This is a genomic window from Bacillus cereus group sp. BfR-BA-01492 (genome assembly GCF_022662815.1).
Lineage (GTDB): Bacteria > Bacillota > Bacilli > Bacillales > Bacillaceae_G > Bacillus_A > Bacillus_A cereus_BD.
On the sequence record NZ_JAKUEH010000002.1, the window covers coordinates 57,672 to 115,342 of the forward strand.

The following is a 57,671-nucleotide window of genomic DNA, read 5'->3' on the forward strand; positions in this document are numbered from 1 at the left end:
GATGGCCACTGATAACACCAATATAGCTGCTAATAACACTTTAAATAAAAAGATATCCTTACGAAAGAGAGGATGAAATTCCTTTTCCCCCTCTTCAATCAATAGCGTTTCCCCATTAAAATCTTCACCAGAAAAATATTGTTCTTCCTCTAACCGCTCTTGTTCCTCTTTCCTCTTTGCAATCCGCTTTCGAATTTCTTCTATACGTCTATTTTTCATCTTTTCTCCTTCCTTTTCCACCTTTTGTCAAACTGCAAAACAGCTACTATTGTGCAGCCATGTAATTTTATATAGTTTGTACATATGTATGAACGCTAAAAGAAAGATATTCATGAGAAGAAAAAAGAAAGCACTCCGCATATATACGAAGTGCTTTTAACGAATTCCGAAGAAATTCTTTACTTTTGTAAAGACAGATACCTTTTCTTGCTCGAGCGTTTGTAATGGGACATTTTCCCCTAACAAGCGTCTTGCAATATTCCGATAAGCTAATGCTGCTTTTCCGTTTGGTTGCAGCGCAACAGGTTCACCTGTATTCGTAGCCCGAATGACATCATCATCATCTGCAACAATCCCAAGAAGCTCAATTGATAACATACGTACAATTTCGTCCACATCTAGCATATCTTGCTCATGCAACATGTGACTGCGTACACGGTTAATGATAAGTTTCGGTGGTTCAATATCTTCTTTTTCTAAAAGCCCGATAATACGATCAGCATCGCGCATAGAAGATACTTCTGGTGTAGTGACAACAATCGCTTTATCTGCACCTGCCACTGCATTTTTGAATCCCTGCTCAATACCAGCAGGACAATCAATTAATATGTAATCATAATCTTGACGTAATACTTGTATCAATTCATCCATTTGTTCAGGTGTTACCGCGGATTTATCACTCGTTTGTGCTGCAGGTAATAAATAAAGCTCATCAAAGCGCTTATCTTTAATAAGGGCTTGAGGTAAGCGGCAACGCCCTTCAACGACATCAACAAGATCAAATACAATCCGATTTTCTAGCCCCATGACTACATCTAAGTTTCTTAGTCCAATATCCGTATCAATTAAACATACCTTTTTCCCGGATAATGCCAAGGCTGTACCAATGTTTGCAGACGTTGTAGTTTTGCCTACCCCGCCTTTTCCAGATGTAATTACTATTGCCTCTCCCACAGCTATACAATTCCCCTTTCTAACTTTGTTAAATTAGGTCTAAGATGAGTGAGAAGTTGCAGGCGATCGACAACAATGTGATTGTCCTCATTAATATATGCACATTCTGCCGTCTCTGCTCCGTCTTCTTTCTCTTCCGGAGCCCGCATTGTCACATCACTTATTCGGAGCTGCATCGGATTCATGACAGATGCCGCAATAACAGCATCTTTATCTCCATAATATCCAGCATGTGCAATTCCGCGCAATGAGCCAACGACAAAAATATTTCCCCCAGCGATAACCATTCCGCCTGGATTAACATCTCCAATTAATAATAGATTTCCTTTTACATGCAAAACTTGACCTGAGCGAACAATTTTGGAAATAGGGACAATTTCTGTTTCTTCTTTCCAAGCGATAGCTTCTGCCTTGGTAATCACATCACTTTCAATGGAATCCACAACAAGGTTTTTCTTATTGCGAATTAAGGTACGAATTTCTTCTTGTTGTACCTCTGTTAAATATCGATTCCCTACCTTAACATGTACTTCAATTAATGAACGCCCATCACCATCATAATAATGAGTAGATAGTTTTTCGTCTAATTCTTGCAGTAATTCAGTAAATGAACAGCAATCATCTAAATGAAGTGTTAGTCCATCTTTCGTCCCTTTTATTGTTATGTTCTGTTGCTTTTTTTCGTCCACTAAAGTTCACCCCACCGATTCAATTCGACATAAACTCAGAAAATCCTTTTTTCTCTTTCTTCCATCGCCTTTGATAGACGTACAAGATATCGTCTCAGTGGGAAACAAACTATCAATAAGAAAATTCCATTTAACAATACAGTAGCAAGGAGACGATCTGTGAAAAAAATATTTGCTGGTACATGAATACGTCCTAATAACGATAAAAATCCATATACATAATACTCTAATGCTGCTATTCCTGCCAATACGATAAAAGAAACAATAAATAGATTCAACTGTAAAATTCTCATCGTACTATAAACAAGATACGCTAAAATCGGATAAGCAAATATGTATACACCAACTAGCTCTGTATATACAATATCAAATAAAAAACCGAATAACAGCCCATAATAAACACCTTGAAGAGGGCCGTAATAAACAGTAATAAAACATAGGACAATCATAAAGAAATGCGGTACTGCTATCGTATCTTTCCAAAATAGTTCCGTTGGCACAACCGTAGCAAACATATTTTCAAATAAAAAGAAAAAAAGAAGCAGAAGGGGAAGAATTGCTCGTTTTAAAATCGTCATCTCTGCTCCCCCTTACTGTTCTAACTCTGCTGAAGGCTTCACTCTTTTTGCAACCATTACTTGGTGCACATCATTTAAATCCGCAGCAGGCTTTACATAAGCTGTTTGAGTTAATCCATATGCATCCGGCTCTACTTCTACAATTTCCCCAATAGGTAAGTTTTCAGGGAAAATATCACCAAGACCAGATGTGACAACCATCTGTCCTTTTTCTACTTTTGCGCCTGATGAAATCTTTGTAAAAAGAAGCAATTGCTTTTCTTTATCATATCCTTCAATTAACCCAGAAATGTTCTCTTCTTGTCCTTGAACAACAGCCGAGACACGATTGGTACGATTCATAGAACTTAGCAATTCGACGGTTGATGTAAATTGAGACGCGCTCTTCACACGCCCAACTAAGCCTTTGGCAGTTATAACTGCCATATCTTTTTTAATCCCTTGCTGAGCTCCTTTATCGATTCCAATTAAATCATACCATTTGTCTGGGTTACGAGAAATAACAGTTGCATGAGTTGGCTTATAGTCTCTAAGCGAATCTTTCGCACCAATTACTTCACGTAACTCTTTATTTTCTTCTTCAATCCTCTTTAAATCTGTAGATAAAGTCGCATACTTGTCTAATTTTTCTTTCAACTGTTTATTTTCTTCATACGTGCGCTTTATATCCTCTACATTTTCGAAGAATCCGGCAACATAACTCGCTGGCTTTTGGAATACACGTTCTACAACACCGACAGTATCTTTTACAAACTGCTCTGGCCATGTTAGACTCTTCCGTTCTTTCAATGAGATTCCAATCAATGCCACGAGGAGAATAATACTAACTAGCAAAACAATTAATCTTTTGTTCAAGAAAAACTGTGGCACGTTCACACCCTCTTAATTTCATTGATTTTGTATTTGAAATATTAACGAGCAGTTTTGAAAAGGTCAATATTATCTAACGCTTTACCTGTTCCAATTGCCACGCAATCCAATGGATTTTCCGCAACTAAAACTGGCATTTTCGTTTCTTCACTAATTACTTTATCCAAGTTACGAAGCAATGCACCGCCACCTGTTAATACGATACCACGATCCATAATGTCCGCTGCTAACTCAGGTGGTGTTTTTTCTAATGTATTTTTAACTGATTCTACAATTGCATCTACTGTATCTTTTAAAGCTTCTGCAATTTCTTCCGGCTTAATTAACACTGTTTTTGGTAAACCGCTTACTAGGTCACGACCACGGATTTCCATTGGTTCTACACCTTCTGGTTCTCCAGCAGATCCAATTTCCACTTTTAAAGCTTCCGCTGTTCTTTCCCCAATCATTAAATTGTAGTTCTTTTTAATATATTGAATGATAGAATCATCCATATCATCACCAGCGACACGAACAGATTGACTTGTTACGATACCACCTAGTGAAATGATGGCAACTTCTGTTGTACCCCCACCGATATCAACAACCATACTACCAGTTGGTTCCCAGACAGGTAGGTTGGCACCGATTGCTGCTGCAAATGGTTCTTCGATTGGGTATGCATCGCGTGCACCAGCTTGGCGAGTTGCATCGATTACCGCACGTCTTTCAACCGCTGTAATACCAGATGGAACACATACCATTACATATGGCTTACGAGAGAAAAATCCATTTGATTTTTGTGCTTGTTGAATATAATACTTCATCATTGTTGCTGTCGTTTCATAATCAGCAATTACACCATCTTTCATTGGTCGCAAAGCTACGACATTTCCTGGTGTACGACCAATCATTTGTTTCGCGTCACTACCAACCGCAACGATTTGCTTCGTATCAGTTTGCAATGCTACAACTGAAGGTTCGCGTAATACAACACCTTTTCCTTTTACATATACAAGCGTATTCGCTGTTCCTAAGTCTATTCCAAGATCACGAGTAAAACCACCAAATCCAAACATGTCATCTATCTTCCTTTCTCATCTTCACGGACTCATTTTCTTACTTTATATTTATAATAAAACAGTACGTTTTTATATTTTCCATTCTTTACTATAGACATTTATCTACAAAAAACTCATAAATCACATTATAAAACAAAATAAGTAAAAAGCATAGTCTTAAATATGACCTTTTTCCCTTAAACTAACAAATTTATGGTCACCTATAATAATATGATCGATGACTTCGATTCCAATAATCTTACCGCATTCTACCAGTCGCTTTGTTACTTCAATATCCTCGCGACTTGGTGTCGGGTCGTAGGGTAGGAACCATGCGCCTTACTTTGTCTCCAAAGCAGGTTTCACAATTCCCCCCTCAGAACCGTACGTACACCTTTCAGCGTATACGGCTCGCCAGTTGATTAATCGGAATTTGCTTCTCATGGTGGTCATGATGGCATTTATAACAAAGAACAAGTGTTTTTCTATTCCGTTCAATCATTTTCTTGTCCAAGTATGTTAAATGTTTTTTCGTCTTCAAGGCCTTTAATTTACGGACATGATGAACTTCCATCTGACCTTCTATTGTACCACACACTTCACAACGATTTGCTAGTAAACGTTGCTCAAATTCTGTTCTGCTCGAATATTTCAATGTATTAACCAATATATCAATATCAGGTAGGTCCGTTTTGATTGCACCTTTATGCTTTGGTAGGTCTTTTAGCTTTACGAACTGATGAAGTTTTTCATTGCCGTCTTTGTTTTTTCTAACAAGGGATAACACGCCTTGTTTATGTGTTCGCATGCTGGAAGCAACCTTCATAGAGGTACTTCTTCGTTTATTAGCGATTGTTTTAATGAAACTACTTTCAGCTAAATAAAATAGTTTATCTAAATGATGATAATTATTAGCTAACTTATAGTAATTTGCAATTCCACGCAATTCAGCGTTGTAGGTGTGGAGAATTTCCATTTCCGAATTGTTTATTAGTTTTGCCCTGTGTATAATTTTAAAGTTGTCTAAATTACCGTATCCGTTTTTAATTGCAAATTCTTTGATTTTCTTTTCAGGAATCTCTAACTTAATCGCACCCGATAGAGTTCTCTTTTTTAATGGATGTTTTTGGTTTTTATACGTGACTCGTTTAACCTTAACCTCGTTCCATTTGTGAAATTGATATCCAAGAAAGGGAATTGGGTTTTCCAAATGGGTAACAAGTGTTTTTTCGTCACTGAGTTCAAGGTGAAGTTCCTTTTCAAGAAAATATTGAATCGTTTCCTTCATTTTCATAGCACTCTGTTTTGAGCCAGCAATTCCAATCACAAAGTCGTCAGCATAGCGGACATATTTTATTCTTTGATAGTTTCTATCCATTGGGTCGATAGAGGGAACTTCTATTTGTTTTACTTTCAGTTCCTGGATATTGAGGATTAACTCCTTCCTCCCTTTCCAATCACTATGCCCGTTTCTTTCATCAAGTCTTTTAATCTTTCGTGATAGCGTACTAATTTTTGATCGAAGCTTGATGTACTTCTCATTTCTTATTCTAAACTTGCCCTTAGCAAATACCTTCATTTGTTTTTCCATAAACAGGTCGAACTCATGAAGATAGATGTTTGCTAAGATAGGAGAAATGATGCCGCCTTGTGGTGTACCACTGTACGTTTTGGGATACATCCAGTTTTCCATAACTCCACTAGTCAGTGCACTATGTAACAAAAGTAAGAAACGATGGTCATTTATTTTCTTGGAGATAAGTTTTAATAGTACAGTATGGTCAATATGGTCGAAGAAACCCTTAATATCTCCTTCAATGCACCATGTTAATCCTTTCCATGTGTTCTTGATTTGAGATAATGCTGTGTGACAGCTTCTCCCTTCTCTAAACCCATGTGAGTTTTCAGAGAAGATTGGTTCATAAACACTTTCTAATATCATTCTCATAACTTCCTGTACTAACTTATCTTTGAAATTAGGAACTCCAAGCGTTCTCTTTTTCCCATTTGACGTAGGAATGTAACCCCTTCTTACAGGTGCAAAACGGAAAGTTCCAGCTTTTAATTGCTCTATTATGTCGTCTATTTTCTGTAAACTGAAACCATCTATCGTTTCATTAGAAGTTCCTTTAGTTAGGTTTCCTGCCTTTGGATATAGTTTTGCAGAGGCTTTAATCCACAACTCTTTTTTATACATAAGACGGTAACAATCCGTAATAATGTTTCCTTTTTGAGAGGCATTCCTTATAACGTCTAACTGTCGAAATGGATTGGTTGCCATATTCATGACTCCTTTCTAGTTAACGTTAACATCAACCTGTCTCCCTTCCCCCTGCTAAACTCATTACAAGCAAACGTTGAGTACTATGGAGACTCCGTTACCGTATGCAATTTTCATAGACCTGTGTCTAATAGCCAATTGGCGCTTGCACTTAGGTAATCCCTGCATTATGACATAATTTTAGATATGTGATGGTTAGGTATCCCTTTCGACGGTTTCTTCTAGCGGAAGATTGAAGGACAAACCTTACTATGGGCAGGGCTCAGGCGATACCCAGCAGACATAGCGAAAATATGTCTCCCATTTTGTCCTCATTGCCTGTTAACTATCGTAGACAACGGCGCACCCATCGCTCATTCGTCTAGGATTCAAGCAGTGTAGCTTTTACCATACATCACTTGGTCTGAAGAACTGACTCGACATGAGATAGTTTTGTCGTCTTTTCTCCTTTTCACATCATGCTATGTTCCCTCTATAGGTTTCCCCTCAAGGTAAGATGCTGACCATAGAACACTGTAAGGAGTTCTAGTTTTCTAAGAAAACGCTAAAATTACGCACCTTGCAGGCGCACTCCAGAAGGATGATTATGCAGACATATAATAGAGGCAGCTGCGCGGCGAAAAGCTTCTTTAAAGTAGAGTAAGAACCCGGCGCCTTGCCTAGTTTCCTAGGTAGGTTTCCCAGAACTTCCCTCCAAACCGTACGTACTCCTCTCAGAGTATACGGCTTTCCATTTATCCATCTAACTTCCTATTGTGTAAATCATGGTGGCATTTTATACACATAGCAATAGTCTTGTGATTTCTTGCAATCATAGTTTGTTCCCATCGTTTTTTGCCTTTCAAATCTTTGAGCTTATGGACATGATGCATCTCCAATGGAACATTTTCTGCACCACACCATTCACACTTTTCCGCTAAAAGGCGTTCAATGAGACTTGTTCTACCACCGTAACTGATTGTATTTTCGATTATATCTACCGACTGTCTTTTGATTTCCGAGTTTTTTCCATTCGTTGTTCCATAAAGTAGGCAATTTTAGGACCATCCTTCGTTTCATAACGTACCCCGAATTTCCCGTTTCTCTTAAATTTAATCATGATTTTACTGACGGTACTTTTATATTTATTGGCATACGTTTTAATCATGCTGTATTTCATTGTTTGACGGAAAGATTGAAGTACATGTACATTACTTGCTAAACGATAATAATTATACAGTCCCTCAATTTCCGCATTATACGTACGAAGAATTTCAAGGTCATCATTATGCACTAGATACGGACGATGAACAGGTTTCCATCCATTGTTGTTACCAATTTTTAATGCACCCAAATCAATGAGTTTTTTGATGTATTTCTCATGAGGTACGAATAGCTTCGTTTCATAGTTGAATTTTCGTTTCTTCGTACCATTGGACATCTTCATTATGTGCCAATCTCTTACTACTCGAATGTCATATCCTAAGAACCTAGCATTTTTCTGACTGTGCGTGATCCATGTTTTCTCAGCACTTAATTCTAATTTGAGTTCTATCGCAAGAAAGTTAGTTAAATCTTTCTTGATTTGTTCAGCTTCTTTTTTACTACCAATCACACCGATAATAAAATCATCCGCATATCTTACATATTTCATTCGACGATAATTTTGGTCAAAAAAGTCTTTGCTATCATGGCTTTGTAGCTGTTTATATAAAGCTTTTTCTTCTTTAGTTAATCGTTCCCAATCACGTTTACTTTTACAATCATTCATTCTTGATGCCAAGTTATGATAGACAAGATTATGGCTACGCTTTTCATCTTTATTGAAGGATTCCATATACTCCTCTACATATTTATCCAATTCATGCAAATAAATATTCGATAATAAAGGACTCATTATGCCCCCCTGAGGTGTTCCACTGTAGGTTTTATAAAAAGTCCATTCTTCTACATAACCTGCTCTTAGGAATTTCCAAATTAAATTTATAAATTTTTCATCCCTAATGCGTTTTCGTAAAAGTACAACTAATACATGATGGTCGATATTGTTGAAGAACCCTTTTATATCTCCTTCAATGAACCATCTCGCACCTGTAAAAGTGTTGCGTATTTCTTTTAAAGCCGTGTGACAGCTACGATTTGGTCTAAAACCATGCGAATGATTTGAAAATTGCGGTTCATAAATACTTTCTAAAATTCGCCGAACAACTTCTTGCACCAGTTTATCCTCAAATGTTGAACTACCTAAAGGCCTTGGTTGACCATTTTTCTTCGGGATATATGTTCTGCTTGCTGGTTGTGGTTGATAAGTTTGTTCTTTTAGTTTTTTGATTAAACGTTCGATTCTTTGTAAGCTCATCCCATCGATTGTATCGTCATTCATTCCCTTTGTATTACTTCCTTTATTAGGGTAAAGTTTAGCATAAGCTTCTAAATAAAACTCGGTATTATACAAATTTCGGTATAATCGTTCAAATACGTACGTTTCATTTTGCGATTTGAAAGTTAGAGTGCTTAATACTACTTTTGGACTTCTCATAGAGCCTCGCGCTCCTTCCCAATTTTGTATTAAACTCGATAAACTACTCTCCTTCGCCATGTAATAGGCTTTCCCTATCTCGGACTACTACGAGAGTTCCGTTGCCATATTGGATATTCAAACACTATTGTCATAGCCTGTATATGGCATTCCAACGTAGGCAATCCCCATTTAGACATTTAGAAACATAGCCTTTCATAGTTTCGGATGTGACTTTCGCTCTTTTCTTCCATATAGAAGATGGTCGAAATAGTATCACTTCATGTTTCTCGAAGTCTTTAAGAAACATGCATATTTCGTACAGCGTTTATCGTTACCTCCCGCTGAAGGTCCCCGTAGTCCCCCTTGAGCTATCATTCAAGCAATTCAGCTTTCATCCTTGTCTATGAATTTCATCTCGCCATTCAGTCGTGCCTTGGTAACTAGACAACTTATGGCTTTGCCAACATGCTACACTCCCCATTTGGTTTCCCTCTTGGGTCAGTTGGCTGATGATAGGGTAAAGATTGTGATATTTCCCTACTGCTTTGCTATAGCAGATTTTCTAAATACCCTTATGGGCGCACCACTTCACGCGGATGAACAATTGAGGCATTTAAACTTCCAATAAACACTGTCTGCCGATGCATGACTTGATTCTTTGTATTTAAATATAAACAAACGAAATGTTCCTGCTGTAAAAAACGCATTTCTTCCATCATATAACTTGCACAATCTTCCGGACTTCGAATGCTATACCGATGCTGGTACTCTAAACGCACCATTCTTCTTCCGAGTTCGAAGGCGGCGATGAGTTGAGATGCCTTGGCTACTCCGACGCCATGAATACTTGTTATTTCTTCCATTGTAGCATCCTTTAACATTCGCAAACCATCAAAGTGATGTAAAATTTTGTCTGCCAACATTAATACCGATTCCTCCTTTGATCCTGTTCTTAATAAAATCGCCAGAAGTTCCCGGTTTGATAAACTGCTTGCTCCTTCCGAAAATAAACGTTCACGTGGTTGTTCCTCCTTCAAAACATCACGAATACCGTTCATCTTGTCACTCCTTCTTATTTTTTTGCAAAGAAAACCCCATGCAAATTCACGCATGGGATGCATCGCTATTAAACTGTTGCAATTCGCGAACGAGACGTGCAATTGGCAAGCCTACTACACTGTAGTAATCCCCTTGAATCTGTTGAACAAAAATAGCGCCTTTCCCTTGAATACCATAACTTCCTGCCTTATCAAGTGGCTCTTTTGTTGCAATATACACATCAATTTCTTCCTCTGTTAACTCCCAGAATGTAACTTCTGTACGCTCATAGAAAGTAACGGTTTTCTCTTTCGAGATAAGGGCAACACCTGTATACACTTCATGTGTTTTCCCAGATAAAAGTTGCAACATCTCTTTTGCTTCTGCTGCATCCTTAGGCTTTCCAAGAATATGCGAATCATATGTAACAATTGTATCTGCACCTAGTACAATACTTTCTTCATGTGTTTCTGCCACAGCAGATGCTTTTTGTAAAGCAAGTGCCATTACAATATCAGCTGGTGATGAATATGCGCCTATTGTTTCTTCCACCTCGCTCACAACAACCTCAAACGGGACATTTGCAAGTTCAAGCAGTTCTTTTCGACGAGGTGATCCAGAAGCTAAAATAAGTTTTTTCATATTTTCTCCTTTCTGTCTTACATACAGCAGAACCATAAATTAATCGTATCAAATGAATATCATTCCCACAAATTATAAAAAACCACTTTCTTTTTGAAACATACATACTTCTACTAAATTAAATTATTATGTTCCCTGCAGTAATAAAGCTCTTTTACCTATTATGACATCCAAAAAGAAAAGAAAGAAGCATATATGCACTTCTTCCCTTCTATTATCATATTATTTCACTTTTTGTGAAACTATTTTTTCATAAGAAAGCAACCCATCCATCACAACTTGATTCAGCTTTGCTACTGTCGATTTATCTCGCTTTCCTTCCTTAATCGTTTGCACTGCCACAGATGTATACGTATATAATTTCTTTACATCATTCCGTTTTATTGCCGCTCCTTCCTTTTCAAGTCCTTTCCATTCTTTTTCAATTGCAGCGATTTCTGCTTGATTTCCTTTCTCTCCCATTTGGATACTGGATACATATTTTATAAAATGACTATATAAGGACTGTAACTTGCTAAGAAAAATGCCAAGCTCTTTATCGTTTTTCAACAAGGCCTTATCTGTAATTTCCCAATTCTTTTTCAAAACAGGTATACCGTCATTCCTATATTGTTCCATTAACTTACCTGCGGATTTTTCATCACTCGTAATCCCTACAACGAGTGCATATTTGTCTCCATTTGGTTTAAGAGCAGCGATGCGACCATTCTCTTTCCACTCTTGCACAGCAGCCTGTCCTTTTTCTTCTGACGAATATAGCCCCCCTTGTACAAAAAACAATGTAATTGGCGCTAATGCTGCATGTGTATTTCCGACCTTTGAAGCATCTTCTTTCTGTCCTTCCATACTTGTTTCTTTAGGCTCTGTTTCCGCCGTATGTTGCTGCGAAGTCATTACAGTGGTTTCTTCTCGTGCGCCTTTTCCTGTTAATAAATGAAGCATTCCCATCCCTAGCGCTGTCCCCATAATAATGGCAGTCGCAATCGTAAAGATTAGAACATTACTCCATTTTTTCCGAAATGTCTTGACCTTTGAAGTCTTTACTTGTTGAAAAGGGACTACATTTCGCAGCGTTTCACTTTTCACTACTTTCCAATTAAATTCATCCACTTCCTTTTGCTTTTCTTCATACTTCGCTTCTGTTCCGTTCACTTTAATAGAGATTTTCCGTGATTGCTTGTCCATACCATCACACCTCGCCTCTTATCATTGTCCGCATCATATCATATTCCATTTACAAATAAACAAGATATTTGTCAAAAAGATTCGTCAAATTGTCCCATATAGTTACTTTATGTGTATGCATTTGACTTCATTTGTAGAACAAAAAAACTAGGACGGCTATTGCTATCCTAGTTTTTCTCAACAATATATTTTCGAGCTTCTGAGATGAAATAAAGAGAACCTGTTATGATAAACACATCATTTTCTTGTAACGACAGTAGCTTTTGATTAATTGCCTCTTTCCAATTCTCAACTACTTTTTTTGTTTCCTTAGTTGCATAACTTGCTAATTCTTGAACAGAGATTGCACGATCAAAATCAAAAGTTGTAAACATCATTTCATCCGCTACCGCTTCCAATTGTCCTACCATATGACCCAGTTCTTTATCACCAAGAGCCGTAAATAAAATACTCACATTCTTGTCACTGTAATGCGCTTTTACCGTTTGAACAAGGCTTGCTATGCCTTCTGGATTATGTGCGCCATCTATAATCACATCTGGATTACGTCTTAATCTTTCGAATCGACCAATCCAATACGTTTCACTTAAACCTATGCGAATATTCTCTTCTTCCACTAAAAATGACATGTATGTTTTCAAATACAACACCGCCATTAATGCGAGTGCTGCATTTCTTACTTGATGATCTCCTTTCATAGAAATTTGTATATCTTTAAATGAAGCAAATGGACAAGAAAAGTCAAAGTGCTCTCCCTCTTCATTAGAACGCTGGTGCACGACTGTAAATTGTTTTCCCATCTCATAAAGGCTGGCATTCTTTTCATTTGCAACCTTTTGAATCACCTGAAGTGCTTCCCCATCTTGCACTCCCGTAATTACCGGTACCCCTGACTTTATAATTCCAGCTTTTTCATATGCGATTTCTGCTAATGTATTTCCTAAAATATGCATATGGTCATGACCAATATTTGTAATGATTGTTAAAACGGGATGCACAACATTAGTAGAATCGAAACGCCCACCAAGACCTGTTTCAAATAAAACAAGATCGCAAATGTTCACTTTGCCGAAATAATACATTGCCATGACTGTAATAATTTCAAACTCCGTTGCTTCTCCAAACTCTGTCTCATCCAATTTTTCTACAACAGGCTTTACTATATTTACAAGGTCAGTAATCTCTGGATCTGAAATTGGCTTTCCATTCACACTAATCCGTTCATTAAATGTTTCAATATATGGAGATGTAAATGTTCCTACCTTATATGTTTCTGCCTCTAACATATAGCGCATATATGTTAAAGTCGAACCTTTACCATTTGTACCTGCTAAGTGAACACATTTTATATGCCGCTCTGGATTGTCAAGCTCTCCAAGCATCCACCGCATTCTTTCTAATCCTGGTTTAATCCCAAACTTTAATCGGCTATGAATCCAGCCAATTGCTTCTTCGTATGTATGTATCACGCGAGTCAATCCCCTTTCCAATCAACGAACAAACCAATATCACAAATAAACTGTAACTCTATTATACGCAAATAAAAGAGACTCACCAAGATAGTGAGTCTCTTTTCAATGATTTTATTTTTCAAGATCTGCTAAGCGTTGACGAACCGCTTCACGTTTTTCTAAGTAATCTTTTTCTTTCGCACGTTCTCCTTCAATTACTGCCGCAGGAGCTTTCGCTACGAAACCTTCGTTTGCAAGTTTCTTCTGCACACGTTCTACCTCTTTATTGAACTTCTCAAGCTCTTTTTGTAAGCGAGCTTTTTCTTCTTCAAGATTAATAAGGTCAGCTAACGGTAAGAATAACTCTGCACCTGATACGATAGCAGTCATCGCTTTTTCTGGCGCTTGTAAATCAGTCTTAATGATTAGTTCACTTGGATTACAGAAACGCTCAATGTAAGAACTATTTTTTGTAAGTTGAGCAAGTACTGCTTCATCCTTCGCTTTAATTTGTAGTTGAACTTTTTTGCTCATTGGCGTATTTACTTCGGCACGAATATTACGAACAGAGCGAATGATATCAACAAGAAGGTGCATTTCTGCTGCTGCTTCTTCATCCTGTAAATCTTCGCGAACTGTCGGCCATGCCGATACCGTAATCGATTCGCCTTCATGCGGTAAGTGCTGCCAAATTTTCTCTGTTACGAACGGCATGAATGGGTGTAGTAAACGCATCGTTTGATCTAGTACATATGCTAACACAGAACGAGTTGTTTTCTTCGCCGCTTCATCTTCACCGTATAGTGGGAGTTTTGCCATTTCAATGTACCAGTCACAGAAATCATCCCAAATAAAGTTGTATAATGAACGGCCAGCTTCACCAAACTCATATTTATCCATGTTGCGTGTTACACTTTCAATTGTTTCATTTAAACGAGTTAAAATCCACTTATCCGCAACGGATTTTTCACCAGTTAAATCGATATCTTCATATTTCATATCATCCATGTTCATTAATACGAAGCGTGATGCATTCCAAATTTTATTAATGAAGTTCCAAGTAGATTCTACTTTCTCCATGCTAAAGCGTAAATCTTGACCTGGTGCACTTCCTGTTGATAAGAAGAAGCGCATTGCATCCGCACCGTACTTATCAATAACATCCATCGGATCAATACCATTACCAAGAGATTTACTCATTTTACGACCTTGTTCATCACGAACTAAACCGTGAATTAATACATCTTTAAATGGGCGCTCTCCTGTGAACTCTAAACCTTGGAAAATCATACGAGATACCCAGAAGAAGATAATATCATAACCAGTTACTAAAGCATCTGTTGAATAGTAACGTTTAAAGTCTTCTGCATCTTCATTTGGCCAACCAAGTGTAGAGAATGGCCATAATGCTGAGCTAAACCATGTATCCAGTACGTCGTTATCTTGCTCCCAATTTTCAATATCTGCAGGCGCCTCTGTACCTACATATACTTCACCAGTTTCTTTATGATACCAAGCTGGGATGCGGTGTCCCCACCATAATTGACGAGAAATACACCAATCATGAATATTTTCCATCCATCGTAAATATGTGTTTTCAAAGCGCTCTGGTACAAATGTTACTTTTTCTTCTTCTTTTTGCTGAAGTGCCACTGCTTTTTCTGCAAGTGGTCCCATTTTTACAAACCATTGTGTTGATAAGTATGGTTCAACAACTGCTCCACTTCGCTCACTGTGCCCTACAGAATGCATATGAGGCTCAATTTCTACTAATACACCAGCTTCTTGTAAGTCTTTCACTAACGCTTTACGGCATTCAAAACGGTCCATACCATTATATTTACCAGCTTTTTCATTCATTGTACCGTCTTCGTTCATTACAAGAATACGTGGTAAATCATGACGGTTACCTACTTCAAAGTCATTTGGATCGTGAGCTGGTGTAATTTTCACAACACCTGTACCGAACTCTGGATCTACATAATCGTCTGCAATAATCGGAATTTCGCGACCTACGATTGGAAGTGTAACTGTTTTTCCAATTAAATGTTTATAGCGCTCATCTTCTGGGTGAACCGCGACCGCTGTATCACCAAGCATTGTTTCTGGTCGAGTTGTCGCAAGACGAATGTAACCAGAACCATCAGTTAACGGATAGTTCATATGGTAGAATGCACCTTGAACATCTTTATGAATTACTTCAATATCAGAAAGTGCAGTACGCGTTGCTGGATCCCAGTTAATAATATATTCTCCGCGGTAAATTAAACCTTTTTCATATAATTGAACGAATACTTTCTTAACCGCATCAGATAAACCCTCATCTAAAGTAAAACGTTCACGAGAGTAATCTAATCCTAAACCAACTTTTCCCCATTGTTGGCGAATGTGAGAAGCATACTCTTCTTTCCACTCCCATGCTTTCTCAAGGAACTTTTCACGTCCAAGATCGTAACGTGAAATTCCTTCTTCGCGAAGTTTCGCTTCTACTTTTGCTTGTGTTGCAATACCTGCATGGTCCATACCTGGAAGCCATAATACATCGTAACCTTGCATGCGCTTTGTACGTGTTAAAATATCTTGAAGCGTTGTATCCCAAGCATGCCCTAAATGCAATTTACCTGTTACGTTTGGAGGTGGAATTACAATTGTGTATGGTTGTTTCTTCTCATCTCCTGTTGCTTCGAAATATTTACCTTCAAGCCACCATTGATAACGTCCTTCTTCAACGGACATATGATCATATTTAGTCGGTAAATTCTTTTCCGTATTTGACATTACTTTCCCTCCTTAAAATAAAAAATGCCCCTCATCCAAAAAGGACGAGGGACATCGCGGTACCACCTTTATTTACAAACAAATGCAAGATTTGTTTATACTCTTTATTTGATAACGGTCAAATCCGTCTTTTCCTAATGAGAATATATCCGTTCAGAAAAGATGCTCCAGGGCTACCTTCTAACATGACTATCTAGAGAATCTCCCAGCTAATAATTCCCCTCTCTGAAGACGTTTTATGTTATACTCTTCCCCTTCAATGCATTTATATAATTGTTATTTATTATATACAATAGTGTAAAAAACGAAACCATATTCGTCAAGATAAAAAAATTTTATGTTAAATGATTACTCAGTCTGATCTTTATTTGCACTATAAAAGTATAACATGAAACGTTACTCATTGTTATTTCTTCATCCTTACCGATTATTCACCTTCATGAATTAAGCTACCCAAAAGTAGCGGGATCAAGGTAAAAGTAGGATAAGCACATTCAGCACTTATCCTACATACTGTAACATTACCTTCCCCTTTCATAGACTACAAAATAGATTGGCTTCCTAGATGGAGGAATCATTATGATGCGACGTTATCGGCGTTCCTATAATTTTTCTGCCCCCTCATGGGTTAGAAGTTTACAAACCATGTTTTCTGATTTTGCAATACCACTGACTATTTTCCAAGGGATTCGCACCTTATTGCTACCAACATTTTTAGATTTTATCATTTTGATTATTTTTGTTATAGCAACGATTCGCTTACATTTTCAGCCGTAGTTTCAAAACTACGGCTATGATCCGTTTCCCTGCTGTACAGCTTGTAGTTGGGAAAGAAAATACTCAATATTACTTACAAGCCAATGAGATTGCTGTAACATTTTCACATTTCGAAACTCTTTTTGCTCATTGCGAACTTGTTTCTTCTTTACATACGAACGGATTTGACGAATAAATGGAGAGGGATACGTTAAATAAGCAAACATTAGGAGTTGTTCTTCTTTTGTAAAGGGAAAATGTTTTTGATATTCCTGATACCATTCAAAACGGTCACTTCTAGCAATTGGATAGGTATTTAAAGAACGTGTATAGAAACCTACAATATCTTGAATAGGAGTCGCAAATTGTGTTCTTTCTAAACTAATAAAATAGCCATTCCTCTCATAATCAAATAAAAAATGATTGAGAGATACATTTCCATGCACTAAGGAAATGCGTGTTTTTTCTTTTTCTTTCATCGCTTCATACCAATCGGTAAGCTGCTTTGTCGCAAAATCTCGCGCTCTCATCACATGATGAAAATACGTACAATACTGCAATTCAAATGGTGACATATACCACTTTGATTCGGATTGAACAAGAAATTCTTCTAATATTTCACCATCTTGCTCCCAGCGATCCGCTATATTTGTATAATGATTTTCTAACGCCTCTTCTGTATACGGTTCCTCTCGCACTGTTTTTTTATGAAGCATCGCTAACGTTTGAAACATTTTATGATATTGACCATTATCCTCGCCATTCCCGTCAGCTTTCTCAAGCCAAGGCATTAAATAATAACTATATGTTCCGTCACTCAAAATATAATTCCCATCCATCGCGTGATAGATGGGAACATAGTTGGAAAAACCTTTTTCTTTTAAATATTGAATATGATGCATAAAGTGATTGCGCTCTAGTCTTTGATTCGGCAATTTTTTTAATGCATACGGGCCTTGATTCGTATAAATCCTCATTACATTCCCATATTCTTCGATGTGCTCTACATTCAATTGATATCGTCTCACAATTGGTTCATAGCGATTGCGTAATTCTATATCCATCCGACTAATCCTTTCTCATCTAAAAATTCAAATGGAAGAAAAGAGATGAGTGAAGAATAGTCTTCACTCATTTTGACTTCGCTTTTGGAACAGGTATATAAATAACTTGACCTGCTGTTAAATAAATATCGTCCGTTCGGTTCATGCGATGTAAATGTTGCACAGATGTCTCATAACGCTCTGCTACCGACTCGATTGTATCTCCCTCTTGCACAAAGTACATTCTCACCTTTGTAAATTCTTCTTCTGCTTCTTTTGTAAACAATTTTGTTAAATATAAGGCATTTTCATCTCTTTGAGAATATACAGGTTCTTCTTGGTCTTCCTTTTCTTTCTTCGTTTCTTTTTCTTGAAAACCTGTTCGTCCAAACAACTCAACTTGCGGCATCGTTTCCTCTTTATCTCGCTCTTCTACATCATGTTCTTCTAATTCTTCTTCCTCTACTAACTCTTGTTCTTTCCGTTCTTCTAATTGAAACGGTTCAAAGGCATAATCTTCCCATCCGTTTGATTCTGATTGAAGAATGATTTCTGCTGTTTCTTCCGGCTCTTCCAGCTCTTTTTCCTCTTCAACTGTTTCTATCTCTTCTTCTCTTTTACCGTTCACATGTTCACTTTCTATATCTTCCACATCATCCAGCTCACGCTCAATATCATTTAATCCGTATATAGAAATATCAGCTAATAATTGTAAGCAGCCATTTTCCTTTAACTCATAATCAAATTCCTCGATAGAAACATACAATTCTTCAATTACCTTTACTCGATTTCTTGGAATGGAAATTTCTAGTGGAAACGAATGAACAAGTTCATGAATACCATCTTCTCTCTCTTCCACATAATCAATTGATTTCGCCGGGGATAATTCACTCGTTGAAAACTCAGTTTCCTCTTTCTTTGCAATATATTCCCCAGTTAAATCTAACTGCCCTCGCACAATCACTTCATGTTCAAGCTCTTCTATCTCAACGTCTGGATCTAACGAAATTGACAAAAGTTCTTCGACTTCCTGTCCTTTTTGGAACCAAACCGATTCTTTTAGTGAAAAACGTAATGAATGATCTGTTGCCACTCCTTTTCCCCCTCCCAAACTGTATGTCATTACAGATTTATGTTTCTTGGGGACATTTTATGAGTAAAAAAATCGCACATGTGGTCTTTTCTTATAAATGAAAAAAGGTTGCCTGGAAGATTCCAAACAACCTTTTTATTTATGCTTTTAATTTTGACATTGCAATTTCTGCCGCAGCAATTGTTGCTTCAATATCAGCATCACTATGTGCTGTTGATAAGAATAATCCTTCAAATTGAGATGGTGGTAAGAACACACCTTGTTCTACCATTTCACGATAATAAGCCGCAAAAAACTCTAAATTCGATGTTTTTGCTGCATCATAGTTAATCACTCGTTCATTCGTAAAGAAAATACCAATCATCGAACCTGCTCGATTAATATGGTGTGGTATACCATGTTTTTCCGCAGCCTGACGCAAACCATTCTCCAACATTTCTGCTTTACGTTCAAACTCTTTATAACATTCTGGTGTTAGCTGTATTAATGTTTCATATCCCGCTGTCATCGCAAGTGGGTTACCAGATAAAGTACCTGCTTGATAAATCGGTCCACTAGGCGCAACTTGACGCATAATTTCTGCTTTACCACCATATGCTCCTACCGGTAGACCGCCACCGATCACTTTTCCTAAGCAAGTTAAATCAGGTGTTACACCGTAATATCCTTGTCCACAGTTATATGCAACGCGGAATCCAGTCATTACCTCATCAAAGATAAGCAGCGCTCCATATTGCTCAGTTACTTCACGAAGTCCTTCTAAAAATCCTGGTATAGGTGGTACAACTCCCATATTTCCTGCTACCGGTTCAACAATTACACAAGCAATATCATCTCCGAATTGTTCAAAAGCATATTTTACGCTTTCTAAATCATTATAAGCTACTGTAATTGTATTTTGGGCTACACCTTCTGGTACACCAGGACTATCCGGTAAACCAAGTGTTGCAACGCCAGAACCAGCTTTAATTAATAGAGAATCACCATGACCATGATAACAACCGATAAATTTTAAAATTTTATTACGTCCTGTATAACCACGTGCTAAACGAAGCGCACTCATCGTTGCCTCTGTTCCAGAGTTTACCATACGCACAATTTCAATAGATGGCACACGTTCAATCACAAGCTGAGCTAATTTATTTTCAATTTCTGTTGGTGCCCCAAAGCTTGTTCCTTTTTCCGCAACAGCTTTTAACGACTCTACAACACGCTCATTGGCATGTCCATGAATAAGCGGTCCCCATGATAATACGTAGTCAATGTACTCATTTCCATCGATATCATATACTTTAGAACCTTTTCCTCGCTCCATAAATAACGGATTCATCCCAACCGATTTAAATGCACGAACTGGGCTATTTACACCACCAGGCATTAAATCTTGAGCTTCTTCAAACGCTTTAATCGATTTATCAAACTTTTTCATTATCGCGCGCCCCCTTCTCGTAACCATCTTGCTGCATCTTTTGCATGATACGTAATAATTAAATTCGCACCCGCACGTTTCATACTTAATAATTTTTCAAGGACAATCTCTTTTTCATTAATCCAGCCATTTTGGGCAGCTGCTTTAATCATAGAATATTCTCCGCTCACATTATATGCGACAATCGGTACATTAAAGTTATTTTTCACATCGCGAACAATGTCTAAATAAGAAAGAGCTGGTTTTACAATTAAGAAATCTGCTCCTTCCATTACATCTGACTCAGCTTCTCGGAATGCTTCCATTCGATTTGCTGGATCCATTTGATATGTTTTCCGATCTCCAAATTGCGGTGCACCATGCGCTGCATCACGGAATGGTCCATAAAATGCAGATGCATATTTCACTGCATAAGACATAACTGGCACGTGTGCAAAACCATTTTCATCTAAAGCATGACGAATAGCTGTTACAAATCCGTCCATCATGTTAGAGGGAGCAATAATATCTGCTCCTGCTTTCGCTTGGCTTACAGCTGTTTTTGCAAGAATTTCTAACGATTTATCATTTAAAATAATACCATCTTCAATTACACCGCAATGACCATGGCTTGTATATTGACATAAACATGTATCCGCAATGACGACTAACTCTGGAAATTGCTCTTTAATTTGTTGAATCGCACGTTGTACAATGCCGTGTTCACAAAATGCAGAAGATCCAATCTCGTCCTTCTCAGCAGGTACGCCAAATACGATAACAGAACGAATACCTAAATCAACCACTTCTTGCATTTCAGCTTGCAGTAAATCTAAAGAAACTTGATATACGCCTGGCATAGAAGGAACTTCGTTACGAATATTTTCACCTTCAAGTACGAAAATAGGGTAAATAAAGTCTTCCGTATGTAAAAATGTTTCACGTACAAGCGCACGCATATTTCCGCTTTGTCTTAAACGACGATGACGATTAAATTGTAAAGAGTTCATAAAATTCTATCCCCATTCTTTTATTTTCATTATGCATTTACATAAAACTTGGAAATGCATTGTATTAATGATTCTATCGTGTATTCTTCTGGAACAAGCACATATTTAAAATACTTTCTTGCCTCTTTTTCTGTTATTGGTCCTATACAAGCAATTGTACATTTTTTTATCCATTCTCTCCAGTTTGTACCCTCGAGTAACTTTACAAAGCTTTCAACTGTAGAGGGACTTGTAAATGTAATCACATCAATTTGATTCGATTGTAAAGCTCCGATTAAGTCTTCTTTTTTCTCATCATTTGGTTTCGTTTCATAGACAACCAACTCTTCTACAAGCACCCGAGCTTCACGAAGTTTCACTGAAATTACATCTCTAGCTAAATTCCCTTTTGGAAATAAAATACGCTCTGTCCCGTTTAATGTTTGCACAAATTCCATCGCAAACGTTTCAGCAACAAACGCCGTTGGAACAAAATGAACTTGATACCCTCTTGCTTCTAGTTCTTGCGCCGTTTTTATACCGACTGCAGCAATTTTTATAGCAGGCGGAAGTTTCTGATTTAATGCCTCCAAAAAGAACCTTACTCCATTTTTGCTCGTAAAAATGATCCAATCGTATACATGCAACTGTTTGGCTACCCTTTGAAGCTTTTCTTGAGATACCCCATCTATACGCAAGAGCGGAATTTCCATTGGAATTCCGCTCTCTTTTCTCACTGCTACGCTCATTTGCCCAGCTTGATGCTGGGCACGTGTAACGAGCACTTTTTTTCCAACAAGGGCATTCATAGTTACTGTTGCTCCTTATTTGCAGCTGAAATGAGCTCTTTTGCACCTTGCTGAATCAAGCGCTCTGCCGCTTCTAACCCTACTGTCTCGGGATTTGTACCTACTACTGTTTCTTTTAATAAGACAGAGCCATCCGTTGATCCAACAAGTGCATGTAATTGAATTTTTTCATCTTCTTGAAGTGTTGCATATCCTGCAATAGGTACTTGACATCCTCCTTCAAGCTTATGAAGAAACACTCTTTCTGCCGCTACTGTTCGTTCTGTTGCTGCATCGTTCATATGTGCTAATAACTGCAATAAGTCCTTATCATCTTCACGACATTCAATAGCTAAAGCACCTTGTCCTACAGCTGGTACACATAAGGATTCGTCCAGGTGTTCTGTAATCACATCATCATCCCAACCCATCCGCTTTAGTCCAGCTGTTGCTAAAATAATTGCATCATAGTTTTCTTCTTGTAATTTACGTAATCTCGTATCGATATTTCCACGAATCCATTTCACTTGTAAGTCAGGTCTAGCAGCCAATAATTGTGCGCTACGTCTTAAACTGCTCGTGCCAAGAGTTGCACCTTTTGCTAACTCCTGAAACGATTCCCCATTCTTCGAAATAAATGCATCACGCGGATCAATACGCTTTGGTATACACCCAATTGTTAAACCAGCTGGGAGCATAGCAGGCATATCTTTCATACTGTGTACAGCCAAATCGATTTCTTTTGTAAGAAGAGCATGCTCAATCTCTTTTACAAATAACCCTTTACCGCCTACTTTAGAAAGCGTAACGTCTAAAATGACATCCCCTTTTGTAACAATTTCCTTTACTTCAAATTCATACGGTAAGCCAAGCGCTTGTAATTGATCAATAAACCAATTCGTTTGTGTTAATGCCAGCTTACTCTTTCTTGAACCTACAATAATTTTGCGCATAACTTTCTCTCCTCATTATAAATACCAAAAATGGAAGTTGGATAAACTGCTCAATAGGAAAATATTAACTAACATAACTAGGAATGCACCAATATTCCATTGGATAATCTTTTTTCCGTGCAATGCATCTGCTCCTCGTAAATATAAACCTGCACAATACATAAATAAAACAACAAAAGACCCGATTACTTTCGTGTCATACCAATGAAAATTATCTAACTTCGTATATCCCCATATACATCCGAGTAAAATGGCCAATAAGAAAAATGGTACAGAAAACAAATTTAAGCCATAAGACATCGACTCAAGTTTTGGTAAATTTCCTAATCTTCTTAATCTAGCATTCCATTTTTTCTGTTTTAAAAGCCGGTACTGAAGTAAATACATAATAGAAAAAATGAATGAAACGGTAAATGTTGCATAGGAAATAATCGCCATACCTACATGCACATAAACAAGCTCTGAAACTAATTGCTCAGCGAGTACAGGCGACATCTTTCCGAGCGGCGTAAAAATAGAAAACGCACTTACACCAAAAGCAACAACATTTGTAAAAAAAACTAAGAAGTCAATTCGCATAAACCGATTGATGACTAATGACATTGTAATCAATAGCCATACATAAAAATAAATCCCAGATAGCAAGGTTAGAATCGGATTCGTTTCTGACTCTGTAGCTCTTAGCAACATAAAAACAGACTGTAACACCCATACAATGGAAAGTAACCAAAAAGCAAAGCGATTCGCCTTTCGGTTACTTTGAAAATAATCTATAAAATATAAACTAATGCTACAAGCATATAAAATAATTGCGATATGATAAATAATACTATTATTTAAAAAGCTCATCCGATCATCCTTTCGTATTATAAAGATGAAACGGATGGTGTCCACGCTCGTTTATGTTCCGGTTCTTCCGTATGTTCAACCTCTTCTTGTACTTCTAAATCAAAAATTTTCGCAAATAAAGCAAGCTTTTCCGTTGCTTCCTCTTCTCCAGCTAGCTCTTTTGCCACCAAGATTGGATCCTTCAACAATTGATTAATAATACTTTTTGTATGCTTACTAATAACCTTTTTCTCCCGATCGCTTAACGTTGGAATTTTTCGTTCTAAACTTCTCATCGTCTCACTTTGAATTCCTAACGCTTTCTCTCGAAGAGCCGATATTAAAGGCACAACACCTAGCGTGTTTAACCAATTTTTAAATAAAACGATTTCTTCTTCAATCATAAATTGAATCTTTTCCGCTTCTTTTAAACGCTCAGCACGATTCGCTTCCACTACATCTTGTAAATCATCGATATCGTACAAGAAAGAACCCTCTAATTCATTGATTTCTGGATCGATATCACGAGGTACGGCAATATCAACCATAAATAATGGGCGACCACTGCGCATGCGTTCTACTTTTTTCATCATTTCTTTCGTAATGACATAATTCGAGGATCCTGTTGAACTGATCAAAATGTCCGCTTCTAATAAAGCACATTGTAGTTCACTTAACGGCTTCGCATGCCCCATATATTTTTCTGCCATTGTTTCCGCTTTTGTAAATGTACGGTTCATAACAGTAACTTTTCGAGCTCCGCTTCCATATAAGTTTTGCAGTGCAAGCTCACCCATTTTTCCAGCACCAAGAATTAAAACGTGACAGTCTGTTAAATCACCAAAAATTTTCTTCCCAAGTTCAACAGCGGCATAGCTAACAGACATTGCACTTTCACCAATTGTCGTTTCTGAATGTGCACGTTTTGCTAACGTAATGACCTGTTTAAACAATTCGTTAAAAATGGTTCCTGTTGCCTTTACCTCCTGGGCTGTTAAAAAGCTATTTCGAATTTGACCTAAAATCTGTGTTTCGCCAACTACCATAGAATCTAATCCGCACGTAACGCGGAATAAATGCTCAATTGCACCATCTTGTTCAAAAATAGACAAGTATGGTGAAACTTCTTCTATCTCAAGCTGAAACCAATCAGCTAAAAATTTCTTAATGTAATATCGTCCCGTGTGTAATTGATCAACAACAGCATAAATCTCCGTACGATTGCACGTTGATACAATGACATTCTCTAGCACGCTTTTTTGACTTTGTAATGTCATCATTGCTCGTTCTAGTTCTGCTGCCTGAAATGTGAGTTTCTCACGAATCTCTACAGGGGCTGTTCGATAATTTACACTAACAACAAGAATATGCACGCAGCATGTCCCCCTTCACCCGTTTTATCACCTTATCTACTATCATAATACAACTTTCCTGTTATGAATCTGACAATCGTGTGAACAACGAAATTTTTTATCCTTTTTCCTCGAATTCACAAACTAATGAGACAATCTTCCTATCAAATACCTACTTTATAATCATTATAAAATAATAACTCTATTTGTACGTTACCAAAAAAAACTGCCAGAATCAAGTAATGGAAACTATTCCATATACATTGAAGCACGATCTTTCTCTATCTTCTTTCATTATCACATAAAATATGTATGATTGTTCCATAATGTTACATAAAATAGCCTTCCCAACCGCATCCTTTTTAAGCTAATATAATTGTCAAACAAAAAACGCGTGACGAATTCGTCACGCGTTTTTTGTTTTTGTAAACTTATGAATCGCTTTCCACGCTTCTTCTTTTCCAAGCCCTGTTTCAGAAGAAAATAGAACTACTTCATCACCGGCTTCTACATCAAGTGTTTCCTTTACAACTTTCAAATGCTTTTGCCATTTCCCTTTTGGAATTTTATCAGCCTTTGTTGCAATAATAATTGTTGGAATTTCATAATGCTTTAAGAAATCATACATCATTACATCATCCTTTGTTGGAGGATGGCGTAAATCAATTACTAGCACAGTCGCATCTAATTGTTCACGTGTTGTAAAGTAAGTTTCAATCATCTTACCCCACGCTGCACGTTCTGATTTCGATACCTTCGCATAACCGTAGCCCGGAACATCCACGAAATGCATCATATCATTAATGATGAAAAAGTTTAATGTTTGCGTTTTTCCAGGTTTAGAAGAAATGCGGACTAACTTTTTACGATTTAAGATTGTATTAATAAAAGATGACTTTCCAACATTCGAACGACCTGCTAAAGCAATTTCTGGCAAGTCACTTTCTGGATATTGGTCTGGTCTAACAGCACTAATAACAATCTCTGCTTTTGTTACTTTCATTGTTTCACTCCTACTAAGGCATGCTCTAACACTTCATCTAAATGAGACACAAGCACAAACGTAAGATTTTCTTTTACGCTTTCTGGAATATCATCTAGATCTTTTTCGTTTTCTGCTGGCAAAATAATTTTTGTTAAACCTGCGCGATGAGCACTTAATGTTTTTTCTTTCAAACCACCGATTGGTAATACACGACCGCGAAGCGTAATCTCACCCGTCATCCCTACTTCTTTACTTATAGGAATACCTGTTAGGGCAGAAATAAGTGCCGTTGCCATCGTAATACCTGCTGATGGACCATCTTTCGGAACTGCTCCTTCTGGAACGTGAATATGGATGTCATTTTTCTCATGGAAATCTGGGTCAATATGAAGTTCCTCTGCACGAGAACGAATATAACTAAAAGCTGCTTGCGCAGATTCTTTCATCACATCTCCAAGCTTCCCTGTTAAAATTAATTTCCCTTTTCCAGGAGATACAGCCACTTCAATTGCAAGTGTATCGCCACCAGCAGATGTATAAGCTAATCCTGTTGCCATACCAACTTGATCTACCTTTTCAGCCTGACCGTATCGGAATATACGCTTTCCTAAAAGGTCCGCAATATTCTTCTCTGTAACAACAACGCGCTTACGTTCCCCTGTAACGATAATTTTCGCTGATTTACGACAAACCTTAGCAATTTGACGTTCTAACGTACGCACACCAGCTTCACGTGTATAATAACGAATCATTTCAAGAAGAGCCTCATCACGTACTTGTAAATTCCCTTTTCGTAAACCATGCTCTTTTAATTGCTTCGATAATAAATGTTCACGTGCAATATGTACTTTTTCAATTTCTGTATAACCAGCAATTGATATGATTTCCATCCGATCAAGAAGCGGTCCAGGAATGCTAGCAAGCGTATTCGCAGTTGCCACAAACATAACCTTTGATAAATCATACGGTTCTTCAATATAATGATCGCTAAAATTATGATTTTGTTCTGGATCTAACACTTCAAGTAACGCCGCAGATGGATCTCCACGGAAATCATTGGACATTTTATCAATCTCATCTAATAAAAAGACCGGATTGATTGTCTTTGCTTTTTTCATCCCTTGTATAATCCGACCTGGCATTGCACCAACATATGTACGACGATGACCTCTAATCTCAGATTCATCGCGAACACCACCGAGGGAGACACGGACAAAATTACGATTTAGCGATGTTGCAATCGAACGTGCTAATGATGTTTTTCCGACCCCAGGAGGCCCTACTAGACATAAGATTGGTCCCTTTAGTGAATTTGTTAACTTTTGAACAGCTAAATATTCCAAGACACGCTCTTTTACTTTTTCAAGCCCATAATGGTCTTTATTTAAGATCATTTCAGAATGAGCAAGATCAATTTTATCATCTGTTGCCTCTGTCCATGGAAGCGCTAATAACCAGTCAATATAATTGCGAATCACACCGCTTTCCGCAGAACTTACTGGTAATTTTTCATAGCGATCTAATTCTTTTAAGACAGCTTCCTTTGTCTCTTCCGGCATTCCTGCCTCTTCAATTTTTTTACGAAGTTCTTCAACTTCCCCGCCTTTTCCTTCTTTATCACCAAGTTCTGTTTGAATAGCCTTCATTTGTTCCCGCAGAAAATATTCCTTTTGCGTACGTTCCATCGAACGTTTTACTTTTTGCCCGATTTTCTTTTCTAAACTTAATAACTCTTGTTCATCTTGAATAATAGAGATTAAAGTATGTAATCTTTCGTTAACAGATATGATTTCCAAAATTTCTTGCTTTTGTTTCGTTTTAATTGGTAAATGAGAAGCAATTAAATCCGCTAATCTTCCAGCCTCTTCCACATCGGCTACCGTTGCGAATGTTTCGTTCGATATCTTTTTGGAAACTTTAATATACTGTTCGAAATGCTCTAGCAATGTGCGCATAAGAGCTTTTTCTTCTAAGTCGCCTTCCTCTTCTTCTACTATCGTTTGAACAGAAACTTGTATTACGTTTTCTAATTCTGTAAATTCTACTACTTTTGCTCTATGTAAACCTTCTACCAGGACACGAAGCGTACCGTTTGGCAGCTTTAACATCTGCTTTACCTTCGCCACTGTACCTACACTATATATGTCATCTTCTTTCGGATCATCAATATTCATTTCTTTTTGCATTGCTAAAAAGATAATATTTTCATCCATTGCTGCCTGCTCTAGTGCTTGTATCGACTTATCACGTCCTACATCAAGATGCAGAACCATCGTCGGATATACGAGAACGCCTCTTAATGGTAGGAGGGGCAAGATTCTTTCGTTCGTATTCATACTAGACATAGCACCTCCATAATAAATTAAACTCCTGTTCAACTATTTTATATTACAATACACCCTGATGCAATTACAGAGATTCTTTATCATCGCAATTTCACGACTTTTTCTCCTCATAAAAGAAAAATGGACTCCGCTTAAGCATACAAACTTAAACGAAGTCTGGCAAATATTTCTCTCACCATTGTGCGCAATATGCTTCTTATCTCTATAAAAATTCCTACAGAACAACGCTCTAATTCGTATGTAATGAAACGCTCCGCCGAAAGCTTCACCCTATTTACATAGATTGTACATCGCCTTCTTCTAAATCGTTACGCAGATCCATTTCACGATGTGAATTTTCCTGCACGAATGCCAATTCAAACACTTCTTTTAGCCTGCGAACAGGAATAATTTCAATTCCTTTTATGGTATACAAAAATGGCTGCATATTTTCAGCAGGAATAATCACTTTTTTTGCCCCTGCCTTTTTTGCCGCTTTCACTTTTGCATATACACCACCCACTGGTTTCACTTCTCCGTGAATGCTTATCTCCCCTGTCATCGCAATTTCGTTACTTATATATACGCGATGTAAAGCGGAATACACTCCCGTAGCCATTGCAATTCCAGCTGATGGACCATCAACTGGAATGCCCCCAGGAAAGTTAATATGTATATCATATCCTTCTGGCAATAATTCTAAGGAACGAAGTACAGTTAATACATTATCAACCGATCCTTTCGCCATACTTTTACGACGAATTGATTTCGTTTGACTCCCGATACTCTCTTCCTCTACAATACCTGTCACATTTACTGTCCCCTTATCCTGAGAAGGAATAGCTGTGACTTCAACTTCTAACAATGCTCCTGTATTAGGCCCATATACAGCTAGACCATTCACTAAGCCAATTCGCGGAATGGGGTATATTCGCCTTTCATACTTCGGAGTAAGTTGACTAGAATGAATCACCCATTCAACATCCTCATTCTTAATAAAGGAACGCTCTTCATTAATTGCCATCCCAGCAGAAATTTGCACAAGATTAATGGCTTCCCGGCCATTTCTTGCATACATTCCTATCATTTCAATTCCTTGCTCGTCAATTTCCATCTCTACTTTTTCCGCTGCATTCTTTGCTACTTTTTGAACTTCTTCCGTATCCAATTCACGGAAGAACACCTCTAAACAACGAGAACGAATCGCAGGGGGAATTTCTTCTGGCGAGCGCGTTGTTGCCCCAACGAGACGAAAATCAGCTGGTAACCCTTTTTGAAAAATATCATGTATGTACGTCGGAATCAGCGTATTTTCTTCACTGTAATATGCACTTTCTAAAAATACTTTTCGATCTTCTAACACCTTCAACATTTTATTCATTTGAATAGGATGAAGTTCTCCAATTTCATCAATAAATAAAATACCGCCATGTGCATCTGTAACAGCCCCTTTTTTAGGTTGCGGAATTCCTGCTTGTCCCATCGCTCCTGCCCCTTGATAAATCGGATCATGTACGGAACCGATTAAAGGATCAGCAATGCCGCGCTCATCAAAGCGTGCAGTTGTCGCATCCAGTTCAATAAATACTGCGCTCTTACGAAATGGAGATTTTTGATTTTTCTTTGCTTCTTCTAACACAAGACGCGCCGCCGCTGTTTTCCCTACTCCAGGAGGGCCATATATAATGACATGTTGCGGATTCGGTCCACAAAGTGCCGCCTTTAATGATCGAATCCCATCTTCTTGTCCAACGATATCTGAAAAAGATGTGGGACGTACTTTTTCCGCAAGTGGTTCTGTTAAAGAAATCTCACGCATGTTACGAAGTTGTTCTAATTCTTTTTTCGATTCTCGATCAATGGAAACTTTTTGCGTTCGCTGATTTCGGAGCAAATGCCAGAAATATAAACCGACAATAACACCAAAAACAAGTTGAACGAGTAAGAATATGTTTGTCCAGCTCATGATTCATTTCCTCCCGCTACGGTTTTACCATTTAGTATTTCCGGAGAGGAATCGTGCTAAACATAAGAAGAAACAGCAATTACAAAAATTGCTGTTTCTCCCTTTGAACATTATGCAGATGTTTTTGTATCGAGTACAGTACCATCTTGTAACACTAATTTTGGTGGTGCATTATTTGCTACTGTCTCTCTTGTTAAAATACACTTCTCGATATCTTTACGAGATGGAAGCTCAAACATGACTTCAAGCATTAAGCCTTCAATAATAGAGCGAAGTCCACGAGCACCTGTCTTACGTTCAATTGCTTTTTTCGCAATCTCAATTAGTGCACCTTCTTCAAACTCTAATTCAACGTCATCAAGCTCCAGTAATTTTTGGAACTGCTTTACAAGTGCATTTTTCGGTTTTGTTAAAATATCAACAAGAGCATCTTCATCAAGCGGCTCTAGGTTTGCAATAACTGGTAGACGACCGATAAATTCTGGAATTAAACCAAATCGTAACAGGTCTTCTGGCAATACGTGAGATAAAACATGCTTTTCATTTACTTCCGCATTTTTCTTCTCAGAACCAAATCCAATTACTTTTTCACCAAGGCGACGTTTAATAATTGGCTCAATGCCGTCAAACGCACCACCGCAAATAAATAGAATATTCGTTGTATCAATTTGAATAAATTCTTGATGTGGATGTTTACGACCACCTTGAGGCGGAACGCTCGCTACAGTACCTTCTAAAATTTTCAGAAGTGCCTGTTGCACACCCTCACCAGATACATCACGCGTAATGGATGGATTTTCTGACTTACGTGCCACTTTATCAATCTCATCAATGTAAATAATTCCTTTTTCTGCTTTCTCAACATCATAATCAGCAGCTTGAATAAGTTTAAGCAAGATATTTTCTACATCTTCCCCTACATATCCAGCCTCTGTTAAAGATGTTGCATCTGCAATCGCAAACGGAACATTTAAAATACGCGCCAATGTTTGAGCTAATAACGTTTTACCGCTACCTGTCGGCCCAATAAGTGCGATATTACTCTTCGCCAATTCTACATCATCAATTTTGCTGTTAGAATTAATGCGTTTGTAATGATTATATACCGCTACCGCTAGTGCTTTCTTCGCATTATCTTGCCCGATGACATACTCATCCAAAATTTCGCGAATCTCTATCGGTTTCGGTACATCTTTGAATTCTACTTCTTCGTCTTTCGCAAGCTCCTCTTGTACAATTTCCGTACAAAGCTCAATACACTCATCACAAATATAGACACCTGGTCCTGCAACAAGCTTTCGAACTTGCGTTTGTGTTTTGCCACAGAAAGAACATTTCAATTGCCCTTTCTCATCGTTAAATTTAAACATATTTTCACACCCCTTACAAAGTGCTAATATCTTGCCTTCGTATGTACACGATAAATGTATCGTATGTAAATACATATTATGTCACTACGTGGCGAGAAATACAAATAATATGATTAGTTATGTACAAATAAAAAGTTTTTAAAACTTTTGAAATATGTATATTCGACTTTTAAAGGTTCTTTTCCTTCCTCATCAAAAAGTTTTACAAATATATTCATATTTATAAAACAAGGCACGATTAAAATCGCGCCTTGTTATTTTATTATGCAGCTTTGCTATTGTCTACTAAGAAGTCTACAGCTTTACGAACTTTAAGATCTTCAGCTAGAGCTTCTGTGTTTCCAAGAGCTTGCTTAATAGCATCTACTGGCATATTGTACATTTCAGCCATTTTTTCAATCTCTGCATTTACTTCTTCTTCAGCAACTTCGATGTTTTCAGCTTTAATGATTGCTTCAAGAACAAGGTTGATTCTTACGCGTTTTTGCGCATCTTCTTTCATTTGTTCTTTTAGCTTGTCAGCATCAGTACCTGTGAATTGGTAGTAAAGCTCAAGGTTCATACCTTGTTGGCTTAAGCGTTGTTCAAATTCGCTAACCATGCGATCTAATTCTGTTTCGATCATAGCTTCTGGAATGTCGATTTCAGCGTTAGCAGCAGCTTTTTCTACTACTTCGTCACGAACTTTGTGTTCAGCTTCATGCTTTTTACCTTCTTCTAAGTCTGTGCGAAGTTTTGCTTTTAACTCATCAAGAGTTGCAACTTCTTCGTTCACATCTTTAGCGAACTCGTCGTTTAACTCAGGAAGTTCTTTTGCTTTGATTTCATGAACTGTTACTTTGAACGTTGCTGGTTTTCCAGCAAGTTCTTCTGCATGGTACTCTTCTGGGAATGTTACTTCAACATCTTTAGACTCACCAGCTTTAAGACCAATTAATTGCTCTTCAAAGCCTGGGATGAATGTACCAGAACCGATTGCTAGAGAGTAATTTTCACCTTTTCCACCTTCGAATGCTTCGCCATTCACGAAACCTTCGAAGTCGATTACAGCTGTATCACCGTTTTCAACAGTTCCATCTTCTTTCACAACTAGTTCAGCTTGACGCTCTTGTAAAGCTTTTAATTCGTTCTCTACATCTTCGTCAGTTACAGTTGTGTCGATTTTTTCTACTGCTAAGCCTTTATACTCGCCTAATTTCACTTCAGGTTTTACAGTAACTTTCGCAGTGAAAACAAGGTTTGTATTTTTTTCGAACTTCTCGATGTCAATCTCAGGATGAGCAACTGGGAAGATACCAGTTTCATCGATTGCTTCACTGTATGCTTTTGGTAAGATGATGTCTAATGCATCTTGGTATAAAGATTCTACACCAAAGCGTTGTTCGAATAACGGACGAGGCATTTTACCTTTACGGAAACCTGGTACGTTAATTGTTTTTACTACTTTTTTGAACGCAGCGTCAAGAGAGTTGTTAACTTCTTTAGCATCAACTTCGATTGTTAATACGCCAACGTTACCTTCTAATTTTTCCCATTTTGCAGCCATTTATTCTTTCCCTCCAACTATAATAATGTATGCACATACCTCTATAGATTAAAATTCCATTATTCCTTTCTTAGAAACAACGAGAACGCTACACCCGATGAGTGCGGGCGTTCTTATCTTCTAGCAAAAGCTTTCAGATACACCGTTCTAATCTATTCGCTGCTTACAAAAAACAACTAAGGTATATTTTGTTCGAGAATAATATGAAACATATTAAGTAAGAGAAATATCCTTCTCTCCTCTTACAAACAGGCAGACTTCCGCCTTTTGCAACCCTTACATTATAACATAGAATATTCTCGTTTCAATAACTGAACAATTCTTTTTCATAATTATACAGGGAAATACCCTTCCTTCTCAACACGTAAAAACCATTGATAGGCAATATGAAATTCCTCTAAATGAATATGATACACTTTCATAAGTTCCTCTTCATCGACGATTAACCCGAAACGCTTTCTTCCTATTCTCTCTAAAACAGCAGCCCAAACTTTTGGGTTATTCATTAATAGAGGGAAAGGAAAAATACTCGTTTGCATCTCTCTCCAATATGTAATAATTGTCTTAAATATATCAGGATACTCATTTTCTAATCGATTCGATAATATATGTATAATCTTTTCAGATTGCTCCTCATCATGACCTACCTGCGCCGGAATAACTGTAATTGTTTCACCGAATTTCTCTACTGCTACCTCTTTTTCCATTTTATTTTCTACCATCTTATATAAAATAGAAGTTTTCAAATAAGGATGCTGCTTTTCATCCAAAAGAAACTTTTGTAAAGCAGGTAGCGCCTTATCAAGATCCTTTAATAAAAGACCATTAATCGCTCGCAACTGCTGCCCGAAGCTATCCGAAAATAGTTCATTTGCAAATTCGTTCAATTCAAAATTAGAATCTATCGGAGGCATTTCTTCCCCACCAAGCATACCTTGTGCAAATAAAGCAAGCTGCGCTAATTTCTCTTTTTGTTCCGGAAGCAATTCTTTCTTCTGCAACACTTCTTCAATCGTTTGGATGACACCTTCATAATCATTTGTTTGCACTAAAATCGTTACATATGTTTCAAGGATATCCCCAAACAGAACTGTTCCTGTTTCAAGCAACTTCTCACATTGTTTTTTAGATTCTTCAATTCGCTTTAATTCAAGCAAACAAATTACCGAGGCCAATTCTGTTTGTTCTGTTTCTGCATTATACTGACGTAATATTTCAAAACAGCGTAATGCCTCTTCAAATTCCCTTTCTTTTAGCGCTAAAAACCCTTGGTCAATATAGCGCTCTGACAACTGCGGAAACAATACGACCGTATTTTCTTTTTTATCCATACGTTCGCCTCTTTTTTTAGATTTTTAGTCTCTTCAAAGTAAATATATCAAATGAAGAATCAGAACACAACATTCGAAACCTCTTTGTTCGAAATATAAAAATATTCTTTTTTTGCATTTAAATCTACTAAATAAACGAAAGAAACTCTGATTTTTTTCATGCGGCAAACATCCTCAATAATTATCATAGAGGATTTTAAATTACTGGAAAGCACGAGTAATTGTAGGATAGATAAAAAGAAGAATGACCTGAAGAGCAATAACTGCAATCACAATGATGCAAAAAAAGAAGATCGGTTTACTTTGCTTCACGAAAAACATAATAATAAGCATAATGAAAGCAAGCAAGCATAGAAAAAATAAACTTATGGTCGAACTTAATATACCGACTGGGATAAATAACAATAATATAACACTACCAATACCTATCATTCCAAATAACCATTCCATTCATCTACCCATTCCCCTTCTCATATAAATCTCTTTCTTCTACGCTACTAAATGCTTCATAACCTCAATGACACTCATTAACTTTTCATATGCTACAAATCCAAAAGCTACTGTTAGAGTCGTTACGATTAATCCTTTCATGTTTTTTCCTCCTCGATTCATCTTTGTTACCTCCATTATAAAAAATTGGTATTTTATTACCATCGAAATTCCTTACATTTACCTTACAGAATTGTAAGATTTCATCATGTAACCGATAGAAATGATAAAAAAGGGAAACAGCTATACTTCATTTGTTTACAAGCATTTTATGTATACTTACTTTGTTATGCGATTCATCACGTATGATAACACTTCATCATACACTTGTTTTTCCTCTCGTATCATTATATCTTCAGGAAACGACGCATTTTTTGTACATAGTGTCACCTTATACTGTAGGTCGAGTTCATACGACTTCAACATCCAATCTTTTGATTCTGTTTCCTCAGCAATAATACTCGCCCGTTCAAAATCAATTGTAAAAGAGTCTAAAGGAATAGACAGTCCCTTTCCAATAGCCTTTATATAACTTTCTTTTGCTGTCCAATATTCAAAAAAACACTCTAATTGTTTCTGTTCATTTTGTAACATCAAATTTTCGTATTCCTTTTTCGAGAAGACATGTTTTGCTATATCAAGATCAATCCGCTCAACTTTTTCAATATCCACTCCGATAGACATACAATCAAATGCACATACAACCCATTCACCAGCATGGGAAATATTAAAATGAAAAAAATCTAAGCCTTGTAAAAACGGTTTTCCATAGGCATTATTTAAAAATATAATCTCATCATTATTCATTTCTACTTGTTTCAGAACTTCTAATCTAATAATTAACTCCGCTACAAGAGATCTGCGAACATCTTTCATATTTCTATATTGTTTCAATTTACTTCGCTTTTGTTGATTTACAAAAGACAAAATAATCTCTAAATCTATCATAGGAACATCTTCAGCTAATTGAACGGCTATTAATTTAGAAAGTTTCAACAGTAACTCCTCCCTACTATCGGATCCACTCTTTTATTTGTTCAACACAAACAGCATTCTGATAAGGCTTCATAAGAGGGAAACTATGATAAGAAGCATTTTGATTTCCTATATATCGCAATGAATTATGAAGCGTCCCCCCTGGACCTAAGTCAAGAAATACGGCATCAGAACATATTTTTTGCAGCGTACATATCGCTTTACAAAAATAGATTGGCTTTCTCGTAACCTCCCATAAGTAATCAGATGATATTTCTTTCTTCATTTGTCCATCTACCGAAGAAACTAACGGAATATTCACTTTATTATATTTTATTTTGCTCAAGAATTTCTTATATTCATTTGCTATTACCTCCATGGAAATCGAATGAAATGCATGAGAAATAGGTAACTTATAATAGTTTATATTATGTAATCTTAAAAATTGTTCTATCTCTTTCATATTCTGTTTCACTACAGATATGACAAAATGATGATTCGATTGTATTCCTGCCAAATCACTTCGGCAATATAAATAATCTGTCTCGTAAAACAAACTCACATCTTCTAGAATCAACAACATATTTCCTGGTTCACAATCTCTTTCTACCAGTTGCGCCTGTTTTAACACACATGCTAGCGCTGATTCTGGTGTCATTACTTGAGATACAGCCAATGCAGTAAATTCACCTAAACTCGTTCCCACTACATAATCAGGCTTAATACCACTTTCGATTAAAAAGCGAGCTAACGCATATTCCACTATGAATATAGACGGATGCGTCAGCATTGTTTCTGTAAACGAATGTGCTACTTGCTTTGTACCATATAATTCTTCTACAGCTGATTTCCCAATCCAATCTTGTACAATTCGATCGAAGTCCATGACGATTTCTTGAAAGCGATTAAAACGAAAAAATAATTCCTTTCCCATTTGATAGTATTGAGAGCCTTGTCCTGAAAATAGAAAAACAACCTTTTTTTTTATCTTTTCATCTAAATTATAAATCATATTATCGCTTCCTTTCTCCTTACCGCTCTATGAAATAAAACTACTATCATTCCAGGTGACTTTGTATCCTAGAATATAAATAATGAATAGCAACATAGGTACTATTCTATATACGCTATGTCGCTATCCAATCACAATATTTGATCCTTATTGAATTATGTTTCCAAATAACCTGACTAAGTCATGATTGAGCTGTTTCATATTTTTACTTTTTTCAGACTCCTGTACAGTTTCATCTAGATGAAGTGGAACTAATTTATGCACATCTCTTTCAACTAGATTACTCTTTTGGTGTAACTCCCTATTAGAAAGCGCTTCTTTATATATGTTTTCATCTTCGAACGTAACTTTGTACATTTTATTTTCGAATGGATATGTTGGTAACGGTATTCGGTTCTCATTTCCTTCAAAAAATGCAACTGAATTATAGTTCACACCTAACGTATAAAGTTTAGCCATACACAAAAGAAGCTCATGTACCGAATCAGAAACTTTGTCTATATCCATTGATATTAATCTCCCTTGCAAATCACTCTTACTCATTCCACATTGAATCACAACATCATTCTTCTCTACATATTCGGCAACATCCTTTGTCGTTATCGTATACTGCATATCTGTCATACATAAAGATTTTAAAATATCCGTATGCTCTTTATGGATAATTCCCATCGGAGTTATAATCGTATATTCATATTCTGTATCGTTTCTATTTTGCAAAATTTCACTTGTTAGATTTTTATTCCCTTTAATAAATTGGATTGCCGCTTCTACCGTAATGATTCCTGTGCACGCAGCCCCAACAAGAATCCCAATTCCTTCACACACGAAACTTTTAGGCTGTATTCCAGAATGCAACAACAATTTTCCAATCGCATATTGACACGAAAAACTTTGTATTTGTCGATAAGAAGTACTATTTTCATTCTCTTCCGTTTCAAACACATCTAAACACTTTTTATACGCTGCGTGAAAAATAAAAAATGTATCATTCAATTGCTTTATATGTGCTTTATCCAAGCATAATGTACCATCAAATAGAAAATGAGTTGTCATTCGTTTATTTGGATTTGAACGACCTTTTATCACTTCAGAGCGTTCTCTTCCCATTTCAATCGCTTCTAAAACGGAATAAAGATGTTCCTTCGATTTAATCACCGTTGCTACTTTGCACGATAACTCTTTTTGCGAACTATTCATAGAATAACAAACTTCGGGAACACAAAGATCTGGATTCTTCTTCATATGTTCTTTTAAACGCATTGCAACGTTTTGGATTACCTTCTCTGTTCTTCCAGTAAGCAGCAATAAAGAAGGCCTTTTCATTTCAGGTACAGAATGATTCACTTTTCTTTGCAAAATTGGTGCCTCTTCAAGGATAACGTGAGCATTTGTCCCACCAAACCCAAAAGCATTTACACCCGCTCGTAGCGGATGATTTTGTTTCTCGTCACCCCAAATTTGAGATTGTTTCGCTACTACATAAAACGGTGAATGTTGAAAATCTAAATTTGGATTTGGCGTATCATAATTGACTGTATGCGGAATCATTTTATGTTTCATCGCAAGCGCTACTTTAACAAGGCTAACAATCCCTGCTGCTGAAAGCATATGACCGATAGATGATTTGACAGATCCAATCCCACAAAAACCTTCTTTATCTGTAAAAGTACGAAAAGCGCGAGTCATCCCCTCTACTTCAATTGGATCTCCTAATGGTGTTGCCGTTCCATGCGTCTCAATATACGAGACTGTTTCTGGATGAACATTCGCATTCAAATATGCGCTTTGAATCACTTCTGCCTGTCCTTGAGGTCTCGGTGCTGTAATGCCTTGAGAACGTCCATCGTTATTAATAGCCGATCCTTTAATAACAGCAAATATATGATCCCCATCTTCCATTGCCTGCTCTAATGATTTCAGAAGAACTGCCCCTGCTCCTTCCGATAAAACCATACCATTTGCTCTTGCATCAAAAGGATAACAGTTTCCATTGGATGATAAAGCTGTCACTCTACTCAAACTAACAAATGGCGTAGGTGATAAATTTAAATTCACACCCCCTGCTATCGCCATATTCGTTTCACCTTGTCGTATACTTTGACATGCATGATGAAGAGCAACAAGAGAAGACGAACAAGCGGTATTTACAATCATGCTTGGTCCCGTTAAATTTAAACAATGGCTAACCCTTGCAGCGACCTCATTCACTCCATTTCCTGCAATTGCATCTGCCACTAGTTGTCCAGGCTCTAATATACGTACCATCTGTTTAAGAAGATTTTGGCGATCTGACAGAGGAAGATGTGCAAAAGCGGTATCTTTCTCTAATACATCTTTCATCATCATGTAATAACGATATCCAATAAAGTGCTCCATATACGTATTCTGTTCGCATCCGACAAACACACCGATCTGATTTGTTCGATGCTTTCCACCATAACCTGCTTGTTGCAAGGCTTCCCAAGCAACTTGCATAAAGATTCTTTGTTGTGGATCAGTTGCTTCCGCTTCTTTCGGGGACATGCCGAAGAATAACGGATCAAAGTCATATGGTCTCTCAATAAACCCACCGTGTTTAGAGTAAGTTTTATGCAGTATCCCTTGATCTGAACTATAATGATATTCTTTTCTCCAACGATCCTCTGGAACCTCTCGAATCATACATTCCCCTTCTTGTAATATCTTCCAGTATTCTTCTAAATTATTTGCCCCAGGTATTCGAACACTCATGCCAATAATTGCGATATCTTTTACCAATTCTTCATCTTTACCTATCTTTTCTTTCTGCCTCACTTCTACCTTTTCTTGACGATTTACTGCATACGTTTTTTCAATATATTCAGCTAGTGCTTCTGGAGTTTGATATTCAAATAATAAAGTAGGATATAATTCTGTATTTAATTGTTTTCCAATCTCCGCAATAACTTTCGTAGCTTTTAATGAATCAATCGATAACTCCAAGAAATTCTTTGTAACTTCAAGACTTTCAGCATCACAATTTATTTCTGCCGCAATTACTTGATACACAATTTCTTTTATTTCTTTTGCAGTTTTATAGCGAACAGGATGTGCAGGCTCATTGGCAGGAGATAATACGACCACCTTTTCTGCTACATTGTTTGCTACACAATCTTCCTGCCGATCGAGAATATGAACAACACTTTTTCCCTCATATTGCAGCACTTCAAAAAATGCTTGCGTTCCGCCTTCTGATGAAAGCGGATTTAGTTTTTGCGCTTTTACTGCAAGAGCAGATAAATCCCCAAACATTTCTGACAACCCTTTATCAGCCCATAAAGAATAGTTTATAGATAACGAACGACCAGGTGCACCAGTATTCTTTCTATACTGACTATAACCATTTAAAAAAGCATTCCCTGCTGCATAGTCCCCTAAATTTGCCGCCCATATCTTTTTAGATGCTGAAATAGAAGATAGTGTTACAAAAAATTTCAACGGTTCTTGTCTTGTTACCATATCGGCTATGATTGTGCCCTGTACCTTTGAAGACATCACTTGCTGGATGTCGTTTAAATCTTTACTTAAAAGTTTACCTGCAGAATGATGAATAGTTCCCGCAGCGTGTACAACACCATGTATAGGACCATACAGTTGCTTAACAGCTTGTATCATTTCTTTCATTTTTTGTTCATTTGTAACATCTACTGCAAAGTATTCAACTTTCGCCCCTTGATTTTCCAAATCTTGTATTACATTTATTTTACTTACTACTTTCGAACTCAAATTTCCCTTCTTCCACTCTTCTCTAGAAGGCAGTTGCTCTCTTCCTGTTAAAACTAAATTCACTTTTGCTTTTTTTAAAAAAGCGCGTGCAATCTCTCCACCAATATGCCCCGTTCCTCCAGTAATGACATATGTTTCATTATCTTGTATTGTAATTTCCTGTTTCTTACTAGTCACAATTCTTTCTAGTTTTCGAACAAAGCGTTTACCATCTCGAATCGCAACAATCGCTTCTTCCTGTCTACCCGTACTTAATTCGCGTACAATGAGTTCTGCTAATTCTGCAAATTTATTCTCATATGCCTTGTTGTCTACATCCAATATACGACTGCTAAATTCACCATTTTCTTGATCAATTACCTGCCCAATTACCGCAGATATAGATTGCTGCGGTTTTTGAATTTCCTCATCCTGTAACACGGCAAAGGCTCTATCTGTAACAACTATAAATTCTACATTCTTATATGCTTTTATCTTTAAAGCTTTTGCCATCAATATAATGCTATAAGATGTTTGAAATAACGCACTTTCATCTTGAAGAAATAGCGTTGGAGTTATACTTTCTTTTGTACTATTCCATAAATGAATAATAGAGATACTATCCCCTTGTATATGCTGTAACATCATCATATAATCTTCGATGCTTTCAGGACGAATTGTAAAACGTGTATCTCCATCATAGTGAAATTCATTACCAGAAGTGACCACATAAACCGAAGTATTAATCTGCTCCAAAATACCACATACTTCTTTTCCTACCTGTTGTTCATCGTCGAAAACAAGAATAGAGACTCGTTTGTCACTTTCTGTATAAAGAGGTGTTTCCATCTCCCATTTCCATTCATAAAGCCAGTCCATAAAACGAAGTTCTTCTCCAAAATCCGGTTTAAAAATCTTGTGTTCAAATGGATAAGACGGCAATATAACCTGTTCATTCCCATAATCCTTCATAAATGTTTTCCAGTCTATATTTACACCTAGCGTGTACAATTTGCTCACTGCATTGACATATACATCCCAATTTTCTTTTTTTCGTTCAATCATCGAAATAAGACATTTGTCTTTATAAGAAACAAGGCCGTTCGCCATACTGGTCAATACTTTATCAGGACCTGCTTCCACAAAAATATTAATTCCTTTATCAAGGACATATTTCATACTTTGCTCAAATTTCACAGTTCCAAGAATATGCTCTAGCCAATATTCCGGATGAATTGGTTGGCTTATATACTCCGCTGTAACATTAGAAACAATAGGAATTTTCGGTTTATTAAATGTAATTGCATTTAATTCCTTTTTAAATGGCGCTAGCATCGGTTCCATGAGCGGTGTATGAAATGCCTGTGAAACTTTTAATTTTTTAAATACAATCCCTTTCTTCTCAAGCAAACTTAAAAACTTCTCCATCGCTTCCGCTTGTCCTGAAATGACTTGATGCGTAATATTATAGCCAGCAAACCATAAAGAATCTTTAAATGGTTCTAGCAACGGTTCAATTGTAGCGATTGAACTAAATATAGCTGTCATTGCGCCAGTTGTTTGAATTTTATTCATCAATTCCCCTCTAATCGCTACAAGCCTTGCTGCATCTTGCAACGTAATCATTTCTGATAAACAAGCAGCCACCCACTCACCTACACTATGACCTAACATACACGCAGGCTTCACACCTAAATCTAAAAGTAATTTTCCAAGAGCATAATCGATTGTAAATACAACTGGTTGCGTAATATGAGTTTGAGCAAGTAGAGACTCATTTGCTTCTACATATAATAAGTCCACAATACTTTGATTTAAAATAGGATAAAATGCTTCCGAACAATCATCTACATATTTTTTAAACCGTGGAACAAGTTTATATAACTGTCTTGCCATTCCTGCATACTGTGAACCTTGACCAGTAAACATGAGCGCAACTTTAGGAGATGCTTGCACCATCGTATTGTCTAATGAACTATTTTTCAATTTCTCTATTAAATCATCTATTGAACTTGCGATTACAGAATAACGATGCTTCAAAGGTGTTCTTGTTACATTTTCTGTATAACATACGTCCCCTAAAGAATATTCGTAAGAGTCTTCTAAACACGCAATAAGGTTTGTCACTTTTTGTTGTAATGCAGATTCACTATGAGCAGATAAACATAATGCATGTTTTGGAAGCTCTATCGCTTGATTTACTTTCACTTCTTTTGTTTCTGATGCTTCCTCTACAATTAAATGACAATTTGTTCCACCAAATCCAAACGAGTTAATTGCAGCTCTTCTCGGAACCCCTTTTTCCTTACTCCATTCTTTCGGCTCATCTAATAAATAAAATGGCGTTTGTTCTAATTTAATCATCGGATTTGGAGTAAAGATATTTATATTCGGTGGCATTTTGCGATGCAGTAGTGACATAATCACTTTTATGAAACTTCCAATTCCTGCTGCTCCTAGCAAATGTCCGATATTTGCTTTTACAGAGCCGATTGCAATGGATTGTTGGTCTACATTCCATTTACGAAATGCAGTATCAATCGCACGCACTTCACTAGGATCACCAACCCGTGTCCCTGTACCATGTGCCTCAACATATTGAATTGTTTTAGGACTGATTTCATTTTCCACATACAACGACTCAATAACTTCTCTTTGTCCATCTGGATTTGGTGCCATAACTCCAATAGAACGACCATCGTTATTAATCGTACTCGCTTTTATAGTCGCTAATACTTTATCTCCATCTGCCTTTGCTTTCTTTAAAGTCTTTAACATAACAAGACCCGCTCCCTCACCAGGAACAAATCCGTCCGCTTGTTCATCAAACACCATGGAACGCCCGCTGGAAGATAATGCTCCTGCATGGCTAAAAAATATATATGGAGCTGGCGTTAACAATAAATTAATACCACCAGCAATCGCAACTTCACATTCCCCTCTTTTTAACGACTCATATGCCATATGAAGAGTGACTAATGATGAAGAACACGCTGTATCAACAACCATACTTGGACCTTTAAAGTTAAATTCTTGCGATGTACGTGCTGCAATCATATTTAAAATGTTATCTACTAATATATTAGGATGCGCTGCCATGATTCCAAATTTCTTTTTCCACTCATTCATAATAGCTTCTTGTTGCACTTTCGGAAGAACCTTAAAACTATCGAACGTTTGTAAGTTTTGACGATTTAACGTACTTAAATGGTATTCATAGTAAGAATTCATACCTGCTCCAATAAAAAGCCCCACTTTTTCTCCATCAACCAGCTGCGTCGTATAACCAGCTCTTTCTACCAATTCATATGTAAGTTCAAGAATCATACGTTGCTGCGGGTCCATAATAGCTGCCTCTTCTTCTGATATGTTAAATAAACTCGCATCAAATGCATACGGATTTTGAATAAAGGCCCCTTTACGGCAATACGTCTTTCCAAATTGAGGAATTTGATTATAATAATCCTTTACGCTCCATCGATCAGATGGTATTTCTTGAATGCTGCATTTCCCCTGAACAAGGTTTTCCCAAAAAGCTTCTGGAGTTGAAGCATCCGGAAAACGACACGATAGAGCAATAACAGCAATATCATCTTCATATTCTTCTGACATTTTCCGAGAGAAAACCTTTACCTTTCCACTCTCAATTCCTTCATTCCCTTGTACAACTTTCACAATATACTCATCCATTTCATTCACTGTACGACAATTGATTAAAATATCATGGCTGAGAGTTAATGATAATTCATCTTCAAGATAGCCTAGTATTTGAATAGCTTTAATAGATGTACCACCTAATGATAAGAATGATTCATTATACGGCGTATGCTCCAAAGGAATCTCTAAAACTTTCGACCATATTTCTCGAATTTTTTCTGCATACTTACCAAACTCCATAGTCTTTTGTTTCTCTTTCTTTTCTTGTTTTTCTACTATATTTTCATCTTGTACTCCGACACTTAAATCCGTTCTACTAAGCACTTTCCCTTCGTATTTATTGTTTTTAAATGCGTCAATTAATACGAAACGTTGTACTTTACCGCTGGTCGTTTTCGGTATAGAAGGCGTTAAAACTACGTAGTCAATCGGGATTCCGATCAGTTCATTCACACGACTAACAATTTTAGAATATATTTTGTTCTTGTCTTTTTGTTTAATAGGAAGGCTCGAAAAAAGAGCCACTTTATCTTTCTCTTCTTTTTCATCGTGCCAGCCGCAAATTGCAATGCGACCAGGTTTAACTCCTTCTATCTTTTCAATTATTCCCTCTATATCATGAGCGTAAAAATTTTGACCATTCACAAAAATAATATCTTTAATTCGTCCTACTATTGTAAGTCTATCATTCAGTAGAAAACCCGTGTCCCCCGTCTTTAACCACCCATCCTGGATCGATTCTTTCGTAACACGATCATTATATATATACCCATCTGTTACATTTTCACCATATATTTGCACTTCGCCCACTATTCCTTCTGGAACAATATTTCCAACTTCATCCACAATCCGAATTTTCATTCCTGCTACAGGAGAACCTTCTTCAACTAACAACATCGCTTGCCGATCTGTGTCTAGACATTTCTCTACCCTCGATTCTGAAACTAGCGTTTTACGGTTTATACAATTCACGGAAGGTTCATCATTCCACTTTGGAAAACTGACAGCTAAACAAGCTTCCGCCATCCCATAAACCGGAAACATCACTTCTTTTCTTAAATGACATTGTTTCAATTTACTCATAAATTCACGCATTAACGAAACGGAAATAGGCTCTGCTCCATTAAAAATTAATCGTAAAGATCGTAAATCCCACTTCTTAAGCTGCTCTTCCTTTGCTCTACTTAACAGTAAACGATATCCAAAATTAGGAGAACCAGTGAGTGTAATACGATATTTTGTTATATAATCCAGCCATAAATTTGGTCTTTTGACGAATTTCATCGGACTCATATTAAACTGGTGAATCCCTTTTGCTGTTGGTACTAAATGAAAACCAATTAACCCCATATCATGATGATAAGGCATCCAACTAAACGATTTATCTTCATGATTGAGACGAATTCCTGCTATCATTGCCTCTATATTTGTTAATAAATTTCGATGCGTTAAAATCACACCTTTCGGTACACTCGTACTTCCCGAGCTAAATTGAATAAAAGCAGGTGTATCAGAAGGTGCAAGATTGATTTCTCCTCCTTCATTCGCACTATACAATGTTGATATCGAAAGAAATTCCATTCCTTTAACCGCTAGAAGCGATTCAATCTTTTCATGATGATTCATGACATGATCATCCGATAAAATAACTGGTTTCTTTAATAAATTCCATACAGCAAATAATTTATCCAAAATCGAATTTTTCACCTTCAGCGAAGTCGGATAAACAAGTGGCACAGGTATAATCCCTCCGAGTATACATGCCCAAAATGATATAATAAAATCACGACTATCTTCCAATACCAGCATGACATGTTGTCCTTGCTGAATTCCTTTTTTCTGCAATCCACCAAGGCAGTGTACCGCACGATTTAAGAGAGATTCATAGGATAAGAAATCCTCAACTCCATCGTTTTGAATAAAGGTAATTCCGCTATCTTTTCTTTCATCTGCTGCTTCCATTAACAATCGACCAATATTTTCTTTTTTATATAATTCCCCTTCGATATTTTTTCCAATTGCTATAGATAACTTACAATTCTTCTCCCTTTTAACTCGCTTCATTATGATTCGCTCCTTCTGATAAATCACTTTTATTTATATAGAACTCAAAAGTCTTTCATAAATATATGACTGTTTGTATCTTTCTTCATCGTAACCATCCAAATAAGAAGCACTATAAAAAGCAATAAACATAAACTAAATATATGCTCGTTCCCAAGCACTCTCATAATAATCGCTGAAAGAAACGGTCCAATTGTAGAACCTAAACCATATGTGATATTAAATAGAGCTGTCCCCGATGGCAACTCCCGTTCATTCAAACGTTGAATAGATAAAGCCCACGTTAATGGATATAAAGGTCCTATCGCAACCCCTGCAAGAAATGAAAATATTAATTTACTCACTAAATCATCGTAAACAAGAATTCCTAACACAACAAAAATTGCAATAAACAGACAAATTGCCAAACATTTTCCCCTTCCTATTTTGTCTGCGGCATATGTAATTGGAATTGCACCAATAATACCTCCAACTACAAAAATACCTAATGCATATCCTATTTCAGAGAGGTTAAAGCTTTGGGATAACAAAAACATTGGATATAAAGTAATCAATGTCGTTTCAGAAAAACCATAAGTAAACGCACCCAATAACGGTAATTTAATTCTTGATATCACCTTTTCCTCTGGATAAGCTGCTAGTAAAAAGAAACCCTTCAGCTTGCTATAGATAAGCAACGCTCCCATCCCTAAGGACATGCTACCAATTAGAAACGGCAACCATGCTTTATATTGATACATAATCGGTCCAAAAACTGAGCTAACAACCAATCCCATAGCAAAACAGAATGTATACAATCCACTAACCGCTGCACGAATATCTTCTTTTGTTACTTTTTGCAAACCTGTTTGTATACCAACTAGATTGAAGCTAATCCCCATCCCCATAATGGACATAAATAGAAACCATAGAAACACACTTGTTACAAAAGGAAATAAAACTGATCCTAAACTGGCACATAATAACCCTATCACTATCGTAAAGTGAATGTCTTTCCCTCGCATCTTACGGTCTAAATAAAGCGAACCAAGAGCAATGAATAGAAAAAAAGCAGAGGACACCGCTCCAACCCCTATATTCCCTATATGATGGTGTACCATATGTGTAGTAGCAAGGGGAGAAATCATCCCCATGGCTACACCCATAAACAAAGCTATCCCATAAATCAACCATTTTTTCTCATCGAAAAACCTACTATATTTCTCTCTCATTTTGAGTATTCCCCTTTTATTTCAAATAAGTTCCTCTCTCACACCGTATACTCATAAACTTTGAGATTATTTATTCAATATCGCTTTAAGCATTGGAATTTGTTCCGATCCAAACCAATACATATCTTGTTTCCCATAAACTCGAATGGCTTCTCCCGTAATACAATCTGATTGTGCAGATGCTAAGAACTTTACTGTTTCAGCAACCTGTTCAGGCGGTATCGCTTTATTTTTTAATGCTTTCGGTGCCATATCTGTATTCACCAAAGATGGACAAACCGCATTCACCTGAATATTATATGGCTTCATTTCTTCCGCTAACGATTTCGTTAATCCTAGGACACCATGTTTCGAAGCTGCATATGCACTCATAAACGGATAACCAATAAAGGAGGAATCAGATCCTATATTAATGATTTTCCCGCATTTTTGTTCTATTAAATATGGGATAGCTGCTGTGCACATATGGTACGTTCCAAAAACATTGACTCGAATAATTTCTTTCCACTCTTCAGATGTAACATCTGTTACACTTCCTACTTTTGTAATACCAGCATTATTTACAACAATATCTATTTTTCCAAATTGCTTACTAACCGCCTCTACAATATGTTGAACGTCATTCCATTCACCAATATCTCCCGGGATAACAAGCGGTTCTATACCCAGCTTCCGAATTTCACATGCTGTTTCATTAAGCTGATGCTCCGTTCGAGATACAATTGCAACACTTGCACCTTCCTGGGCCATTGAAATAGCAATAGCTCGCCCAATTCCTCTTCCACCACCTGTAACAATCGCCACTTTATCTGCTAATAACCTTGTTTTCCTAGCAGAATTACTCATAACCATAGGTGTTTGGTTTACCTTCGTTCCCGTATTTATCGTTGCTAGCATCGTATCTAGCTGTTTCATATATTCTTCACCAAGCTTTCGAATCGTAGAAGAATGATACAAATTTTTTGAATATTCAATATGAACTTGTAATTTTCCTTCCACAATAGAAAAGAAAAATTCAATCATAGATATTCTTTTTTGCCCCGGCATTGAAAAGCGACGATCCGTATTCTCTTTAGAGAATTCGAACACTTTAAAATCTGGCATATCTCGGTTTCCTAAATAGTTTGCTCGGATTGGTGTCAATTTCGTATCCGGATACATATAGGAAGGTAAATAAGGCGCAACGAGGTCATAACTAATTCCTCCCATTGGAACTTCATTCATATTATTTTTTATATTGCGGACAACTTCTAACCAAGTATCCTCTTTATTAATAGTTATACTTAGCGGATAATTGATAGCAAAATTACCAGGTGTATCAAAAAACATTTGTTGGTTTTCAACGTTTCTACCATGTGTCCGGTGACTTACAACAACTTTTGATTGATTATACAAACTACTAAGCATTTTATATAATGGTGCAAGCAACATAGAATAAACGTTACTTTTAAAATAATCTTTTGCTTTTCCTAATAAGATAGCTGTCGCTGATTTCTCTATCAAAAAACTTTCCATACAAGTCGATTGTTCATCGTTTGTCCCTAAATTCGAATCTGCCGGAATATAAAAGGAATGTTCATGCATTGGGAATTGTTCTTTCCAATATTCCACATACTCTATAAGGTTCTCTTTCTTTTTCTCTTCTACTAATAAGACAAATTCTTTGTATGACTTTACAGTAGGCAGTTTCACTTCTTCATTACTTGATAAAAGTTGCCCATAAATTTGCCACATTTCTTTAAACAACAATTGATTCGTAATCACATCAGAAATTAAATGATGGCCAACTACCGTTATATCGTATATAGATTTAGACACTTTCATAATAATGACTCGCAATAACGGCCATTCTCCAATCTCAAATGTTTGAATGACTTCATCAATCAAATTTTTGAGAGATCGCTCTCGTTCATTCTCATCCATTTGTGTTCCATCGTATGTTTCTGCACTTATCGATATACCTTGCGGAAGTATACGTTGAACCCATCCACCATTCTCTTTCGTCACGACGCTTCGTAAAGCATCGTGACGGTTTACCAATATATTGAGCGCTTTATTAAAAGCAATAATATCAATATCTTGTTTATATAAAAACCTCGTATACCCCGTCCAGCGATACGGATGTTCAAAATAGTTCATCAACCACTGTTGTGCGGGACTTAACGGTATAACGTCACCTTTAGTAACAGTTGCTGTTTCCGTTACAACAGAACTTACATCTTGTCGCATCTCTTTTTTCTTTGTTTGTAAGATACTTAACATCACTTTTCGATCGAGTTTCCCATTATGATTTTTAGGCAAGCTTGATAAAAATTCTATACGATGAGGAATCATATAATAAGGGAGTTTTTGACCGATAAATCGTTTTAACTCTTCCTCCTCTAAACAATTTCCCACCACACAAGCAATGAGTTGTTTATGTTCCTCTGGACTATCCAGCGTCACCACTCCAACTTCTTTTACACTCGAATGACTGTGGATTACCGCTTCTATCTCTCCTAACTCTACTCGAAACCCTCTAACTTTCACTTGATTATCAATACGTCCATGATATTCTAAATTCCCATCAGGTCGCATTTTCACTAGGTCTCCAGTACGATATAAATATTTACTAGGAATTTCCGAAAACAAATTCATTTTAAATACTTCTTTTGTTTTTGATGGATTATTTAAATATCCTTTTGCCAATTGTATCCCACCAATCCAAAGTTCACCAATTGTGCCTTTTGGAACTTCTCTCATATCCTCATCTAATATTTTGACGTGTACATTATTTAAAGGCTTTCCAATTAAAATACTATTTTCTCTACCGTCCAAAATCTGATTGCCCTCAATAATATGGTATGTCACATCTATTGACGCTTCCGTTGGTCCATATAGATTCGCTAAGCCTGTACTTTCCCCGTATGTTTGCAGCCACTTTTTAATAACGGAAGCTGGTAATGCTTCACCGCTGAAAATGAGCCAGCGTAAATTAGGGAAATGATATGCTTTATCTTCAATAGAATGGATAAATTCCCCAAATAATGATGGTACAAAATGCATAACACTAATTCGCGTTTCTATAATCCATCTTGCCAAACGCCATGGATTTCTTACAACATCTTTATGAACAGGGCAAACTGTCCCACCAAACATAAGCGGCCAAAATAATTCCCAAATCGAAACATCAAAGCAGCATGATGTTTTCTGCGCAACTCTTTCCCCTAACTTCAACTTAAATATATCTTGATGCCAATTTAACCGATTCATATAGCCGCGATGTTGTAATACGACCCCTTTCGGATGACCTGTAGATCCCGAAGTATATAAAACTGTCATTATATCATCCGGATGATTGATACGTTCAATTTCTTGATGAGAATAACTCATCCATGTTTCTTTCTCTATTTGTTGTAAAGACATTTGTACATCTGTTTCCCAAGGATCTATATAAACAACTATATCCATCAACGTCTGTTTCTGTAACAATTGAGAGATTTGTGTTTTGAAAGCTTGCTCACTTAACAAGATCTCGACCTTTGCATGGTTTAAAATATAATGAATGCGATTTAACGGATAAGATGGATCAAGCGGTACATATGCAGCACCAGATTTTAAAATCCCTAACATTCCAATTAACATATATGGACCAGGATTCGTCATGATTCCAATTAAGTCTCCCCGCTTAACTCCTTTCTCTCTTAAACAATGGGCTAAACGGTTCGATAGATGATCAAGCTCAGAATACGTAACTTTCTCGTCACCATACTCAATAGCAATAGCTTGTGGTGTTTGTTTACATTGTTCCATAATATGAAAATATGGAACTTCTACACTTTCTACAAGCTGACGCCCCTTTTTTTCACTAATGATTGAAACCATTTCACGTATCGTTCTGCATCCAAATATCTTTTCTTGATCACAATTTCCAAATTCTTTCTCTATCCGAGTGATAACACGAATTCGTTGTAAAGAATCCATTCCAAGCACCACATCTAAATCTTTATCCATATCTCCTAACAAAATAGGTCTTGCACATACTTCTTCGACAATGTTACAAACTGCATCCTTCACCTCAGCATCTTCATTTATAATGATCGGTTGCCGTATATTTTGATGAATGGATTGCGCATATGCAACAAGATCTTTTATGTTATAAATAAAAGCATCTATATATTCTCTTATAAATGATTCATTAAAAAAATCACCGTCGTAATTAGAAGTAATCATAATTTTCCCATGGAATAATTCCATTACATTATCAATTGCCCTGTAATTTGTACATGTATAAGCCTCATAATCATATACTTCCAAACTGCCATAGTTTTTCTTGAGGTTCGTATTTCCTATAAAAGAAAAGTAAAGATTTGATTTCAACGTTGAACGAACAAACTGAGCCACTGTATCAGATAACTTTCCGTCTTGCAATTGAATATATTCCTTCGCTTCTTTGGCAGCTTTATGCGTTTGTGCTCGATCAATTCCCGATGTAACGTTTCGTTTCATTTCTGTATCTATTTTGTTGACAAATGTTTTCCAATCTGTATGTGTATAATCAAATGTCAATGCTAAATTTTGTGCAAATGCTCCTAGTACTCCCGTCGCATCAACATTCGGGTATACTTTTCCACTTGTAGGTATATTCAAAATCAAATTCTTATTTTCCACGTCATATTGCTTAACTGTTTTTATATACGCGCTCAGCAATAAGGTAAACAGCGATGTTTCTAGCAATTTTGCACAAGTCATTAAAGAAGTTGTTAACTCTTCATCTAACCAAAATTTTTGCGTTTTCGTTGTTACTCCAACAAACGGTTTTGTCATTGCTTCTTTACCAACTTGATACGGATTGAAAAAGTATTGCTCTCTCCCTTGATGATTCAAAAATTGTTCAAGACGTTTTTGCTCTATTTCATCTACCCATTCATTCATTTGCGATACGATACGATTGTATTCAGATGCCGAAATAGATTCTGTTAAGCCACTAGGCGTGTGATGCACTTTAGCGCTATATAATTCTAATAGTTCTCTTATTATTTGTTGGTTTCCTATTCCATCTGAGATTGTATGATTGATTGAGAGGACTATTTCATATTCTTCATCTCTTGTTCGAATCACTTCAATGAAATGTAGTGGCCATTGAAAAATATTAATCTTTTTATTTAGTGAGGTTTCAAAATGATGTTTGATTGCTTTCTTTTGCATGTCAACAGCAAGATGTCTGAGGTCTAATACTGAGATTTCAGGAAGTTCGATTTCTTTCACAATGTTTAAACAGTACTCTTTAAAACTTTCTGCACCTTGTTGTACCTGAAATACAGATTGCAATATTGGATGACGCCCTACTAATTCCTGCCAAGCTTGCTTTAAAAGATTTGTATCCAAGCTTCCTTTGACCTTTACCCCTGAAGAAATGGTAATCGTCGAGACAGCAAAGTAAGATATTAAAAATGGGTATTGCGCATGTATCATTTCAAGTGTGTCCACCTTTTCCGAGTTAGTATACTCAGAATTATGATTCAAAGGAACAGAAGTTGATAACTCACCTTTCCATTCGGTAAAAATACATGCGATATCGCCAATTGTTTGTAAATTCATAAGGAATTGTACCGGATGTTTCTCTGTGAAATCTTGTAGTTGTCCTTGTGGAATCAATTTCATCAATTCATTCATTAACGTAATCATTTTAATAGAATCTATCCCTAAATCACTTTCAAGATATAAACCCACATCTAGGTCAGCAACATTGTGTCCTGTCACATTCGATATAACCGAGAAAATAGAAGCAATCGTTTGCTCATCATATATGTTCGGTTCATCTATTTTTTTATGTTTATCATCGCTATCATTTATTTCTATTGCAGAACTTATACTGCTGGATAAACTATTCGTTGCATGCTGTTCTGCTTTCCACTTCACCATAATATCTATAATGTCATGAATGGTTTGTAACGACATTAGCGATTGAATTGGATTTTTAGACATAAAATCCTCTACTTGTTCTTGTGGAATCAACTTAATTAGCTCATTCATTAATGTAATCATTTTAATAGAATCTAATCCTAAATCGCTTTCAAGATACATATCAGTATCTAAATCTTCTACACGATGCCCTGTTACATTTGCTATTAATTTATAAACCGATATTTTATCTTTCTCACTCAATCGATATACAGTCATATAAAACTCCTCCAGTTCTTCTATTTATGAATCTTTTCATATCTATACGAGTTGAAACAAATGTAGCAAATATAATATTTATATCAAAGCAAAACAACGTGCATTTTTCTTCTATCTCCTCCTTTCAAAGCCTTAGAAAATCTATGGATTTTTCTAAACAAAACGTGAAATTTCTTCATTCTTCACAAATGAAACCTTTTATCGTTTTATATATCTATAACGTTATATAATTTTATCAATATATTCATAAAATTATATAAGTGATGCTTGTACTTATCATTTCTCCTCTCCCTCACCAATCCCGATTTATACGAGTAATATCTCCTTCGTCTTAAAATTTATGAACTCTTTACAATCTTAAGACGAAGGTAGTCTTACTATGTGTACACATATTACATACTATTTATCATTCTTAAACGGCCACCAGTTCGCCTCTCCAAATACTTTCACCATAACAGGAACAAATAACGGCAAAAACAATAGTGCATATAACATTAAGCCAGTTAAAACAATCGTTGCAATTTGTAATAAAGATAGTACACCTGATGGAATCATCGCTGCAAATGTTCCACCTAAAATAATCGCTGCTGAAACAATTACGGTTCCCATCTTTTTCATCGCAAGTACAATTGCCTCTTCAGGTTTCATATCTCGATGTTCATTAAAACGAGACATAAGGAAGATGCTATAATCCACTCCTAATGCAACTAATATAACAAATGAAAAAAATGGAACAACCCAGTTAATTCCGCTATAACCTAGAAGATGAACAAACACAACTTCCGAAACGGCCATAGACGTATAATACGTAATCACAAGTGATAAAATGAGATATAGTGGCATAATAATCGAACGAAGTAAGATTAGAAGAATAAATCCAACTCCCGCTAACATAAGCAAGACTGTTCGATTATAATCTTCATTTGATATATTTCTAAGATCAGCTTGCGAACTCGATACGCCACCAATTCCTAATTTCGCGTTCTCAAGGGGGGAGTCTTTTACAGCTCTCTTAACAGCTGATTCGATTTCTACAATTTGATTCATCGCGTCTAATGAGTATGGATTGTATTTAAATATGACATCGAACGTTACAGTTTTTTTATCGGGTGACATATATGTTTCAAATACTTCTTGAAAATCGTTACTCTTTAACACTTCATTCGGTATAAACCATCCTGCCATCTGGTTATCTGGCGCTTGTGAAAGTGCCGTAAAATATTCCCCTGCATTTTGTATCCCGCCAGAAACTTGATTTAATCCATTTACTCCCTCTTTTAAACCAGAGGATAAATCTTGTAACTGCCCAGAGAAACTCGAAAAACCAGATTGGATCTGTTTCTGACCATCTTTTAATTTTTCAAGCCCTGTACTAAATTGTGGTAATTGTTGTATTATTTTTTTCTGGCCATCTGTCACTTGATTCATCCCACGTTCAAGCTCACCTAAACTAGAAATAACCTTTTCGAGTCCATTCGTAAGTTGCTGTTGTCCTTCCTTTACTTTTCCTAATGCCGCATTTGCCTCTTTCACTCCTGCTGTTGCTTTATTAAGTTCCTTATTTAAAGCTTGCATGCCTGCTGTCAGTTGTCCAGCACCTTTATTCGATTCTTGAATCATCTTTCTTGCGATTTGGAACTGTTGATCTTGTGATAGTTGTGAATATCTACTTTCAACCTCAGCAAATTTTTGATCCGCACCTTGTAACGTTCCTGAAAATTTGCCAAACTGCGCTCCTACCTCTTCATACTTACTAGCGAGAATCGATAAGCCTTCCTCAACTCGTTTATAATTTTCATGCAACAGTTGGCTTCCTTCCAATAACTTCTCTGCATTTTTCTTTATTTCAACAACCCCATTCTTTACATCACCGGTTCCTTTTACTCCTTTTGTCATTCCCTGTTCCAACAGATTTAAATTGGTATTTAATTCACCGATACCACCTTTTAATTTCTCTGTTCCATTAATAAGGTCTGTAACCCCGCTTGCTGCCTCTTCCACTTTCGGTTTCGAATTCAAAATAGATGTACTCGCATCCTTCAATCCACCAGCAACTTTTTGAATACCTTCATTTCCTTTTTGAAGTCCTTCATCTACTATCTTCACTTGATTTTTCACATATAATTCTGAAATTTCTTCTCCGACCGGTCGAGTCGCACTACGCAAATAATCTACCCCACTCACTTTACTCACTTCTCGACTTACCTTTTCAAACAACGGAAGATACTTTTCATTATCCATCGGTTCATCATTTTTTAGTACAATTGTCGAGGAAAGCACTTTCCCTGGGCTAAAGCTATCAGAGATTATTTGAAATCCTTTTACGGAATCGTACTTTTCACCAATTTCATCCATATCATTAAATGATAACTTTCCATCGTAGAAAAAAAGAAATGGCGCGATACAAACACTTAAAAATACAATCGTTAAAAATGGACGCTTTAAGGACAATCTGCCAAAAAATTCCCACATTTTACTTTCCTTATGTTCTAGAGAGCCTTTCTGTGGCCAAAATAATTTTTGATTTAATACCGCCATAAAGAAGGGCACAATGGTAAACAAAGCGATTAATAAAATAGCTACCCCAACTGCGACAGCAAGAGCAGATTGATATAACTTAAATTGAGAAAAACCGATTGTTGCAAAGCCAATCATAACCGCTATACCACTATATAAAACGGTCTTTCCAGCTGTTTTATATGTTTTTACAATAGCATCTGCTACATGATCTGAAGTTGTAAGTTCCTCTTTATAACGACTTAACAGTAAAATACAATAATCCGTTCCAATTCCGAATAAAACGACGACTAAAAAGATTTGCGTAAATGTCGATAAAGGAAAGTCAATCCAGTCAATTAAAAATGCAACAATCGATTGCGATCCTAAATAGCTTAAACCAACGGTAATAAGCGGAATAAATGGGGCAACGATTGAACGAAAGACAAGGATTAAAACAACAAGAATAAATATAATCGTAATCCCTTCTGTCTTCTTCAACCCTTCTTCAGAACTCTTCAATACGTCGTCAGTGATGACCCAAGCTCCTGTATAATAATACTTCACCTTCACCCCCTGTAAAGCTTTATCTAATCCCTTTTTTACAGCATCCACAGATAACCCCTTATCCCGAAACGACAGGGATACTAATACAGTCTTCTCATCCTTAGATAGCATTTCACTTTTCAGCTTACTATTATCAAAATAATGTAATATTTTAGTGATCCCCAACTCTTCTTTTTTCTTTTCTATGTTCGCAACAGCCTTCCGCATACTGTCTTCATCTTCACTCGTTATTTTCTTATTCTTATAAAAAACGAGTGCAATTTGATGGTTTTCGTCTTTACTTTTTTGCAAAGACAAATCTGCTGCTGTCTTCGATAAAGAACCATCTGGAAGTTTGAACTGTCCTTTTTCTCGT

Annotated in this window: 33 protein-coding genes, 4 pseudogenes and 1 other annotated feature (2 of these 38 cut by a window edge); of the genes and pseudogenes, 1 reads left to right on the forward strand and 36 read right to left on the reverse strand. The window is 36.7% G+C overall.

Annotation, left to right across the window (positions count from 1 at the left end):
* The 15 genes and pseudogenes from MR063_RS03535 to MR063_RS03605 form a co-directional block, all read right to left on the reverse strand.
* Positions 1-219 carry the start of a M23 family metallopeptidase gene (locus tag MR063_RS03535; protein ID WP_242193414.1) on the reverse strand. Its footprint begins 525 nt before the window's first position, so the window shows 219 of its 744 coding nt (coding positions 1-219); it begins with the start codon at positions 217-219; the stop codon falls past the left edge of the window.
* Between the two features lie 156 nt (positions 220-375).
* A complete protein-coding gene (minD, locus tag MR063_RS03540; protein ID WP_242193415.1) occupies positions 376-1,173 on the reverse strand; it encodes a septum site-determining protein MinD in 798 nt (265 codons plus the stop codon).
* A 2-nt stretch (positions 1,174-1,175) separates the two neighbouring features.
* Positions 1,176-1,862 (reverse strand): septum site-determining protein MinC, encoded by a 687-nt coding sequence (gene minC / locus MR063_RS03545; RefSeq protein WP_242145243.1) that lies wholly within the window; start codon positions 1,860-1,862, stop codon positions 1,176-1,178.
* Positions 1,863-1,897: 35 nt separating this feature from the next.
* Positions 1,898-2,440 carry a rod shape-determining protein MreD gene (mreD, locus tag MR063_RS03550; protein ID WP_242145244.1) on the reverse strand — a complete coding sequence of 181 codons (543 nt, stop codon included), beginning with the start codon at positions 2,438-2,440 and terminating at the stop codon, positions 1,898-1,900.
* A 12-nt stretch (positions 2,441-2,452) separates the two neighbouring features.
* A complete protein-coding gene (mreC, locus tag MR063_RS03555; protein ID WP_242193418.1) occupies positions 2,453-3,310 on the reverse strand; it encodes a rod shape-determining protein MreC in 858 nt (285 codons plus the stop codon).
* A gap of 41 nt (positions 3,311-3,351) precedes the next feature.
* Positions 3,352-4,368: a cell shape-determining protein MreB gene (mreB, locus tag MR063_RS03560; RefSeq protein WP_012095626.1), complete on the reverse strand. Its 1,017-nt coding sequence runs from the start codon at positions 4,366-4,368 to the stop codon at positions 3,352-3,354.
* 159 nt (positions 4,369-4,527) lie between these two features.
* Positions 4,528-4,668: pseudogene (locus MR063_RS03565) on the reverse strand (JAB domain-containing protein); the annotation flags it as partial.
* Positions 4,669-4,747: 79 nt separating this feature from the next.
* Positions 4,748-6,631 (reverse strand): reverse transcriptase/maturase family protein, encoded by a 1,884-nt coding sequence (locus MR063_RS03570; protein WP_242193421.1) that lies wholly within the window; start codon positions 6,629-6,631, stop codon positions 4,748-4,750.
* Positions 6,632-7,202: 571 nt separating this feature from the next.
* Positions 7,203-7,265 (reverse strand): annotated as a pseudogene (locus MR063_RS03575) (JAB domain-containing protein); the annotation flags it as partial.
* Between the two features lie 100 nt (positions 7,266-7,365).
* Positions 7,366-9,149, reverse strand: a pseudogene (locus tag MR063_RS03580) (reverse transcriptase/maturase family protein).
* A 560-nt stretch (positions 9,150-9,709) separates the two neighbouring features.
* Positions 9,710-10,189 (reverse strand): annotated as a pseudogene (gene radC, locus MR063_RS03585) (RadC family protein); the annotation flags it as partial.
* A gap of 46 nt (positions 10,190-10,235) precedes the next feature.
* Positions 10,236-10,811: a Maf family protein gene (locus MR063_RS03590; RefSeq protein WP_242145248.1), complete on the reverse strand. Its 576-nt coding sequence runs from the start codon at positions 10,809-10,811 to the stop codon at positions 10,236-10,238.
* A gap of 222 nt (positions 10,812-11,033) precedes the next feature.
* Positions 11,034-11,996, reverse strand: coding sequence for a stage II sporulation protein B (locus MR063_RS03595; protein ID WP_242193422.1), 963 nt, complete (start codon positions 11,994-11,996; stop codon positions 11,034-11,036).
* 167 nt (positions 11,997-12,163) lie between these two features.
* On the reverse strand, positions 12,164-13,465 hold the full coding sequence (locus MR063_RS03600; RefSeq protein WP_242193424.1) for a bifunctional folylpolyglutamate synthase/dihydrofolate synthase: 1,302 nt from the start codon (positions 13,463-13,465) through the stop codon (positions 12,164-12,166).
* Positions 13,466-13,579: 114 nt separating this feature from the next.
* Positions 13,580-16,225, reverse strand: coding sequence for a valine--tRNA ligase (locus MR063_RS03605; protein WP_242193425.1), 2,646 nt, complete (start codon positions 16,223-16,225; stop codon positions 13,580-13,582).
* Between the two features lie 37 nt (positions 16,226-16,262).
* Positions 16,263-16,494: a binding site (T-box leader), on the reverse strand.
* Between the two features lie 310 nt (positions 16,495-16,804).
* Between MR063_RS03605 and MR063_RS03610 the strand changes: the two genes are divergently transcribed.
* The gene (locus tag MR063_RS03610) at positions 16,805-17,002 is read left to right on the forward strand and encodes a hypothetical protein (protein ID WP_242145252.1); all 198 of its coding nucleotides are present in this window, start codon (positions 16,805-16,807) and stop codon (positions 17,000-17,002) included.
* A 14-nt stretch (positions 17,003-17,016) separates the two neighbouring features.
* On the opposite strand, the gene ysxE is transcribed toward MR063_RS03610, so the two are convergent.
* The 21 genes from ysxE to MR063_RS03715 all read right to left on the reverse strand — a co-directional run.
* Complete coding sequence (gene ysxE / locus MR063_RS03615; RefSeq protein ID WP_242193427.1) at positions 17,017-18,045, reverse strand: spore coat protein YsxE; 1,029 nt, start codon at positions 18,043-18,045, stop codon at positions 17,017-17,019.
* A 67-nt stretch (positions 18,046-18,112) separates the two neighbouring features.
* Complete coding sequence (gene spoVID, locus MR063_RS03620; protein WP_242193430.1) at positions 18,113-19,147, reverse strand: stage VI sporulation protein D; 1,035 nt, start codon at positions 19,145-19,147, stop codon at positions 18,113-18,115.
* Between the two features lie 109 nt (positions 19,148-19,256).
* Positions 19,257-20,546, reverse strand: coding sequence for a glutamate-1-semialdehyde 2,1-aminomutase (hemL, locus tag MR063_RS03625; protein ID WP_242145255.1), 1,290 nt, complete (start codon positions 20,544-20,546; stop codon positions 19,257-19,259).
* Positions 20,546-21,535: a porphobilinogen synthase gene (gene hemB, locus MR063_RS03630; RefSeq protein ID WP_242193431.1), complete on the reverse strand. Its 990-nt coding sequence runs from the start codon at positions 21,533-21,535 to the stop codon at positions 20,546-20,548. Before hemB ends, hemL begins: the two co-directional genes overlap by 1 nt.
* Before the next feature lie 29 nt (positions 21,536-21,564).
* Complete coding sequence (hemD, locus tag MR063_RS03635; RefSeq protein WP_242193434.1) at positions 21,565-22,323, reverse strand: uroporphyrinogen-III synthase; 759 nt, start codon at positions 22,321-22,323, stop codon at positions 21,565-21,567.
* Between the two features lie 2 nt (positions 22,324-22,325).
* Complete coding sequence (gene hemC / locus MR063_RS03640; RefSeq protein ID WP_242193435.1) at positions 22,326-23,255, reverse strand: hydroxymethylbilane synthase; 930 nt, start codon at positions 23,253-23,255, stop codon at positions 22,326-22,328.
* Positions 23,256-23,270: 15 nt separating this feature from the next.
* A complete protein-coding gene (locus MR063_RS03645) occupies positions 23,271-24,104 on the reverse strand; it encodes a cytochrome c biogenesis protein (RefSeq protein ID WP_242145259.1) in 834 nt (277 codons plus the stop codon).
* Positions 24,105-24,121: 17 nt separating this feature from the next.
* Entirely contained in the window at positions 24,122-25,456 is a 1,335-nt protein-coding gene (gene hemA / locus MR063_RS03650; RefSeq protein WP_242193439.1) for a glutamyl-tRNA reductase, read from the reverse strand.
* Positions 25,457-25,841: 385 nt separating this feature from the next.
* Positions 25,842-26,438, reverse strand: a complete 597-nt coding sequence (gene yihA / locus MR063_RS03655) for a ribosome biogenesis GTP-binding protein YihA/YsxC (protein ID WP_242145261.1) — start codon at positions 26,436-26,438, stop codon at positions 25,842-25,844.
* On the reverse strand, positions 26,435-28,765 hold the full coding sequence (gene lon / locus MR063_RS03660; protein ID WP_242193440.1) for an endopeptidase La: 2,331 nt from the start codon (positions 28,763-28,765) through the stop codon (positions 26,435-26,437). Before lon ends, yihA begins: the two co-directional genes overlap by 4 nt.
* Before the next feature lie 274 nt (positions 28,766-29,039).
* Complete coding sequence (gene lonB, locus MR063_RS03665) at positions 29,040-30,710, reverse strand: ATP-dependent protease LonB (protein WP_242193441.1); 1,671 nt, start codon at positions 30,708-30,710, stop codon at positions 29,040-29,042.
* Between the two features lie 110 nt (positions 30,711-30,820).
* A complete protein-coding gene (gene clpX / locus MR063_RS03670; RefSeq protein WP_242145264.1) occupies positions 30,821-32,080 on the reverse strand; it encodes an ATP-dependent protease ATP-binding subunit ClpX in 1,260 nt (419 codons plus the stop codon).
* Positions 32,081-32,342: 262 nt separating this feature from the next.
* Positions 32,343-33,626: a trigger factor gene (gene tig, locus MR063_RS03675; RefSeq protein ID WP_242193442.1), complete on the reverse strand. Its 1,284-nt coding sequence runs from the start codon at positions 33,624-33,626 to the stop codon at positions 32,343-32,345.
* Positions 33,627-33,958: 332 nt separating this feature from the next.
* Positions 33,959-34,957, reverse strand: a complete 999-nt coding sequence (locus tag MR063_RS03680; RefSeq protein ID WP_242193443.1) for a hypothetical protein — start codon at positions 34,955-34,957, stop codon at positions 33,959-33,961.
* A gap of 201 nt (positions 34,958-35,158) precedes the next feature.
* Positions 35,159-35,407 carry a hypothetical protein gene (locus tag MR063_RS03685; protein ID WP_242193447.1) on the reverse strand — a complete coding sequence of 83 codons (249 nt, stop codon included), beginning with the start codon at positions 35,405-35,407 and terminating at the stop codon, positions 35,159-35,161.
* Between the two features lie 318 nt (positions 35,408-35,725).
* Entirely contained in the window at positions 35,726-36,442 is a 717-nt protein-coding gene (locus MR063_RS03690) for a 4'-phosphopantetheinyl transferase family protein (RefSeq protein ID WP_242193448.1), read from the reverse strand.
* A gap of 16 nt (positions 36,443-36,458) precedes the next feature.
* Positions 36,459-37,433, reverse strand: coding sequence for an acyltransferase domain-containing protein (locus tag MR063_RS03695; RefSeq protein WP_242193450.1), 975 nt, complete (start codon positions 37,431-37,433; stop codon positions 36,459-36,461).
* A gap of 147 nt (positions 37,434-37,580) precedes the next feature.
* Positions 37,581-46,880 (reverse strand): type I polyketide synthase, encoded by a 9,300-nt coding sequence (locus tag MR063_RS03700; protein ID WP_242193451.1) that lies wholly within the window; start codon positions 46,878-46,880, stop codon positions 37,581-37,583.
* A 44-nt stretch (positions 46,881-46,924) separates the two neighbouring features.
* Entirely contained in the window at positions 46,925-48,091 is a 1,167-nt protein-coding gene (locus MR063_RS03705; RefSeq protein ID WP_242193452.1) for an MFS transporter, read from the reverse strand.
* Between the two features lie 66 nt (positions 48,092-48,157).
* Positions 48,158-54,253, reverse strand: coding sequence for a non-ribosomal peptide synthetase (locus MR063_RS03710; RefSeq protein WP_242193453.1), 6,096 nt, complete (start codon positions 54,251-54,253; stop codon positions 48,158-48,160).
* Positions 54,254-54,652: 399 nt separating this feature from the next.
* Positions 54,653-57,671, reverse strand: the 3' portion of a protein-coding gene (locus tag MR063_RS03715; RefSeq protein WP_242193454.1) for an MMPL family transporter. It continues 98 nt past the right edge of the window; 3,019 of the gene's 3,117 nt are visible here — the last part of the coding sequence; its start codon lies off the right edge, out of view; it ends in the stop codon at positions 54,653-54,655.

What these genes read in the sequence shown, in the direction of transcription:
- mreD (WP_242145244.1), bottom strand. Translation starts at nt 2,440, where the DNA reads ATGACGATTTTAAAACGAGCAATTCTTCCCCTTCTGCTTCTTTTTTTC.
- mreB (WP_012095626.1), bottom strand. Translation starts at nt 4,368, where the DNA reads ATGTTTGGATTTGGTGGTTTTACTCGTGATCTTGGAATAGACTTAGGA.
- MR063_RS03570 (WP_242193421.1), bottom strand. Translation starts at nt 6,631, where the DNA reads ATGGCAACCAATCCATTTCGACAGTTAGACGTTATAAGGAATGCCTCT.
- MR063_RS03590 (WP_242145248.1), bottom strand. Translation starts at nt 10,811, where the DNA reads ATGAAAAAACTTATTTTAGCTTCTGGATCACCTCGTCGAAAAGAACTG.
- MR063_RS03595 (WP_242193422.1), bottom strand. Translation starts at nt 11,996, where the DNA reads ATGGACAAGCAATCACGGAAAATCTCTATTAAAGTGAACGGAACAGAA.
- MR063_RS03605 (WP_242193425.1), bottom strand. Translation starts at nt 16,225, where the DNA reads ATGTCAAATACGGAAAAGAATTTACCGACTAAATATGATCATATGTCC.
- MR063_RS03610 (WP_242145252.1), top strand. Translation starts at nt 16,805, where the DNA reads ATGATGCGACGTTATCGGCGTTCCTATAATTTTTCTGCCCCCTCATGG.
- ysxE (WP_242193427.1), bottom strand. Translation starts at nt 18,045, where the DNA reads ATGGATATAGAATTACGCAATCGCTATGAACCAATTGTGAGACGATAT.
- spoVID (WP_242193430.1), bottom strand. Translation starts at nt 19,147, where the DNA reads ATGACATACAGTTTGGGAGGGGGAAAAGGAGTGGCAACAGATCATTCA.
- hemL (WP_242145255.1), bottom strand. Translation starts at nt 20,546, where the DNA reads ATGAAAAAGTTTGATAAATCGATTAAAGCGTTTGAAGAAGCTCAAGAT.
- hemB (WP_242193431.1), bottom strand. Translation starts at nt 21,535, where the DNA reads ATGAACTCTTTACAATTTAATCGTCATCGTCGTTTAAGACAAAGCGGA.
- hemD (WP_242193434.1), bottom strand. Translation starts at nt 22,323, where the DNA reads ATGAATGCCCTTGTTGGAAAAAAAGTGCTCGTTACACGTGCCCAGCAT.
- hemC (WP_242193435.1), bottom strand. Translation starts at nt 23,255, where the DNA reads ATGCGCAAAATTATTGTAGGTTCAAGAAAGAGTAAGCTGGCATTAACA.
- MR063_RS03645 (WP_242145259.1), bottom strand. Translation starts at nt 24,104, where the DNA reads ATGAGCTTTTTAAATAATAGTATTATTTATCATATCGCAATTATTTTA.
- yihA (WP_242145261.1), bottom strand. Translation starts at nt 26,438, where the DNA reads ATGAAAGTAACAAAAGCAGAGATTGTTATTAGTGCTGTTAGACCAGAC.
- lon (WP_242193440.1), bottom strand. Translation starts at nt 28,765, where the DNA reads ATGTCTAGTATGAATACGAACGAAAGAATCTTGCCCCTCCTACCATTA.
- lonB (WP_242193441.1), bottom strand. Translation starts at nt 30,710, where the DNA reads ATGAGCTGGACAAACATATTCTTACTCGTTCAACTTGTTTTTGGTGTT.
- clpX (WP_242145264.1), bottom strand. Translation starts at nt 32,080, where the DNA reads ATGTTTAAATTTAACGATGAGAAAGGGCAATTGAAATGTTCTTTCTGT.
- tig (WP_242193442.1), bottom strand. Translation starts at nt 33,626, where the DNA reads ATGGCTGCAAAATGGGAAAAATTAGAAGGTAACGTTGGCGTATTAACA.
- MR063_RS03680 (WP_242193443.1), bottom strand. Translation starts at nt 34,957, where the DNA reads ATGGATAAAAAAGAAAATACGGTCGTATTGTTTCCGCAGTTGTCAGAG.
- MR063_RS03685 (WP_242193447.1), bottom strand. Translation starts at nt 35,407, where the DNA reads ATGGAATGGTTATTTGGAATGATAGGTATTGGTAGTGTTATATTATTG.
- MR063_RS03695 (WP_242193450.1), bottom strand. Translation starts at nt 37,433, where the DNA reads ATGATTTATAATTTAGATGAAAAGATAAAAAAAAAGGTTGTTTTTCTA.
- MR063_RS03700 (WP_242193451.1), bottom strand. Translation starts at nt 46,880, where the DNA reads ATGAAGCGAGTTAAAAGGGAGAAGAATTGTAAGTTATCTATAGCAATT.
- MR063_RS03705 (WP_242193452.1), bottom strand. Translation starts at nt 48,091, where the DNA reads ATGAGAGAGAAATATAGTAGGTTTTTCGATGAGAAAAAATGGTTGATT.
- MR063_RS03710 (WP_242193453.1), bottom strand. Translation starts at nt 54,253, where the DNA reads ATGACTGTATATCGATTGAGTGAGAAAGATAAAATATCGGTTTATAAA.